Raw genomic sequence first — 57,671 nt, 5'->3', positions numbered from 1 at the left:
ACTATAAGCTGTTTCAGCAGATAGAGTTGTTGGCATCAACACAAATAGTAATAGAAAGGATAAAACGATAGAAAATGATTTTTTCATAGTAAAATTCCCCCAGTGAGTGTGATTCTGTAATACTAGCACATATTGAAATATAGGTATATAGAATCATAAGAGATAGGTTTTCATAAGTCATAATCGTGAAATAAACAACTTATTGAAAAGAGGGGGTCTCTGAATGACAACACAATACACCCGTGAGCAGATACACGCCTTATTGGCGGTGTTGGGGTTATGACAGTGTGCAATCGGCATAAATGGGATCATGACGCTCCGTGTATCTATTGTGAGCGACAGGACGCTTATAAACAAACTGATGAGTATAAACGGCGTGTTGAGTCGGAGTTGAAGGAGGAAGAACATGGCTACAGATAGAGAGCAGAGGATAACAGAAATACGACGTATGCACGCAATTGACGTTGTGTATGACAGAGGGAGAAGTAGTCTAAGCGTGGATCAAGTTGTTTTGTTAATGGAGGAAATAGATCTTCGACAGCAAGAGAAGGGAAAAGCGATAGAGCAACGAGACCTGACGCTTGCAGAGTGGGGTAAGACAATTACTGACGGTGTGACAATTGCAGATACAGCTGAGAGGCTTGAAGGGGAAAGAGATAGATTGATAGTGGGGTTAACATCGATTATTGAAAATAGTGATGATGACGGAGCAATTGATTGTGCAAAAGATGCTCTAGAGGAAATTTGAGTGCTGCCTAGTGACTGACCAAGAACTCATTGCCCAAATCAACGAATGTCTCGATAAAGACGTAGCGGTAAGCATCTCAAAGATGAAGGATGCACTGCGAGCTTATCGTCGAGAGAATAAACGACTAAAGGGAGTGGCTCAATACAATTACAACGCTACTGACACTTACATGAAGATAGCGGCAGAGTCAGAAGGACGGAATTATCTTCTGAACCAGCAAATTATACAGTTAAGAACTGAGCATGCCGCAGAGAATGATCGTTTAAAAGCTCAGAAAAAGTCACTAGCGAATGGGCTTAAGCAAATCAAGGGTACGCAAGCTAAGGTTTTCGACTACCTCGTTCAATTCATCGGGGAGCACGGGTATTCACCCTCTCAAAGAGAGATTGCCGATGCACTAGGACTACAATCATCTTCGACTGTTAACGGTCATCTAGAGCGCTTGGAGAAGAAGGGCTACATCGATCGTAATGGCGGTAGACCAAGAGCGATAAAGATTTTAGGAATGAGGGAGGAAGGGTAATGAGGTTTGTTGGCATTGATCCGGCTACGAAGACCGGCTTTGTGGCACTGAATGAACTCGGCGAAGTACTTCTCGAAGTTGAGTTGCAAGGCAAAGGGAAGAAAGAACCAGGCGGCATAAGCATCGGGCAATTGGTCGACTTAGAAAATCAGCTTTACAAGCTGTTAAGTCCCAAAAACGAAATATTGATTGAACAAGCAGCAGCAGGAACACAGAAAGGTATTACAACTGGAATGATTCATGGTGGTTTGCGAGGGATGATCCATCGTAAGGAATTGAGATATCACGAAATCAATCCAGCACACACGAAGAAGTATGTCGGAGTTACGGGTTGGAAGGGGGCGACAGGCAGTAAAGTACGATTAAAGGATAAAGAGAAGAAACAGGCAGTCGCAGATTCGGTTAAGGAGCTCTTTAGCTACACGCACAAGTCGGATAACGTGGTCGATGCTTATATTATTGCTAGAGCAGCTCTTAACTTCTACTTGCTGCGTGAGTACAAACCACTGATAGATACCTTACCTCAGCAGTTGGAGGTCATCCAAGCGATTCTTGATAAGGCTAACTAGTATAGAAAGGGGATGTGCGATCCATGAGCAAAACACAACAATATGTCGTCATGATCGGTTTATTTGCAGAAATGGTATTAGATAAAGCGCTAGTGGATTATCGCATTAGGCAGCTAAATCAGGAGATTGATAAGTCATTGGTGGAAGGTGACAGAAAGACATTCTATCTGTTGATAGAGGAACTGAAATTGATTCAAGCCTAAATGCTACAAATAACTAAATTAATGGACTTTTGCTGCCTTTAAACCTAACATATGTTTTTATTTTGGAGGTGTTTGGAATCGATTGGGAAAAAGCAACAGACATCCAGTTAGCAATATGGCATTTTGACAACAAGTCTATATGGACGTAAATCGATATGGCGCAAGGCGAAGGAGAGTCAAAAGGATGCTTCTGTGAATGATCCTTATTTTAACGACATCCCATGGGAAATCATTTGTGACGATCAAGGTCGGGTTGTTGGTGAGGTGTTTTTGAATCTCCATGGACAACCACTTAAGAGTCGTGAGAATAGGTGGGTTCATGAAAACACCACGTACATTACATTATCTTGGCAGTAATTGGAGCATGCTAGATCTTCGTTTATGGTGAATCGGAATAAATGAATAGGCGGTGTTCATGTGGCTAAACAGGAGACATGGCGTGATTTACTTCTTATGGCGGGTTATGAAGCCCCCAAAAATTGGTCATGGCATAAATGCAGGAAGGTTATGAGGTTGGTTGGAACCGATGAAATTCAAGAATACTTGCCCGAACTCAATGTGAAGGAATGGGCCATTAGGTAATTAAATGAATATCAAACGTATCAAGGAGGTTTGAATGTGGGTGAACATATCCAAGTAAACGTCATTCGATTTGATGAACAGTTAGAAGAATGTATTGCCACTTTACACGGATTAGAGATTCGAATAGATCCATTTGTAACAGAAGTTTGGCTTTGGGATGATTGCGAAGAGATGATAGGAAAATGGTGGTTTAGTGGTCATTGGGATCAAGATTGTTTTCTGCCCTACAATTCCCAACGAATCGATACAATATTGAATACAGAAATTGCGTAGTAGACACATATTGCGAAGGAGTGAGAGGGATTTGAAAAGATACGAATGTGTCAAAGGTTTCAGCATTGACAGATGCGATGGCGATGGGTTTACCGTTGAAGAAGGCGGCGTGTTAATCGAGCTGGGCGGCATTTGGGTAGATCAGGAAGAAGACTACAGGCTTGTTGGTGGGGAAGTGCGTTTAGAAATCGAGGACGAAAGCCTCTGGATTGAAATCCCAAGTGACATGATACTAGTATTTTTCAAGGAAGTTACTATTTGACCCAAAAAGCGCAGTAATAAAAAAGGCTTAGCAACTTTTGCTAAGCTTGAACGGACTAAATCATATTGAAATGCTTAAAAGTTTCTATAAAGTCTTTCTGTTTGGTAGGCGGACATGCTTTAACCCTAGAAAGATTTTTAGGAATTAATCCGCAAATCTCTTTCATATGTGCAATCCAACAAGTTTGAGCTGTATAGCCATATTCCTTTTTTATATATTCAGTAATTTGTTTATACGTAACCAAAATTCACACCTCCTTAAGAACAGAATACATGAAAAAAATAAGAAGAGGTAAATCACATTTTGACTATGTCGCAGTCCGACGAAACTATGAAACATATTGAATATTGAGGAACATGAGGATGGATTATCGGTTGGGGAAAGCAAACGGATTACCAGTCCGCGAACCTCGCCGTGAGTTGATTTGTGCAATGGATGTACTGACACCGGCGAGAACAATGGGAACGGTCATTACGACATAATGGTTGCAAGGGGCGAATGATTAAATACTCAGTAACAACACATGTGGTTGTAATGAGCAAACTCGTGCTCGTTGCCATTTGAATCAATTCTAAAGAATAGCAATGTCTCTTCGGACTTCCTACTCAAAACTGCCGATCTCAATGTTTCCTTAGTCTTAATTAGAATATTGTTTATATGTCCTGATTCACAGGTAAGCTTAAATCTCTTATTATGAACTTCTAGTTTGTTCTTAATATCAAATAGCCTTTTCTCACATTCTTGGCATAATACAATGAAATTGCGATTTTCATCAGACAGCATGCATGCGCTCATCTTAGCACTCCTTATCTCAATTGTGTTCAATTCATATTGTACCATTTGCTTTGCAATAGAAGGAAGATTTGTAAATCAAACATAACTTAAACGAAAAGTTTAAAGAGTAAGCTTGAAGATTCAAGAACATGGGAGGATGAACGTTTAATGGATAACGATGTTCAAGCAATTGTTAAATTCAATCAGGGAATAGCTTTTGTCCTAAAGAAACCCATTGAATTCACTTATTATAGAGAAGGCAACCTAATCATCGGTTTGGATAGTACATGTACTTTTGTACATTGTTATTACTACGACAATCCTAGTCCGGGGTTCTATGCTTTTGGTGGTAGAAAATTTGATATACAGCTTGATAACGGTGATGTTATTAATTGTTACGGACAATGGTGGGCTGGTGGCTATCAGCAAGCAGCTAAGCTACTAGGCGAAGAATTGGTACCTGTCACATACAAAGACGTTGAATCGCTGAAAGACTGTTACGTATTCTATGGGGCTTACGCCATTAAAAGTAGAGTAGCTGAAACAGAGAATAATTATGAGGGTGTAATTTACGGATATTGGGATTATGAGGCACTTATAAATGGTTGGGAGAAACCTAGACGCTAAGTTTATAGCACTGTATAGACAATGAAAACAGACGTTTCCGACGAACTGACAGTCAACTCACGCCTGAAAATAGAACATATGGTCGGTTATGAAAAGTGAAATGAGTATCAGTGGGGAGATCTCATATATCAAGATCTCCCGTGACTAAGAGAGATTATAAGAACATCATTCCTGAAATAGCACTAATTATAACAACTAGTACTCTAGCAGGGATATTGATCAAAATCTCAACTTTTTTAGTTTTGAATTTAAATTCCATACTGGATACCTCCTTTGCTTTTCATATCCAGTAGAAATCCGTATCAAGAAATTTCACTCCATGTGCAAAACTTCATCTCAGATGCCCCCAAAAAATAAACCAATGCCCCGAGAGGTACTTAATCAAGAAAAATGCTGTAAAAAAGCAGAATTAAATTAGTAAAGTGATCCCCTCATGGCTGGAAATCGATCAATTGAATAAAGAAGATTAAAGGAGCGGTTAATATGTAAATCAAAATCAAAGCAAAGTTCAAAAAACAAACAAAGGATTCGAAAAAGGAGCTTGTCCAGTTTTATGTTCACGGATCGGACGAGCAGTTGCCCGAGCTAAACATGATGTGCCGTGAAGTAGTTGAGCTCCAAATAAGCGATCTTGAACCACTGACTGCCGAGTTTGTGAAGAAGAGTCAAGATTCGAAGAAAACGGTATTAGATTTCATCGTTAACGGTGGTGCATCGAATAGGCACTCCTATGAATTTTATAAACTTGCTGGAGCTGATGTTGAGTTGACGATTACTGAATCTCAGATGGATATAGATGAGTTTAGGGAGCAACAGGAGACTTACAGAGATGGATTGAAAGGTACGATCAATAATGATGGAACGGTTAATCTAGATGTGAATCAAGCTTCGATGGATGACTACGAGGGTGAGGACGAAGAAGATCCAATGCACAGTGTTGATGAAGAAGAGCTCCCGTTTACTTCTGCAGAAAGCGACGATCTAGAGTGAGGCGCTGGCTTAAAAGATTAGAACCTTTTGATTTATGGCTTCTCGGATTATTGATCTCAGTAGCCATAATCGCTGGTTACATCTGGTTGGCAATCATACTAAGTTAGACATTGTGCCCTGGTTTCGGCTGGGGCTCATGATTAGGGGTGATAGGGTGCAGATGCAAATGGGGTTTGAACTTCCCGAGTTGGATCGCAAGAAGACGCAAGAGGCGGTTGAATCTGCCCTTGAAAAGTATCGGATATTTAAGATGGTTGCTTTTGAGGAAAGAGAAGGAAGCTTGACAGCTGGCTATACAGAACGGGCACATGGTCCAACTAACGTAACCAGCGACCAAACAGCGCAGATTGCTATTCATAATGTAGACGTTCCAGCGGCAAGGAGAGCTTTCTGCATCAAACTTGAAAGAGTTGTTGCTAAGCTGCATCCAAAAGAACGCCTCTTAATAGAAGAAAGATACATGAAGGACGACTATGTTTATGACTGGACTGTATATCAGCAAATATTTAATCCACCTATAAGTGGGGGAACGTACCAAAAGATAAGATGGAAGGCTTTTTATAAATTGGCGCTTGCGCTTGATATAGCCGTTGAAAAAGGTGAAGCAGAGTAATTCGGACAAAACACTCGTGAATATAATAAATCGAGGTGAGTGAAGATGAGCGAGATAAAGGGTTATGAGAGTGATACTTACGAAGTATCAGACATACAAAGAAAATTAGGCATCGGCATTAACCAAGCATATAAGCTGGCCCACTCTGGAGAATTCCATATTGTTAGAATAGGAAAGAAAATCAAAATACCTAGAGAGTCGTTTGACAATTGGTTTAATGGACCGAGACAAGGGCAATAATGCTCTTGTCTTTTTTGATGCAAATGAAGTGATGCAATTAATGAAGATGATGCAAATTTGATGCAAACAGAGGAAGTTATGATAGGTGATCAACAATGAAGAGGAGCTGTATGGGACTATCACTAAACCCAACAAAGACAAGGGTATAACGCTATAATAGAAGAAACGCAGTTAATACGAGTTAAAACGGGTGAAAGTATTGCTTTACTCTTGAAGGGAAGCGACCATAAGAGCAAGTTTTTACTGACGCATCGTGAACGAGAGGTATTCGAGCTGTTGGTGCAAGACAAGACGACTAGAGATATTGCGCAGCAATTATTCATCAGCGAGAAAACCGTTCGCAATCATATTTCGAATGTGATGCAAAAATTGAATGTAAAAGGTCGTTCGCAAGCGGTTGTCGAGCTAATTAAGCTTGGGGAGTTACAAATTTAACATACGATATCCTCTCCATTCTCGTTTGTCTGGGCGATTGCCCTTTCTACATGCTAATTATAAGTTTTCGCATTGGGACAGCATATTTTTATATGCTGTCTTTTTCTTTGTCTAAAATGATAAAAATTAATGTTATTTGCATTTAATTATGAAAAAAATTCTTCAATTTTCGAGGAAAGTCAACAGATTCCAGAGAAGATCATTGCTTTCGGTACTACGTTTCTATCTTTAGACTCAATGGAAAACAATTAATAATTTAGCGGATTCAACCAATTTCTGTATGCGAAAGATAGGTTTATATATTTTGTCTATGCTGCATTTTGTCGATGAGTATAAAAATCGTTAATAAGTATCATTTTGCTAGAAATATTTCCACGTTGAACTATAAGAAATCGAGTATCTGTTATCTCGTTTCAATAGAAGTGCAGAGGTAGAATGATTATAGTCAATTAGTGCTGCACAGAACTGCTCGTCTGAATAGAGGCAGTTGGTCTGAAAAGCTCAACATTCATTACTATAGGAGGAGACTCATGTCGGAGACAACGACGAAACAGCAGTTCGCATCAACACCGCCGGATACAGTCAATATTAACCACAAAACTAAATTCCAACGATTGATGAAACAATGGGATATACAGTTGATGGTTTGGCCAGGAATTTTACTTGTATTTGTTTTTGCTTATATTCCGATGTACGGAATATTGACGGCATTTCAAGATTACGACATTTTTACAGCGCACGACATATTTGACAAAAGGAACGAATGGGTTGGACTCAAACATTTTAAAGCATTCTTTAATGCTCCAAACTTTGATACGATCATGCGGAACACAATCGTTATTAGTTTACTAAAGTTTGGTATAGGATTCCCTGCTCCGATCATATTGGCGCTAATGTTGAACGAAATTCGTCATATGGTATTTAAAAGGATTGTTCAAACGATTACTTATTTACCTTACTTTATGTCATGGGTTATCGTGGGCGGCCTTGTAATGTCATTGCTCTCCACAGATAACGGTAGTATTAACATACTATTAACCAAACTTTCAATTATTGAAGAACCATTACATTTCCTTGGTATGAAAGAATACTTCTGGACTATTCTTGTGTCTACGAATGTATGGAAGGACATTGGATTTGCTTCAATCGTATACTTAGCAGCAATTGCTGGTGTTGATCCCCATTTATACGAAGCAGCTGATATTGATGGTGCAACTAAATTCAAACAAATCTATTTGATAACGCTGCCAACCATTATGCCTGTTGTCATTATATTTATGATATTGGCGATGGGAAATCTGTTGAATGCAGGATTTGAAGATATTCTAATCCTAGCTGAAAATGCGATTCTGCGACCTGTATCAGATGTAATTGATGTTTATGTTTATCGAGTCGGCTTGCAAAATGCGAAATATTCGTTTGCTGTTGCAATAGGATTGTTTAAAGCAATTATAAGCATTGGATTGCTGACAATGGCGAACTATATAGCTCGCAGATCGGGTAACAGCTTATGGTAAAACTTGAAATTATACTGGGGGTCGACCTACATTGAGATTTAAACGATTAGCCTTTAGTGACCAACTAATGGTGCTCTCGATATATGCCTTCTTGGTAGTATTGTCCTTTAGCGCCCTGTATCCATTTTGGAACGGGTTGGTAGTATCCTTCAATGAAGGACTTGATACATCAAAGGGTGGAGTAACATTCTGGCCGAGAATTTTCACATTACAAAATTACGAGATTGTTTTTGAAGATAAATCGTTAATTCAATCATTTATGATATCAGTCTACCGAACTGTAATAGGTACGATAGCAGCAATTTTTGTAACTTCGATCATTGCGTATGGAATGACAAGAAGTAACCTTATGGGTCGCAATTATTATATGTTGTTCTTCGTATTCACAATGTACTTCGGCGGCGGATTAATTCCAACTTATCTTCTCATTCAATCAATCGGATTGTATGACAAATTTTTGGTATTCATTATCCCTGGACTTGTAAGTGTGTGGAATATGATCATATTCCGTACGTTTTTCAAATCATTGCCAAATGGGCTAGAGGAGTCAGCACAAATAGATGGCTGCAGCAACTGGGGTATCTTTTTCAGAATCATATTGCCTCTATCGGGTCCAGTTATAGCAACTTTGGCATTGTTCACTGCAGTTGCGCATTGGAATGATTGGTTTGTACCTAGTATCTACATCAAAAATCCTGATCTGTTACCAATACAGACTGTATTAAGACGTTTGTTAAATGCGAACATCGTTGAATTGTCTGGTTTGGATTCAGGATCGGTTGCAAGGATTCAAGCGATGCAAACGGTTACGTCAAGATCACTTACGAATGCAACGATGATGGTAGTTACAATACCGATTATGTTAATCTATCCATTCGTGCAAAAGTACTTTGTTAAAGGTGTACTTGTTGGTTCTTTAAAAGAATAGTAACAAATTCCTTTGGTTTGGGGCGGTCTTTCGCTTTAGACATAAATATTATGATTTGAGAGGGGCTTATTCAATGAAGAAGAGAAAGTCGCTACTGCTTATCGTCTCAGCTGTACTTCTGTTGACAACCATACTAGCTGGTTGCAGCAAATCCGAGCCTAAAGCTTCACCATCAGCATCTGAAGGTGCTGCAGGTGAAAGTCCTGCACCAAGCGAAGCAACTGCAACCAAGGGTTGGGAATTTGGTTCTGAACCGTTGGAGTTCTCATTGTTCTTCCACTATGCTTGGATTGATTACCTTGGTATGGATGCATATCCAGCAACAAAATGGTTGAAAGAGAACAAACAATTGAACATTGTTCCTATTCAAGCAAAAGGTGCTAATACAGAAGCGATGACAACTATGATCGCTGGTAAAGATCTTCCAGATGTAATCTGGGGTGATCGTATGGAGCCTGACTTTGACCGCCTTTATGAGGCTGGACAGCTGGTTGCATTTGACGAGTACTTAGAAAAGTATCCTAATCTATTGAAATGGGCTGGCAAAGAGAAACTTGATTTGCTACGTGCTCCAGATGGCAAACTTTATAAGTTCCCTAACTGGTATACAGACGGATCAACTAACACAGCTGGTTATGCAATCAACAAAAAAATCCACAAAGAACTTGGCGAGCCGAAACTAGAAACAATTGAAGAGCTTTATGATTATTTGGTTAAAGTTAGAGAAAAATATGGCAATGAAGTTATTCCTTACGAGCCAGGCCGCGCAGTAGATGGTCAAGGTGTAGCGTTACTTTACACAGCTTTTAAAGAAGGCGCAATTTATGACTCCATCGGAACACAGTTGCTTGGTGTACCAGTTGGCGATAAATTGACTTCCGTATTCACAGATCCAACTTTCCGTGAATCACAAAAATTTGTTTCCAAACTTTACACTGAAAGACTTATGGCACAAGATGCTTTCTCACAAACACAGGACAACGTAAGAGAAAAATTGCTTACAAACCGTGTTGCAGTTTATGCAAGCTCCAACGTTACGGATCTTGCTAACCAAGCAAACATTGCACTTTCAGAGAAAAATCCTGATGAAGGATATTTCGTTACATGGCCTTTCCACAAAGCTGGTCTAGATAAAAATAAAATCTCCCCTGGTGGAAATGACAAACTAGGTTGGAACGTAGCAGTTATTACTAAAGCTGCTAAAGATCCAGAAAAAGTATTTGCTTTCTTGGATTGGTACACAGGTCCAGAAGGTATGAATCTTCAGTTCTTTGGACCAGAGGGCGGAAACTGGGATGGAGTCGACGCTGATGGTAATCCTATCTTCACAGCAGCATACGATGCAGAAGCAGTTGCGAAAATTCAAGCAGATAATGGTAACATTCAAATCGTAGGTAACGCTGCATATATCGATCCAATAAAAGTTAAATATGAAGAAACATTGCCTCCAGAAAAACAAAACTGGCAAGCTAAATACCAAAGAGAAATTACTTGGCCTACAGGTACTGACCTTACAGAGTACAAAAACTTGACACCTTCAGCTGATGATGAGCTAGGTGATATTTCACAACAAGTTGGAGACATGTTAGAAGAGGTTCTTGCAGCAACTTCCCAAGCTAAAACTCCTGAAGATGTAGATAAAATTTTGGATAAAGCTGAAGCAGATGCTCAAGCATTAGGCTACAACAAGTTGCTAGAATGGCGTACTGTTGAATGGCAAAAGAAGAAAGCACTACTTGGTAAATAATATCACTTATTAATTGTTGATATCCCAGAGGGTTCTTTCGAATCCTCTGGGATTTCTCTATTCAATTCAGAGATCAATGCATACGTTAAGATTGTAGCTTTTAAATGGGTTACTAATTTGCTGTTATCCTTTAAAGCTATATAATGTTATTTCGTTTTTTGGTATCATTAGGTCGATAAGGATTTAATATACCAAATCTATCGGGGGAGGCGTAAGTCAGTGAACAATAGGAGAAAAATGTTCCTGCAGCTATTTTCATGGAGTTTAATCGTATGTATGCTAGTTTCTTGCAGTTATTCAGGTAAGCCTAAAATATTAGACCCGTCTCCAACGTTGAAACCTGAAGATGTAAAAGTAGAAAAACTGCCAAGTAATGTGTTGTATGAATTAGGTAAAGAACCACTTCATGTGACTTTCTATGGACTTTATAATAACTATAAAATGCCTGCTTGGGGAGCTGATCCGTCATCAGAGTGGATTAAAGACAATTTTGACATACATATTAAATCCATAAGTTCTGATGGAAACGCAATGCACAAGCTTCAAACAATGGTCGCGATCAATCAGCTGCCAGATATTATTTGGGGTGAAAAAGATGCGGATTTGGAGCGTCTGAGAGAGGCAGGATTGCTGGTACCTTTAGATGATTATATTGAGAAATATCCAAATCTAAAGAAGTGGGCTGGAGAAAAAATATTGAATCTACTCCGTGCTCCTGATGGGAAAATTTATTACTTTCCAAATTATTATTCGGAAAATCCATATGGGAATGCGGGTTATGTTGTAAATAAAAAAATTTATAGGGAACTCGGTAAACCTAAGCTAGAAACAATTAATGATCTTTACACATATTTGAAGCTTGTGAAGGAGAAATATCCGAATGTAATTCCCTTCGAAACAGGTCAAGCAACGGAAGGGCACGGAATTGACCAGTTATTTTCTTCTTTTAAAGAAGAAAACTATAGCTTCACAAGATACTTTGCAGTAACAAAAGATGATGAGATGGTTTCTATCTATCAGGATCAGGGTTTTAGGGAATCTGCCTTATTTGTAGCGCAGTTAATGCGTGAAGGCTTAATGCCGCAAAATGCGTTGACACAAACGGAATATCAGGTTAGCGAGAAGCTGATGAATGGAACTGTAGCTGTACATGCTAGTGCAGATCCAATGCGGTTGGTAATGCCCGCAGATGCTGCGTTATCCATAAGCAATCCAGATGATGGTTATTTCTTCATTGATCCAATTTATAAGGAAGGCTTGGATCCCAAAAAAATTTATCCGGGCACATATAATATATTGGGATGGAATGTCTCTACAATTTCTACTAGTGCAAAAAATCCAGAGGCGATTTTTGCAATGCTTGATTGGATGACAGGTCATGAAGGTTCCGCTGTACAAATGTGGGGACCACCAGGCCCGGAAGGATTTTGGAACGGATTTAAAGAGGATGGTATTACTCCTGAATTCACTAGCAGATACGGGTCTGATCCGAATGGATTAGCTGAGATTCAGGCTATAGCAGGGGATATGATGTGGGTGGGAAATACAGAATATTTAGACAGTACAAAAACAAAATACGAAGCAACATTACCTGAAAAACAAAAAAATTGGGCAACAAAATGGCAGCAATTAGTGACTTGGAAATCGCAAGGAGACCATACACAGTTTATCAATTTAATGCCGGCACCTAACTCTGAGGAAGGTTTGATTTATCGTAATCTTAAGGAGATTTGGCTCAAGGCAAGATCAGACGCTATGTTTGGTGAAACAGATGAAGAAGTACTTGCTATATTAGATAAAGCTCATGAAGAATCAATGGCAGCTGGTTTTCAAATGTACTTAACATTCCTTACAAAGAAATGGGAACAAAATCTTAATGCAATAAAAGAGAAATGATTGGCATGAATAATTCAAGGGGGATGTTTTCATGTACAACGTATTGCTGGTAGATGACGAGGAGTTAGATTTAGAGGGCATGAAGCAATTCATTCCTTGGTCTGAGCTTGGAATGGTGGTCAAAGGAAGTGTTAATAATGCACTTTCTGCATGTGAAGTGCTTGATCAGCAACCCATTGATATATTAGTAAGCGATGTGAATATGCCATATATGTCTGGTCTAGAATTAGCTCGAATAGCACTGCAACGGAAGCCCAATATGCGTATTATTTTTGTAAGCGGTTTTCAAGAGTTCAGTTATGTTCAACAAGCTCTTTCTCTTAAAGCATACAGCTATGTACTAAAGCCTATGGATGATAGTGAACTGGTTGCTTCACTAATGAAAGTAAAACGAGATCTTGATGAAGAGTGCAAGCAACGTGAGGTTGAGCAAGCGTATCAGCAGATGATACCAATTGCAAAAAGCGAACTCCTTGTACGTTTATTTGAAGGGGAAGAAACGACAAATAAAGAATTTATGTCTAAACTAATCGTTTCACATCAAATGGACAAATTGAAGTGGCCTTTATGCGTTGTCATTATGGAATTGGATCAATTCTCTAGAGTAGAGCGAAATACAGCTATGCAGCAAGAAAACTCTCGAATTTTTTTGCAACAGTTGAATGAAGCAGTTAGACTTCATGACAACATTCCGTTTTGTAAATTGCATTCCCATCGTGTGGCATTATTACTGGAAGCAGATCGGATAGATGAAACAGTTAAAACTTTAGTTGAGTCAGCTAAGTGTAGATTAACAGTAACGGTTACAACCGGATTAGGTGCTCCTGTACAGACGATTGAGCAGTTGCCTACTTCTTTTCAACAAGCGATAGAAGCTGTCGAAGGAAAGATGTTCCTTGGTAAAGGGGGCATTATTAAGTATGAAGTTGTTAGTACAGAACCAGCTATGCTAGATGCCCGAGTACTAGATGTACGAATGAACGCATTGCTGAAAGCAATGAAAGAATATGAGCTTGTTCAAATATATGATGAACTCGAGAACCTATTTCAATCCGCAACAGGTCTGCGTTCGAAGTTTACCGTACATAATTTATCTAACTATATTATATGGAAGCTGGATCAACATTTAAGTGCTATGAATGAGGATTTATTCGAACTGCTAGGAATTGAGATACGTAATTTGGATATCCTTATGCAATTTGAAACAATTAATGATATACGATCATGGCTTGTTCATCGTGTATTCGAAATTTCAGAGCGCTTGCATCAAAAAAACAATACAAAAGATAGTAAATTCATTCGTAACGTTATGAAAACGATTCGAGAACGTATGAGTGAAAACATAACTTTAAAGGATATCGCGCAACACTTCTCATTTTCTCCTAGTTATTGTGGTTTTCTTATAAAAGAGAAATCTGGGCATACATTTAATGAGCTTTTGGTACAATTAAGAATGGAAAAGGCTTGTGAACTGCTAAAACAGCCTGGTTTCAAAATATATGAAATCGCAGATCAAGTTGGCTATCGTTATCTGCCCTACTTTAGCAGACAATTTAAAGAGAAATTTGGTATGACACCATTGGAGTATAGAAAGAAAGAGCAGTAGTGAGGTGAATAAATGAAAGCAATCCGTGAGTTTAGAAAAAAATCCAGATACTTACCAATCGGATATAAGCTCATGTTGTCTTATCTGGTATTTACTGTTATTCTGGTCTCGGTCAACGGCTATGTGTCACACTCCATGTATGAAGCTTCCATGCGCAAGCAGACTCGCTCCAATATACAAGAGACACTCAAGCAGATTAATGACAATGTAGCCTATAAGACGGACGATATGGTACGTATATCTTCGATCATATATAAAGATTATGCTTTTGTGGAGGATTTGAGGGCACAGCTTAATTCTCCGAAACTAATAAATGATCGTATGACGAAGCAAATTATGCCAAAGCTTGACAATGCATCAAAATCTATTGGATTGAACCTTAGACTATCTGTTTATTTTGAAAATGAAACAATTGATGAAAAATATTATAACCATTTAGAAGAAACGAACGCACAGTCTGTTTATATGTATCATTTGAAAAGAATTAAAAGCGAAGCATGGTATCAAACACTGCCAATAGAGAAATATAATGAGACCATGGTTTGGAAACAAGTTGAGGAAGATCGAAGTCAAAACAGAATATCAATGATTCGCAGAATCGTCGACCTAGATATGACTCATTCAGGTATAACTGACCCAGAACCGCAGGAACTAGGTGTCATGAGGTTTAGCGTCCAAAAGGATGAGCTATTTGAGAGCGTTGATTTTACTAAGCTCGGTCCAGGCAGCAAAATAGTTATAAGGGATAGGAATGGCAACTTGATCTTTACATCAAGTCTGCCAGAGAAAAAAGTACATATATCGGAAGTATCTAAAGGAAACAATAATACGGTCGACCCATTTTCTAGTGGTGAATATTTAACAATTGAAGAAGAGATGCTGCAGCAAGACTGGACAATTGTTGCGCATATTCCATTGAATGTCATCGAGCAAGAAGCATCTAAGGTACGAAACTTAATTATTTTTATATGCGTCATTGGGTTTGTACTATTTACGTTTGCAGGTGTATTTATTTCTCGTTATTTTTCCAAAAGAATTACAAAGTTTGTATCTGTGTTGAATGCATTCCGGGAAGGTGATTTACATAAGCGTATTTCATATCGCGGCAAGGATGAATTTTCACAAATTGCTACTGCTCTCAACGGAATGGGGGAAGATTTTGAAGCTTTAATTAATAAAGTTTATTTAACACAATTACAGAAGAAAGAAGCAGAGCTCGAAATGCTTCAAACACAAATTAACCCTCATTTTCTTTATAATACATTATCGTCGATAAATCGATTGGCGAAATTCGGGGAAAACGAGAAGCTGCAGAAGATGGTAGTTGAGCTCGCTAAGTTTTACCGATTAACTTTAAATTCAGGCAGGACTCTAATACCGGTATATTCTGAAATTGAGCAGTCCAATGCGTATTTGGAAATTCAGAAAGTTAAATATGGGCATCGACTTGAAGTTACCTTTGATGTTGATGCAGAAATTTGGAAATATGAAACGGTAAAACTTATTATTCAACCATTTATCGAAAATGCGCTTAAACATGCTTGGAGCGGAGATCGAATTCATATAAAGATAGTGGCACATAAAGAAGGCGATACTATTTTGTATCGAATCATTGATGATGGACTCGGTGTACGTCAAGAGCGGATAGAAGAAATTATGATTGCTACGAATGAGAGTGAAACCGGCTTCGGTATTCGTAACATTCATCAGAGGGTTCAGTTACAGTATGGATCCGAATACGGTGTTTCGATATATAGTCGAATGGGTATTGGTACGTCAGTAAATATTCGAATTCCAGCTAGAAAAAGAAAGTTATTTATGCATGATCAAACATTAGTCGAGTAATTTGAGTTGAAGGTCTATTCTGCATAATCATCTCATGAGATGAAGCGATGGAATAGACCCTATTCCTTTTGATCAATTAAGGACTCTATCAGCCTATCCGTCGAACGTCCCAGTTCCTCGGATATTTCCATACCTTTTTTATGCGACAATAATAGGGTAAATTTGTATCATTTTAATAAAGTTGAAAATCAATATGATATGATTGAAATAGTGTTTATTTATAAAATAGGTAAATCGGAGGACTAGATGTTCAAATTTACGTTCCTATTTCTATGGCTAAGCTGGCTATTAGGCAATCCATTTGTTGCGATTATAGTGTTGCTCATTATTTTATACATTATTGATCGCAGATTTTTAGGATTAACCCCAAGTATATTCAAGCCCATTAAGCGCCGATCAAATATACGCAAGTTAAAGCAGCATATAGTTATGTCACCAAATGATGTGTCAGCAAAACACGATTTAGCTCGTCTACTCATTGTCGGAAAAAAATACAAAGAAGCTTTGCAAACCTTAGAGCCTTTAAAAAGAGTGCTAGTAGAGTCAGCGGAGTATTGGGATGATTTAGGTACTTGTTATTTGCAGACGGATCGTTTAGATGAAGGGGAAGCTAGCATACTACAAGCTCTTAAAATAAATGAAAGAGTTAAATTTGGTGCGCCTTACTTACGACTTGCAACTATTCATATGAAGGACAACACAGTAAAAGCATTGCAATATTTAAATGATTTTCAAGAGATACATTCGTCTTCCTGTGAAGGATATGATCGGCTTGCTTCTATTTACAAAGGTCTCGGCCAAGATGAGGAAGCAAAGCTAGCTGCTAAAGAGGGTTTACGTGTTTATAGATCATTGCCTAAATACAGAAAGCGGCTAGAGCGGAAGTGGGCGGTTCGTTTATTGTTCAAAAAATGATAAGGAAAGGAGCAAAATACAACAGATGCAGCGCAAAATATGGCTTATGTCAATCAGCGTAGTAATTGTGCTGATTCTTATAAATAATACAGCGTATTATTTTTTAACGAAAAACACGTTAGAAGAAGATCATAAACTTGAGATGCTCACATTAGGTAAGCAAATTGAATTAGCAATTGAGCAGTCGCGACTAGGATCAGAGCAATTTGAGAAACAAATTAGTAGAGAACTTCGTGCTGCTGCTATTGCTGCTCAATATGCACTTGACCCCGATGTAGAAAAGGTCACGAACGAGCAGCTTGAGGAGCTTAGTATGAAGTTAGATATTGAACACATTAGTTTGTTAAAAAGAACAGAAGAAGATATCATTTTGTATCGCTCCTCCGATCCAACCCAATTGAACAAAGGTACGAAAACATGGATACCTTGGTATAGTAAGTTTAGCGACTTATTTGACCAAAAAGTGAATAGCGAAAAATGGCTAGGTCAGGAAATGACTAACTTTTGGGGTGGACCGTTTGAAATATCTGCAACTGATCCAAGTAAAATATATAAATGGGGCTATTACTATGATGGAACAACCAATTACATCATTGACCCCTATGTTCTTTTTAAAACGCAGGAAGAATACAATCGAATTACTGGTGTCGATCGATTAATTCAAGATTTGACGAAGCACGGTGAATCTTTGATAGAAATAACATTAATGAATCCGACTACATTTCCTCACGGAATTAAGAAAGAGTTAGAGGATGGCAAGCTGAAGGAACATCTTGTACAGCGCCCACAGTTATACGGTTCATATACGATAAAATCAGAACGAGATGCTGAGTTTGTGAATAAAGCTTATCGTACAAAAGAAGTACTTACGATGAAGGAATGGATTGACGGTCGTGATATTTACAAAATGTTTATTCCTGTTTCTGTTCAAGGCAAAGGATTTAGTATCGCAGATGAAAAGGGTCAACAATTAGAGAGTTATGTATTGTCCATCGTATCCGATCATGGCATCATAACGAGTAAGTTGGACAAGCAATTTCTTAATTTAGGATTTGTTATTTTGTTAATTACAGCTATTAGCTTATTAATAGCAATCGTAGCGATGCGCTATTATAAACATTCAAGGGAAAAAGCGGTTAGCGTCACACAGGAAACATATACAGAAGAAATAAACAGTATGTTTGACTCGATACGTGCTCAAAGGCATGATTTTCTAAATCATGTACAAACCATTCATTCACTTGCTGAACTAAATAAGCACAATGAGTTAATTGCTTATACGAAAGAGCTCACTGGTGAAATTCGTCAAATGAACGACATTATTAGTATAGGGAATCCAGCTATTGCAGCCCTTATTCGATCGAAAATATCACAAGCAGAAAGTTATAAAATTGCTTTCCAATGTTGTTTTAACGGATTGCATATTGAGGGTATGGGTGGGAAAACTTTAGATATTAACAGAATATTGGGAAATGTAATTGATAATGCTTTTGATGAAGTGATGAAGTATGAAGAAAGTAAGCGAGAGGTAATGTTAGTTGGAACACAGTCCGAGCATACTCTGGAACTGAAAATTACTAATACTTGTGAGGATGCAGCAGAAAAAGCTGCAAAACCGCTATTTGTCGCAGGGTTTTCTACTAAGAAGCAACTGCATCAAGGACTCGGACTTTCCATCGTTAAGACAATTGCAGATCGTTATAAGGGTGAGGCATATGTAGTTGTCGATGCCCCAGATAAAATTTCTTTTGTTGTGAAGCTGCCACTATAACTGTTTATGTTCTTGTGTAATCAAATATGAAGCGTCATCAGAGCCGAAAGCATTCGTCGTGATGGCGTTTTTTTGATATAATAATAAGAATGCAAATGAACGGGAAGAAAGGTGTTGGTCCTCTCCCATGCGACTACTTGAGAAGCTGCATTCTGTGCTGGAACAGCAACTTAGTGATTATATATCAAGCCCCATTATTAAGCGGGGATGGAGTTATTATAAAAATGGTCAGGTGCAAAATGTACAGGCGACGGTTCATAGTACATTAACTGGCGTTGTAAAAGGTTCAGAATTGTATGCGGTAGTCATTGATGCTGAGCATCTCCGATACAGCAATTGTACTTGTTTGTACGATGGACTTTGCAAGCATATCGTTGCCCTGTATCTTCAATATTGCAGCGAGCACAAAGGCGGGCCAGAAGGGGCCGAGCAATGTTATTTTAGATTGTTAGGCTTATCACCAGCGAGAAATTTAGTTAAGGCAGAGGATGGTACTGAACGGACGGAATCATTAATGCCTCCAAATGAAAGTGATACATTAGAGGATTGGCTTACATGGATGGAGGCGGAGCATGGCGAGACATGGAAAAAGTGTCGACATTCGCTTCATCCGCTCCAGCCGTTATTATCTAGTTTAAAAGGGTTGGCTAAAGATTGGCAGAAACCGCTCCAGCGATTGCATTGGGCAACCGTAATTATTTTTGTAATGGAGCAGGCAGAACGAGCGATATTAACGGTAGACAGCTTCAGTCGTTATTATCATGAGATGTCATTTATAAGAATGGCTGAACCTTGGGTTGAGCACTGTAATACTCTTGTCTCAGATCTTGAACCAACAGAAATGAGTCAGCAGGAACTTGATTGGAGTGACGGTCTGGTCGTTCATATTAAAGGCAGAGCGTTGCTCACTGAAAAACAATTGTTTGATTGGAGTATTCTTTATTTAAGTTTCTGTGAGAAATTATCGGTAAACCGTGAATGGTATGAGCGAGAGCTATCAAGATTGCTGCTGGAATTACAATTGCCAAAGGATGAGTCAAGAAACGTATCCTTTATTCATATCGCTGCGGGTAAGATGTATTTTTTTGATCATAAGGATGATCAATCTATTGAGCATTTTGTTTTAGGTTCGTTTGAACGCTCACAAAAAATCATTTATCCTTGTGTTGCAAAGAGGATAGAGGAGGGCAAATGGGATATCGCCCTCAAATGGATGAGTTTCCTAAATGAGCGTATTTCTAATAACCGCAATGCTCGTAATATAGGGCCATTTATGTCGCTCTGTCGAAAAGCGGATGAAGCTAGGCCAGATTTGCCTATATGGACGGCGTATATGACGGATATGCTTCCATATTCTTATATCGAGCTGTCAGAGCATTGGTTAAATGCAAAGAGGTATGAGGAATGGGCTGATTTACAGTTATTTATTGGTGTTAAACCTGAGGAAATTAATGCACCTGAGCTTAGGGAGGTAGCTAAAGTTGCCCCACATACATTAGTGCCTATTTATCATCAATCGATTGAGTCGGCGATAGGGACGAGAAATAGGCAAGGCTATCGGATGGCTGCGAAACAATTGAAAAAGCTTGAAAAGCTATATAAGGCATCGAAGGAAACAGAGAAGTGGGAGGGCTATCTAATCGAGCTTGTTGCGAAGTATCAAAGACTTAGAGCGCTACAGGAAGAGTTGTGGAAAGGGAAAGTTGTAACATGAGGACATTCACTAACACAAGGCAAATTACAATTGACGGTGCATGGAGTGTAGAAGAAGGCAAATCGGCTTTACTTATCAATACGTTGGATCGGAAGGAGCAGCCAGAAGGCAAACTGCGCTCTTTATTATTTGCTTGGCATAAAGCTTCTTGGTATGGAGCGGATGTAGAGGAACTACGAATGGGTAGTCATTCCATATTGAAGCTTTCTCCTTTACTAGCAATTGACTATTTGTCATCGCCTGCACCTGTTAGGCTTCTGCATATAATCTGGACGGATAGGCTCTCCGTTATGATTCAACTTGCAAGTCATATACGTCACATCTTGATAAACGGCTGGTTCGTACCAGATTGGGTCAATTGGACAGAATCAAATCGGAGTTGGATGGCGTATTTCCCCGATGAGGAATCGGAACGAAAAGAGAATTGGGAAGCTTTACTACAAGATGCTTTCAATAATGGAGACACTGGCATTAGCAGCTGGCTGGGTGAAGCTGTAGAAGATATGCTATTGGCTGATGAGGAATTGAAAGCGATATGGACTTCTATCGGAGCAGAGTCTGGCGAAGGTGTATTGAGACGTAAAGGAACCGATGAACAGGAATGGCTCATCGCTATTGGCATAGAAAGGGATATGCTTCCATTTCGAACAGCGTTGCAGCTAGTTGAACCTAGCGGTGGGAACGTATGGAGGCTGCGGCCTGTATTGCAAAGCCGTGAAGGTGGCGCATGGTTCCCTATTGGGCGGGATGCAAAGAGTACGGGTTGGGTAGCTGAGGAGACGGATGAACAAATTTCGATACCTGAGGAGTGGCATCCACTTTTAAGCTCGAAGATGGACAAAGAAGTGGTTAGGTGGATTAATGTCCTCCCACAGCTGGAAGACGAGTTACGGATGGGTGACCTTAAGGAAGTGCTCAGCGAGCAGGAAGCTTGGACCTTTTTGGAGCATGGCAGTATAGCTCTGCTTGAAGCTGGAAGTCCAGTGCTGTTGCCAGCATGGTGGGAAGCTGTTCGTTCCAGGAAGCTCAGATTAAAGGCTAAGATGAAATCTTCGGTGGGGTCTTCTGCGCAATCCATGTTTGGACTCGACCAAATCGTGCAGTTCGATTGGAAGCTTGCGTTAGGAGATGTCAACTTATCCGAAGGCGAGTTCCTTAAGATGGCGGAAGAAAATCGTCGTTTATTCCAAGTTGGAGATGAATGGGTACATCTTGATCCACAAGATGTTGAACAAATAAAGCAGTGGCTGAAGCGAGTAGGGAAGAGAAAGGGTCTTTCATTCCGTGACGTTCTTGAGATGCACCTTCGTGGTGGTTCTGATTTAGACATTGGAGGAGATCTTGAAGCTGAGCTACGGGCAGAGGTTGAACTGAATGAACATTTAACGGCTTGGCTTGAACAATTACAACATATCTCTCAAATACCATTAGTTGATCCACCGGATACTTTCTTGGGCGAGCTGAGACCTTATCAACAACAAGGCGTTTCATGGCTTCTGTTCCTTAGAAAATTTGGTCTTGGTGGTGTGCTTGCGGATGATATGGGCCTAGGGAAAACGATACAGTTTATGGCGTATCTCATTTCTATTAAGGAAATGGAGAATGAAGTTAGTGGGCCATCACTCCTTATTTGTCCAACATCAGTTATTGGAAACTGGGAGAAGGAACTGAAACGATTTGCCCCAAGCCTGCGAGTTATGCTCCATTATGGCAGCAAGCGATTAAAGGGAGCGGAATTAGAGGAAGCTGCTGGAGAGGCAGATCTATTCATTACCTCATATTCCTTAGCCCAATTAGATGAAGAAGAACTTAGCCTTGTAGCTTGGAATGCTTTATGTCTTGACGAAGCACAAAATATTAAAAATGTTTACACAAAACAATCGAGTGCGATCAGAAGACTGTCCGCACATCATCGAATTGCTTTAACAGGTACACCTATGGAAAATCGATTGACAGAGCTATGGTCAATTTATGACTTCATTAACCCAGGATACTTAGGTACGATAACGGAATTCCGTAAAGCGATCGTTGTTCCAATTGAACGCACACGAGATAAGGAACTAATTGAAGGATTGCAGCGCTGGGTGAAGCCTTTTATGCTTCGCCGGGTGAAAAAGGATCCGCTTATACAATTGTCACTTCCAGATAAGATAGAATCTAAAAGCTATATGACGTTGACTGCTGAGCAAGGAGCACTGTACGAAAACATTGTTTCCGATCTAATGGATAAGCTTGATAAGCTCGATGCTATGCAGCGCAGAGGTTTAATATTGGCGACGTTAACAAAGCTAAAGCAGTTATGTAACCACCCTGCATTAATGCTCAAAGAAACTGGGAGCGAAGCTTGGGGAACAGATCGTTCTAACAAGATGGCTCGACTTTTGGAGATGTGTGAAGAGATAGCGGCAGAAGGAGAACGTTGCTTAATTTTCACTCAATATGTAGAGATGGGTGCGCAGCTTCAAAGTATGCTTGAAGAACAGCTTGGTATGCCTGTGCCTTATTTACATGGCGGCGTTCCAAAGGCTAAACGCGATGATATGATCACAAAGTTCCAATCGGAGGAGCAGCAATGCTGCGCATTTGTACTATCTCTCAAAGCAGGAGGAACAGGACTGAACCTTACTGCCGCAAATCATGTGTTCCACTATGATAGATGGTGGAATCCAGCTGTAGAAAATCAAGCTACTGATCGGGCTTTCCGAATCGGTCAGACGAAGCAAGTTCAAGTGCATAAATTTATATCGCTTGGAACGCTTGAAGAGAAGATCGATGAAATGATCGAAAGTAAGCAGTCGCTTAATGAGCAAGTTGTCGGCCAATCAGAAAATTGGATTACTGAATTGAGTACAGATGAGCTCAAAGATTTGTTTGCGCTGCGTGAAGGCTGGTTGAAAGGATGATGAGACGGAATGGTTGAGGAAAACTTGCGTGAAAGAGCTAACCGGCTTAAGCTAACAAGCTATCATCCAAGTCAATCTAATGAGTCGTCAGGTGACCGAAATAATGAAAGCAGGTCCTTTGATGGGTCATTGGGACCACCACATGCTAACGAGCAGTGGAAGAAATTTTACGAAAAGGTTAAACATATTACAGAGAAGCTTCGTCAATAAAATAGAAATGTATCCCCCTATCAGCCGTTTTTATTCTCGTCTCATCCATATGGAAGAGGCTATAATAGTAATGACGAAGTAGGGGGGCAATGTATCGTGCGAGGAGGTTTCCTGCGTGAAGAAACGCTTTGTCCTAATCGCTGTAATTATTGTTTTAATGACGAATGTGTCCGCTTGCGGTAAAAATAAAACTCCACCACCTAGCGAGCTTGAAACTAATAAATACAGGGAAGTTACACTTTCACTACGACATACTCAGATAAAAGAATCAAGTGAGCCTCGTTTGCGTTTACTTGAGGATGTAGTAGCGAAGACAATGGCTGAGAACGCTGAGATAACGATTAAGTTAGAAGGTATTGACGAAATTGTTAATCGCGATACAAAGCTTAAGCAAGAGATGGTAGCAGGTAACCCGCCTGACATATTTGAGGTGTTCGGAGGCGCAGATATTAAGCTGTATGTGAAAGCTAATCGAATGTTGAACCTCACACCGATTTTGCAAGAGCTGAATCTCATAGATAAGTTTCAAAGTCTCGCTGAGTTCACAATCGATGGACAAATATATGGCATTCCCTATGGCGGTTATAGTGAAGGTGTATTTTATAATAAAGTAATCTTTAATGAGCTTGGGATCGAAATCCCCAAAACATGGGATGAGCTGATAGAGGCATCAGAAACAATTAAAAAATCGGGTTATACACCATTTGGTCTAGCTGCAAAAAATGCTTGGGTCGCAGGCATGTTATGGAATACGATTATGGAAAGACATGTAGGTATCGATGCTTTTTATGATCTGTTAACTGGCGAGGCAAAGTGGACAGACCCTAACTTTATTAAAGGTTTTGAAGCGTATTCAGAACTGGTAGATAGAGAATATTTCCCAAAAAGTGTGTTAGCGTTGCCTTATTCATCTCAAGCAGGTCATATGTTGCGAGGTAAAGCAGCGATGGTATTTACCGGTACGTGGGATGCAAACCCTTTCACAAGCATGGATGCAGGAATATTGAGAGGTCAGATCGGATTTTTCTCTTTCCCTGCAATACCGAATGGAATGGGGGATCAAGGGTCTCTTAATTCTTCTTATTCCAATGGATTCGGTTTCTCTTCCAATCTAACAGAGGATCAAATCGCAGCGGTAAAATTATTTATTGCAAATTACTTTAATGAAGATGTACAAAAGAGAGCGTTCATGGAAGATAAATTGCTTCCATCTATGAAGATGACGGATTCTTCTGATATGGATCCGCTAATGAACGAAATTGTAACAGTTATGTCTCAAGCGACTAGCAAATGGCCTGCCTTTGATGCTATTGTACAACCTTCAGTAACAGCGGAGATTGGATCAGGGTTGCAAGAATTACTTGGTAAATTGCAAACGCCGCAGCAGGTTGCAGAGAAAATTCAAGCTGTTCAAAATAAGGCTAATTCAGCACAGGTGAAATCCTCCGGATTCAGTACTAATCCACCTGAGTTTCAAAGTAATAAGTAATTAGGAGGCATAGCGGAATGAATTTGAGACCTAAGCTTATGCTTGCCTTTATATCACTTATCATTATTCCTATGATTGGTCTTGGTATCTTTTCTTTTATGAACTCCGAATCATTGCTGGAGGAAAAATACAGTGAACAATCAGAAATAACACTGAAAGCAATTGGAGGGAATATTTCTTACTTTTTCAGAGAGATGGATCAACTCTCGAATGGAAATGTAATCAGTTCGGAAGTTCAAAGCACACTAAAGCACAATGATTTGTCTTCTGCTGCACCGAGTTCCCTTATACAAATTAATAGAGCAGAGAAAGAAATGAGTAGAATATTGTTTCAACATCCTGCTGTAAGTTTTGTTGTGTTATATTCGAGTGATGGGACAAGGTTTACATCCTATCGTAATGATCCAACTACGTTTGAGCCAATTTCTTTTGGGGATTTACAGCAAAATCCACTTTACTACGATGTCATTAAGTTAGGTGGCAAGCCGTTATGGATTGGGCCGTATGAGCAACGTGAGCTTACTGGGGTGACCCCCCCGTTATTTACGATGATGCGTGTAGTTAAGGACATGGAATCGTTTAATGACCTTGGTATTTTGGTCACCCAATATAAGACGGAAGAAATTAACAGCATGTTAAAGGCATTTCAAAATCCGGATGCGGAATCTTTAGGGGCACGATATTTCATTCTAAATAATAAGGGTCTAATCATGCTCGATAGTAATAAGCAATATGACGGGAAGAGCATTGATCTTTATACTGAGTCAAGACCACAGTTGACGCAGAACTATAAAAGCTCCAGAATGAAATTTGACGAGGTTGACAGCTTAGTTTCATCCTATCAATTAGATAGAAACGGTTGGATACTTGTGTCGGTTCAGCCTTGGAATTCATTAACGAATGAAAATATTAGATTCGTACAGTGGATCAGTATGATTACTATTATAGGACTACTCTCAGCAGTATTGTTTAACGTTTTTTTCGTCAATCGTGTAGCTAAATCAATTATTAAAGTTGTTCGTAAGATGAGATTAGTTGAGCAAGGATTGTTAGATATACGGATAACAGCACAAGGAAAAGACGAAACGGTGTTGCTCGCTAATAGCTTCAACAGTATGGTAGAGCGAATTGGTGATCTGCTCATTGAAGTAAGGGACGAACAGGAACGAAAACAGCATGCTGAGATGATGCTTATGCAAGCTCAGATTAAGCCGCATTTTCTGTTTAATACGCTGGAGTCAATCAATGCACTTGCTGCACAGAATGAGGGCGGCAAAATCATGTTAATGGTTCGTCGTTTAAGCAATTTGTTGCGCACGAGTATGCATCATTCTGAGGAAATAAGTATTAAGCAGGAAGTTGAACATGTGCGAAGTTATCTGGAGATTCAAAAATATCGATTCGAGGATTTATTTACTTATGAGCTTGATGTTCCAGAAGAGGTATTTGATTACACGATACTTAAGCTTACATTGCAGCCATTAGTTGAAAACAGCATTCAACATGGATTCGATGGTTATTTGGATGGACAAGGTGTAATTTCAATTAAAGTTACAGTTGAACCACATCAGCTTGTTATAATAGTTAGTGACAATGGAATTGGAATAAATCATAGTGTCCTTTATAAATTTGCAGAAGGCTACAGCCCTTCAAGTAAAAAACATGATGAAGCTGAGATGGGCGAGAGAAGGGGATTAGGTATTCGAAATGTTGCAGATCGATTGCGCATCCATTACGGTGCAGGTTATGGTATGATGATTTGCAGCTCTGAGGGCTGCGGCACAACGATACGTTGCGTAATACCTAAGAGCAGAGGTGAGGGGCTATGATAGGCAAGGTGCTCCTCGTTGATGACGAGGCACACATTACTAGAAATTTGGAAAAGGTTATTCCCTGGGAAATGCTCGGATTAACCGTTGCAGGAGTCGCTAAAAACGGCGTGGAGGCTCTTCAAATTATGGAGCGGGAATCAATAAACTTGCTCCTTTGTGATATTAGGATGCCGGTGATGGATGGACTTGAGCTCGTTAAGCAAATAAGAGAAAAAGAAATGCCATGCGATATTATTATGTTATCTGGATATCAAGATTTCACATATACACGTGCTGCCATTCAATATGGGGTCAATGATTACGTTTTAAAGCCGATTCCGTATGATGAATTAACAGGTGTTATTGCACGTATTATGTCCAGCCAACGGAATAAACAGAAACAACTCTTGGAGGAACAGCAGAAGCTTGGTCGTATGATCGATCTAGCCAATGAAAAAATCCTTTACGATATTATTATGGACTACACAGACTTCTCAGGCAGTCACTGGCTCTTCACTGGGGATGAGCAGCAGCTCAGACTACAGCAATATGTCATGATTGTCCTTGATCTTGATGTTAGTTCAGAGAAAACAAAGGATTGGCGTGATTGGCCTGACAAAGAACGAAAGCTATGGAATTTCGCTGTGTGTAATGTACTAAGGGAGAAGCTTCAAACGAATGGGTTACATCATGCTGTCATTCAAACGAGGGATGGCGAATGGTGTGTCTTGATAGAGACGGATAAATCCGTTATATTCAATAATGAATTGATACAAGGTTGGGCTTCAATGCTGCTTACTGCAGTTAAGAACCATGTAAAGCTGTCGCTGAATGCAGGTATTTACCGGCAGTTTACTGGGGTGGATGATCTATCAGGGGCATTTAAACTTGTGCAACGTGGAATGCAGTTAACTCCTGCACATGATACCATTTCGTTCTACCCGTCGGATCATCAAAGGTCTACAAGTGCAGATCAAGCTTTCTGGGTTACTGCTGAGAAGATGATCAGTGCAGTTAAACGGGGGGATAGCAATGCGATTGACTCTGGAGTTGAAAGCATCTCACAACAATTACAGCATTTGAATGAGCATAACAGTGCTAGGGTCAAACCGCTGCTTCACTTCTTCGTTCTTCATTTGATGAGGGAAATGAAAGAAATGTCTGTTTTCTCACGGGAGCAAGAGGAAATATTGTGGCGAAGATTAGATCGTCGCTTTGGTATTAAAGACTTGCTTGTTTTTATTCAGCAAGTTACTAATGCAGTTTCCGAGCGATCAATAGACAAGAAGAAACAGTCTGAAAATTCTATGGCTGAAGCAAAGTTGTTTCTTGATCGCAACCTTTACCGTGATTTAAGCGTTGAGGAAGCAGCGACTTATGTAGGACTAAGCACTTCCTATTTTAGCTTATTGTTCAAGCAGACTTATGGGGAAACGTTCATTGAATATGTTACTCGTCAACGAATGGAGAAAGCGAAAATTATGCTTGCCGAATCCCAGAGAAGCGTTGCTCAAATAGCTAAAGAGGTTGGTTATGCGGAGCGCCGTTATTTTACAAAGGTATTTATGAAATATACCGGCGACAATCCAACTGATTACCGCAGTAAATTTCAATGTCGGGAGCTTAGCGCTAACGAGGCTAGTGAAGAAAGTTTATAATTCGACTATTTGTGAGAGGGTGTAATGAAATGGTTCGCAATGGTGAGTGGAGAAACTGGAGTTTAAAAGAGAAGATAGGTCAATTATTCGTATTCGGGTTCCATGGTTATGAGCCAACAGAGCAAATCAAAGAACTTATTGACTCCTATGGAATCGGAGGAACAATCTACTTTACACGTAACGTTAAGGATGCTGAGCAAGTACATAGCCTGTCCGTTGAATTACAGCAATTGACAAAAAAGGCTGGTAGACCGCCGATGTTTATCGCAATTGACCAAGAAGGCGGAATGGTAGCAAGACTAGTAGACGGTGTAACTCTTATGCCAGGAAATATGGCACTTGGGGCTACAGCACAAGCTGAATCGGCGCAAGAAACGGCACGTATTTGCGGTGAAGAGCTTCGTTTGCTAGGAATTACAATGAATTATGCACCTTGTATTGACGTCAATAATAACCCTGACAATCCTGTCATTAATGTAAGATCATATAGTGATCGTTCTGAAGTTGTATCTGAACTGGGAGCAGCAGCGGTAGTAGGTTACCAATCAGCACGTGTGGCCGCTACTATAAAACATTTCCCTGGTCATGGCGATACTTCTGTTGATTCCCACCATGCACTTCCAGTATTGCAGCATAGCCGTGAGCGGTTAGATGCAATTGAGCTTTTGCCATTCCGAGCTGCTATCGAAGTGGGAACGGACTGCATAATGACAGCGCATGTATGCTTGCCAGCACTTGATGCAACAGGCGTCCCTTCGACATTGTCCGAACCAGTTCTAACGGGATTGCTTCGTCAAGAACTTGGATACGATGGAGTTGTCGTAACCGATTGTTTAGAGATGAGTGCGATTGATGAGTTTTATGGACCTGAACAAGGTTCCATTAAAGCGATTAAAGCTGGAGCCGATATGGTATTAGTGAGCCATACATTCTCGAAGCAGCTAGCAGCGCTTGAAGCAGTTACTGCGGCAGTAGAGAGCGGAGAATTATCTGAGGCGCGTATCGATGAAGCGGTAGAGCGTGTAATGCGCTTGAAAGAAAAATTGCAGTTGGAAGAAGAGATTACACCTTGGGAGCAAGTAAAGGGCGAAATCGGAACAGATAGAAACAAGGCAGTTGCTAGAAAGTGGAGTGAAGCTTCTGTAACGCTTGTTAAAAACGAAGGTGCTTCATTGCCGCTTAAACGTGAAGTAAGAACTTTGGTACTATGGCCAGATATCGTACCAGTATCTGTTGCAGATGAGATGCTCTCTGGTGACGGTACACTTGGGGATTTCCTATCACACTACGGTGCAACTATTGTTGAACGGAAGATGAATAGCGAAGATCCGCTGGATGGTATTGAAAGTTTCGAACAAATCGTCGTAGTAACCTATGACGCTTCCAAGCATCCGCAGGAAAGAGATATTGCTCTTGAAGCAATTAAGCTAGCAGGGGATCGTGTAGTCGCTGTTTCAGTTCGTAATCCATTAGATTTGCTGCTGTACCCTGAAGTGAAATCGTATGTAGCTGTATATGAGTGCAGACCATTAGCTTTGTCTTCAGCAGCTAAAGTCTTGTTAGGTGATTTGAAGCCTGTAGGAACGCTTCCTCTTGAAATTTCACCAGCTTATCCATTTGGCTGGAGTGCTCCTTTGAACTAATTCTTTTTATAGATTCTTTGATTAATAATATATGTGAAACGACAAAGTGGCGATCAGGGGGTAACCTCTGCATCGCCACTTTTGTATTTTAATTGGTTGCTTTTATTTCATTAGCGCCAAAATGTTGAGCAGTCTGCCTTATCGCTAATATTAAACTGGATCATTTTCTCGAGTAATGAAAAATCAACCGGACTACTCCATCGTATACGCATCAAATTTTTTGTGTGATCATAGCCGGCCCGAATAATTTCATCAGAAAAGTGATTAATTCCTGCTTCTTCAGGTGAAATAGCTAAATGTTGTTTGGCTGTGCTAAAGCCAATAATAAAGGTGTCGTGATCGGTAAACATAGGCTGATTCCACGCAATCTTTGGCTGTAAAGTTGGAAATGTTTTGGCTACCCAAGCAAAAACTTCTTCTGTTCGCTCCCGATGTTGCGGATTATCAATTTTCTCCAAAAACTCTGAAAAAACTTCCACGTAGTTCCCACCTACCTATACTTAATATTTGTGAATAAATAACATCTTAAAGGCATCATAACCAAAGTGATTATTTTTGTTAAACCGTATTATCATTTAATCATTTTATCAAATCTCATTGTCATTTATCAATTTTGCTTCAAAATAAAGAACAAGACCTTCACCTTCGAAAGGAATCCATGCCTATTCCTCCTGCGATGTATTAACCTGCTTTTTGTCGTAAAAGGTCATCTGACAAAATGATCATAAGTAAGATCATGAAGAATGTAAGCAAGAAAGAAAATTACACATGGGTTTTCATAATGATGCTGAATATGCACGAGTTGCTTATAGTATTTATCCCCATAATGAGGATTGTTTCGCATTTCCAGATTGCTTTTAATTAAAGCATCAATTTTATCAGCAATATCAACTAGTTGTCCTTCATATGAACTATCTTTGGAGTGAACGAGGAAATCCATCATTTCTTCATGGAAGAAGAGAGGCAGTTTGAGCACCATTTCTTTCGCTACCTGTTGCTCATATTGCTCGAACGCTTCTCGGATGACGGGTGAAGATTTTTTGATGGGAGATGCTACATCTCCACTAACACCTTCTACAATGTCGTGCATAATCGACTTGCCAAGCAGCCGATAAAGATCGATGTTCTGCCCCCCGAATCGTTCCGTTTCTAGCAGTCCATTAAACAATGACATAGCTGCCACACGAAAAGAGTGGGTGGCATCATTGTCCGGAATGAGGTTAAAGCTCCCGCCCCAGCGTTCAATGAGATCCAAATTGAGTATGTGATTAAGAAATTGCTGCACGCCGTCTTCGTTCCTGAGCGCTTCCAGCAACCATGTGATGGATTGGCATGTGGATTGGGTAAGTTCGCCCTGCAATTGCTCAAATTTGAGCTTGAAGTAAGGATTTGAGTCCAGCTCGTACTCCCGTTTGCAAAATAACATTGCGTCAAATGAGTCGATCCCACGGACAAGCCTTCCGATATAGGAATCGTCTTCTGCATCTACAATGTAGTCGTAGAAATGCGGCTGCAGCGATTTGGATAAATACGAAACGATTTCTTTGCTAACCTCGTTTTCTAGCTTTTGTATATGTTCTGCAACATGGGCATCTTTTTTTGTAACATATTTAATAGAGCCTGTAACTGTTTCGTTCAAATCGTGAAGCAGCGCTCTAGCGACGATCGTTAACTTATCAAGGGATTGACCGTATATCTTCTCCTCGATAATGCCAATGAGAATCGCAATGGATGCACAGCGAAAACTATGACTAGCAGCATTGTCCTTATACCGCGGTGAATATTCCTTCCACCGTGAAACATATTGCATACCGATGATCGCGTTAGTGAAACGACTGTTTTTCAAATTGCACCACCTATTCTCTTTTGTAGGAAGTGTTCTACCAAGACTATGTCTATGCTATTATAAGGCTTATTAAAGAACGAGACTAGATAATATGGATGAGGGATTGTTGTGGAGAGGTTTGGTCTAGCATTTAACCATTATTTCGAAAAGTGGATGTTTTTAATTATTCCAAGCTCACTCGTATTAGGATTCCTATTTGCTTCAACATTGCAGCCCATGGTTCATGCTGTTCCTTATTTATTTGCTTTCGTCACATTAACGATGGCAATGGGTTGCGGACTTAGTCAGCTGAAGGAAGTGATGCGGAAGCCGGCTGTTATGGGACTTACATTCTTTTTGGCACATGTTATTTCACCGATAGTTGCATATGGCATTGGAGTAGCCGTATTTGGCATAGATTCGCCATATGTAATTGGATTAGTGTTATTTACGGTAATTCCTCTAGGTATATCGACGGTGCTATGGGTAAGTATGTCCGGTGGGAATATACCCTTAGTACTTGCCATGGTCGTATTAGATTCCCTTCTTAGTCCACTTGTGGTGCCAGCAACGATTCACCTATTTTTTGACTCAGCTATCGAAGTAAAGGTTCTGCCGCTCATGCTCGATTTGACAATACTTATCGTATTGCCCACGATAATTGGCGTTGGTTTGCACGAATGGTCGAAGGGGAGGATTCAGGAGCGGGCAAAACCATTTACAGCTCCAATATCAAAACTGTGTTTTGTCGGTGTGGTGGCACTTAACGCTTCTGCCATTGCACCATTCGTAGGACAGCTTAAACAGGACATGTTAATGTTAGTGCCAATTGTCGTAGTCCTTGTTAGTTTGTGTTATGCACTTGGGTTTGTCGGTACAGCGGGTTTCAGAGACAGCAAGATGCAAATTACAGTTTCTTATGCAACGGGAATGAGAAATATTTCACTCGGAATAGTACTTGCTTTAGCATATTTTAGCCCATTAGCAGCCGTTCCAGTAGTGTTATCTATATTGATTCAACAACCACTGGCAACTGTTCACCATTACATTTTACAAAAAATTAATAAACAGAAGAGTAGCAAAGCAAGCAAAAGGCATGTAACATAATCGTTGTGAATCTACAAAAAGCAGTTGAGTAATGGACGCTATTGTCCAAACGAGAATGCCCCTTGTTAAGGAGTGAAACGGATTGAACAGTTTTCGAACGAGACTTACATTTATAATGATATCAATAATTGCCTTGTCTGTATCAGCAGCAGGGATATTGATGATGACGACCTTTAAAAATAATCATATTAATGCGCTAGAGGATAACATGGTCCGCCAAATGCAGCTTATTGCTGCTAAGATGGAGTGGCGATCTGGGGATATTGAAGGGTTGATTAATTATTACACAAGTGAAGCAAAAGAGCTTAAGAAGCTTACTGATGCTCGTTTAACCTTTATCCGAAGTGATGGCGTTGTTATTGGGGATTCCGATTATGATGCGCATGAGATGGATAATCATCTTGAACGCGAAGAAGTTCAAGTTGCTCTCGCCAATGGCATTGGCAGAACCGTTAGACCAAGTGAAACGATGGATCAGAGGATGGTGTATGTCGCTATTCCGGTCGCGAATGCCTCGATTACGGAACCACATGTCATCCGTATGGCAATGAGTTTGGTTGAAGTTGATCAAAGCATCGGCAGATTGACGATGGTACTAATAGGTGGTTTGATCCTACTATTTCTATTTGCGGCGCTTATAAGTTACCGTATTGCACTTGGATTGACTAGACCGCTTGATCAAATTACTAAAGTAGCCAAAAAAATTAAAAATATGGACTACAGAGCACGTGTTAAAGTGACAAAGCAAAATGAGATCGGTGAGTTAGGCGTTGCAATAAATGCGATGGCTGATAGCCTTGAGATTCAAATGGAACGTATAAAACAAAATGAAAGTCAGCTAGAAAGCGTCTTAGCGAATATGATCAATGGTATCGTTATGATTGATGCTAAGGGTCAAATATTGCTAATGAACCGGCGAGCGGAAGAAGTACTCGGATTCTCGGCTCGTGAGTTAGTGGGCAGGCACTTTGTTGAGGCTAAGCAGCAATATGAGCTAGCGCAAATTATTCAGGAGTCACTTGATACAAGAAGACATATACGGGAAGAAATTATGTTTTATTTCCCCGAGGAGAGATTGCTAGAGCTTAATCTGGTGCCAATCAGTCAGAGCGGACCAGGTGAATTAGGCGGTGTGCTGCTTGTGCTACAGGATGTATCAGCTATACGCAGGCTGGAACGAATGAGAAGTGAGTTTGTCGCTAACGTCTCACATGAGCTTAAGACGCCAATTACAGCAGTGAAAGGTTTTGCTGAGACTCTTCTAGGTGGGGCGGTAAAAGATGAAGAAACGACAAGAACATTTCTTCAAATTATTTATGATGAAAGCGAACGGTTAAATCGTTTGATCGGAGATATATTGGAGCTGTCGAAGATTGAATCAAGACGTGTTCCGCTCATTTTCTCGCCTGTTGAGCTAGATAGTTTTATTTCGAAAACATTTAGGGTATTGGAATCAGAAGCAAATCAAAAAGGAATTCAATTGCATTGCAAAATGGAACCTGGTTTGTTTGTTGAAGCTGATGAGGATCGATTGCGTCAAATTATGATGAATCTGCTTTCCAACGGTATTAATTATACCCCTGAGGGAGGTAGTGTTTCGGTTATAATTGATGAGCCGGACAACGATCACATTAGAATAGTAATCAAAGATACGGGCATTGGCATTCCTAAAAAAGATCTTCCGCGTATATTCGAACGATTCTATCGTGTAGACAAGGCTCGCTCGCGCAGTTCAGGTGGTACAGGGCTTGGATTATCTATTGTTAAACATTTGGTGGAATTGCATAAAGGCACCATATCTGTTGAAAGCAACGCTGAAGTTGGCAGTACGTTCATTATAGAACTGCCAATTATCCAATAAAAAGGTTTACCATTAAATTATAAAACCATGTTAAACTGAATGGGTGAATGATGTGAAATTAGAGATGGAGTCGAAATTGAACGCCACTCTGTATAGTTTTGGAGGTCAAAATGTCGCATAAAGTGCTAGTTATAGAAGACGAACCGACGTTAGCAAGATTGTTGTCTTACAATTTGACTCAAGAAGGATATGAGACGACGGTTATCGATCATGGCGGTGAAGGATTGCAGACGGCGCTTCAAGGAACATTTGATCTGATTATATTGGATATTATGTTGCCGGGCCTAAATGGCTTTGAAGTGTTAAATCGTCTTCGCCAAAATAGAGTGCGTACACCTGTCATTATACTTACCGCTCGTAATGCAGAGGAAGAAGTAGTACAAGGTCTTAAACACGGAGCCGACGATTATATTACGAAGCCATTCGGCGTTGCAGAATTGTTAGCCCGTGTATCTGCCGTACTTAGACGTACGCAGCAGGATGATCTTCCACCTGTATTGTCTAATGAAAAAGTGATTACTGTTGGAGAACTCAGCATTTATCCAGAAAAATATGAAGTCGTCGTTAATGGAGATCCTATCCAGCTAAGACCAAAAGAATTTGAAGTGCTTCTTTATCTCGTTCAGCGACCTGGCATGGTTATTACACGTGATGATCTGATGAACGTCGTATGGGGATTTGACTATATTGGGGGACAAAGAACGGTTGACGTTCATGTCAGCTCATTGCGCAAGAAGCTGGAACTCGGTCAGCAATCTGTCCAGATAGAATCTATTCGAGGTGTAGGTTACAAGGTCGTAATGCCAAAAAAACTCGCAAGCCCTAAATTATAGGGATGCGAGTTTTTTTGATTAACGTTTTGTAGAGCGCTAATTCTTTTGCCACATAAGCATTTTTCGTTGAAATTGTTTGGGCGAGCAATCGTTGTACTTTTTGAACATTTTGTAGAAATGAGCCATATTCGGCATTCCGATACGTTCACCCACTTCCGAAATGCTTAAATCTTTAGTTAGCAATAATCGTTCTGCCCATTTCACTTTGCGGTAATTGACATATTCAGTGAAGGAAAGACCAATCGTCTTTTTAAAATATTTGACGAAGTAATAGTAGCTCATGTTAGCGATCTTACAAACCTCTTCGACTGCTATTCGTTCAGCTAGATGGTTTTCAATGTAATCGAGCACAGGCTTTAGACGAGCTTTGTCGAAATTGTCCTGTTCAACAAGCACCTTGCGTGTGTCGCCGCGAAGCAAGTGCAGCAAAATTTGTTTGATGAGTATGCTAACTGCGAGCTCATACCCTGTATCTTTACGATTTGTTTCCTTTAATATTTCTTGGATGCACTTAGCTGTTTGCGCCTTGATGGAATTGTTTTCTTGGAAAATATAATTTGCTTTGCTAAGCGGAACATGCGACTCTGTGAAATAGCGGATATATGGGATCGAGCTATGATCAAAAAACTGTTCCAAATCGAACTGTAGGACGATGTAATCTAGTCGAGAGGTACTGCGGTCTCGATGAAGCTCAGATGCACCTAGAATAATGAGGTCGCCTGCTTTCATCTGATACGTTTCTTCTTCGAGATATACGTCCAATTCACCCTCTAATATAAGAAGCAATTCCAACTGCTTATGGTAATGCCAATTGGAAAATCCTAGACCATCCCTAACAGTTCGAAAAATATGAAGCGACAGCAGCGGATTTTCATATGCTACTTTCTCATTGAATGCCTCCACTATACCATCCTCCTTCAGCGTCCAGATCTACGAATAATCTGATTAATTACTTCTGAGAAAACAAGACCAATCGCGATTGCACCCGATATCATAAAAGCTTTCACCGCTAGTTGCACAGCAGTATCATATTGATTCTCCACAACATGTTTCATCGCGTCAAAGGCTATGCCGCCAGGAACTAAAGGGATAATGCCAGACACACTAAACACTATAATTGGAGTTTTAAAAAGTTTGGAGAACAATTGACTAATAATCGTTACAAGAAAAGATGCAATAAGTGTAGCTGGAATAGTATCAAGACCAAGCATCGTTCCGACAATATAAACGCCCCAGCCGAGCATACCAACAGTACCGCAATATGGAAGCAATTTCTTGGGCACATTAAATATGAATGAAAATGCGGCAGACGATATAAAACTAGTAATTAATTGAGCAAATAAGTACATGAGCAGTTATGCTCCTTCCGCGGTTTCTAATAAAAGGACAGAACTGTTGCGATGCCGGCCCCAATTGCAAATGCAGTTAAGAAGGCTTCAGCACCTTTAGACAGCCCCGAGACGAGATGTCCTGCCATTAGATCGCGAACGGCGTTCGTAATATGCAAGCCAGGAACAAGCGGCATAACGGATCCAATAATAATTTTATCAAGATCTTGCCCAAACCCCAGATGAACAGCTAGTACAGCAAGAAGACCGACCATAATGGAAGTCATAAACTCTGCAAAAAATTTGATTGGAACAAAATGATGTGCGATAAGGAAAAATAAATAAGCAAATCCACCTATAAATGCCGCAGGCAAAAAATCAGCCCAGGTTCCTTGAAACATAATGACAAAGCATCCACAGGCTATCGTGGATGCGAGCACCTTAAGCCTATTAGAATAGTCGTAAGAAGTGACATCTAATTGCTGAAGAAGGCGATGAGCCTCCTCCGTTTCAAGATCTCCACTGCATATTCGTCTTGAAATATCATTAACAAGCGATACTTTGAGCAGATTGGTAGAACGATCTGAAATACGAATGAGTCTTGTAATCTGCGTGTAGCCGTCAATGGCGAATATAAGCCCTGTTGGAGTTACGAAACTCTGGGAACTGTTAATGCCGTACGCTGACGCAATTCGTGCCATTGTATCTTCGACACGGTAAGTTTCTCCGCCGTTTTGCAAAATGATTTTTCCTGCAAGCAGGCAGACTTGCGTAATAAGATGGGTTTGCTCCTGGCTATGAATGTTCATCACGTTCCTCTTAAGAATGAATACTTGTTGCGTTTACTTGCTCATTGAATTCTTTGCGAATTCGGGCAAGAAGTTCGGAATCCGTGAAGACATCATAGGCAGTTCCTGCCAGCATCTTGGCGCCAAAAATCATTCGATCAAGAGCCTTTTCAGTCATGGCCGCATCGCGGAAAGCATCAGTATGAAGCATGAATCGTTCTTCTACAATCTTTACGTAAGGATGGATCGCAGGACAACGAACAGATACATTACCTAGATCTAGAGAACCGTTATCTTTGCCTGACTCAATTTCTTCAGGTGCAATTCCTGCCTGGATTAGATTGAGATTAAATTGGTTGGAAAGTGCTTCATTAGTTATTAACTCATCATATGAAAACTCATAGTTGTTTGTTTGTAACGTACAGCCGGTTGAAAGTGCGGCAGCTTCCGCACATTTCATTACTTTGGCAGTAAGTTCATTTGTATAGGAACGAGAAGCAGAACGTACATAAAATTTAGCCGAAGCGTAATCAGGAATAATGTTCGGCGCACTTCCGCCATCGTCGATAATGCCGTGAATACGCGTATCACTTTTTGTTTGTTGGCGAAGTGAATTTACGCTGTTGAATAATGAAATAACGGCATCAAGAGCGTTGACACCTTCATGCGGACTAGCAGCAGCATGAGCAGCGACACCAGTAAACTCGAATTGAATGGCATCAAGTGCAAGTGATTTACCAGATCTTTCATAGGAATGATAAGGATGCGCCATAAGGACAAAGTCACAATCGTCAAATAGACCAGCCTCGGACATCGGAACTTTTGCCCCTTTTGTCTCTTCTGCAGGTGTTCCATATACACGAATGATACCGCCTAGTTCGTGAGCAACTGCTTTTAGTCCAACAGCAGCCATTGCACTCATGGAACAAATAAGATGATGTCCACATGCATGACCTAGATCGGGTAATGCATCGTACTCGCATAAGAAGCCGACTGTAGGTCCCGGCTTGCCTGTATCGTGAACCGCTATAAAAGCGGTTGCAAGTCCCAATACTCCGCGCTCAACGACAAATCCTTGTCTCTCAAGCTCCTCACTTAACAATCCAGAGGCGAATACCTCTTCATGACCTAGCTCAGGTCTGTTCCCAATTGCTAATGAAATGTTGCGAAATGTTTCTGCATGTTGATCTATCGATTCCGATATGGTTTGTTTGTTTACCATTATGACATCCTCCAATGTATCTTTCCTTGTTCTGTAAATGTATTTGCATAGGTTATCGCGGCTCATATTATGTTGCCTGTCGAGAGTTCTATTATAGCATATTCGGCCTATTAAACATTTAACATTGCGATAACAAAACGGGAATACTCGATTAACAAACCACCAGTAATATAGAACTTGTAAACGACAAAGAGAACACCAAACATTGGGGAGTGATAGAGTTGGTTAAAACGGGAAAAGTTAAAGGAATTATTACATTAGTGATGGCAGCAATGTTAGTGTTCACAGGAGCGTGCGGAAATAGTGGAACTAATTCAAAAAACGGAGCAACTTCGGGCAACTCGGCGACAACTACCCCAACAGAAAATTCGGTCAAATTAACAGGAGAAATTAAAGTAGACGGTTCAAGTACCGTTTTCCCTTTGACGGAAGCAGCAGCGGAGGAGTTCAGAGCAGAGCAGCCTGATGTACGTGTACCAGTAGGTGTTTCTGGAACAGGTGGCGGATTTAAACAGTTCTGTGCTGGTGAAATTGCAATTGCGGATGCATCACGTCCGATTAAAGAAGAAGAAGCTGCAGCATGCACAACTAACGGCGTTTCATTTAAAGAACTTTCAGTAGCTTATGACGGACTATCTGTTGTAGTCAGCAAAGAAAATGACTTTATCGATCACCTTACAGTTGATGAGCTAAACAAGATTTTCAAAACAGGAAGCACAGTGAAGACTTGGAATGAAGTGCGTGATACTTGGCCAGCAGAACCAATCGTTATGTTCTCACCAGGAGCGGATTCTGGAACTTATGACTATTTCAATGAAGCAATCTTGCACAAAGAGGGCATTCGCAACGATACAGATACAATCACATTCAGTGAGGATGATAATTCACTAGTAGTCGGAATATCAGGCAGTAAATACGGAATTGGCTACTTTGGCTTCGCTTATTACGAAGAGAACCAAGACAAGCTAAAACTAGTTCCAATCGATGGCGGCAAAGGCCCAGTTTCACCTACGTATGACACGATTAAAGACGGTACGTATGCTCCATTGTCTCGTCCGCTATACATCTATGTGAGTGATAAAGAGCTAGAGCGCAAAGAAGTGAAAGAATTCGTAAACTTCTATATCAATAACATTGGTAAGATGGCTGGCGAAGTTGGATATGTATCACTGCCAGACGAGAAGTATAAGGAAGAAGCAGCTAAAATTCAATAATTAGAATAGCAGCTAATCGGTGATGAGGATTCTGTGGTGTCTTGAGGGACATCACATTTTTCTCGCCATATATGTAAATGAATTGTAAACGTTTAGGAGGATCGCCATATGCCGCGCAATGTTCTGTCGACAAAAGAAGAAGCGCAATCTATGACTAGAGCGGTCAACCCGTTCAAAAATAGTAGAGTCAGCGTAATGAATAAAATTATGCCCGTATTATTATTCTTCTGCGCGATTGTGTCTGTTCTAACGACGTTAGGAATCGTCATCACACTTGCGACTGAAACGTACCAATTTTTCAAAACAATACCGATCTCAGATTTCTTATTCGGAACGAAGTGGTCACCACTTATTCCACCGACAAGTTATGGCATATTGCCACTTCTATCTGGAACGTTGCTAATTACAGTCATTGCCTGTTTGGTTGCTGTTCCGATTGGACTTGCGAGTGCGATCTACTTGTCTGAATATGCGCCAAAGAAGGTACGTAAAATCGTAAAGCCCATTTTAGAAGTTCTTGCAGGTGTACCAACAATTGTTTACGGGTACTTTGCACTTAGTATCGTAACACCGATTATTCAATCGATCTTTAACAGCGCAGGCATATTTAACGCACTAAGTGCAGGCATCGTGGTAGGTATTATGATTATTCCGATGGTTTGCTCACTTAGCGAAGATGCGATGTCTGCTGTACCAAGATCACTGCGGGACGGTGCGTATGCACTAGGCGCAACTCGCTTCGAAGTTGCATTGAAGATTGTAGTTCCAGCTGCTTTCTCTGGAATCGTAGCATCCGCAGTGCTTGCATTCTCAAGAGCGATTGGTGAGACTATGATCGTAACGCTGGCCGCGGGTTCAACGCCAAATTTGACGGCTAATCCGCTGGAAAGTATACAAACGATGACTGCTTATATCGTTCAAGTTAGTCTTGGAGACACACCGCACGGCTCGATCGAGTATGGCTCCATCTTTGCAGTAGGAATGACCTTGTTCGTCATCACCTTCTTGCTTAATATTCTTGCCCAATATATTGCAAGACGATTCAGGGAGGAATACTAGAATGAATATATTCCATGATGCGAATAGAAGTCAGATTGCAGGACGCAGAAGAACAGACTTTATACTACATCTCTTATTTGTACTAGCGACATCAGTTGGTGTAATCGCATTGAGTGCACTTTTGATAGATATTGTAATAGACGGTATTGCTAGACTTCAGCCAAGCTTGTTTACGGAGTTCCCTTCACGAAAAGCAGAGGGAGCAGGGATGAAATCGGCAATCGTAGGTACGATCTATATGCTTCTTATTATGGCTCCTATCTCTTTTATATTCGGAGTTGGGGCAGCGATCTACTTAGAGGAGTATGCAACAAAAGGCCGCTTTACTCGTCTTATTCAGCTAAATATTAGTACACTTGCAGGTGTGCCATCTATCGTATATGGCATTTTGGGATTAACCTTGTTTGTCAGATTGTTGTCTCTTGAAAAAAGCTTGATCGCTGGTGCGTTAACAATGACGCTACTTGTATTGCCGATCATTATCGTGTCTGCTCAGGAAGCGATTCGAGCAGTTCCGAAGTCGAGAAGAGATGCATCGTTTGCACTTGGTGCAACGAAGTGGCAGACTGTGTCAAGATCAGTTCTACCTTCAGCTATTTCCGGTATTTTGACCGGTGTCATTCTCGCAATGTCTCGTGCTATTGGAGAAACTGCGCCATTAGTTATGATAGGTGCACTGACGTATGTAGCATTTTTGCCAGATGGACTTACAGATTCATTTACGGTCATGCCAATTCAAATTTACAACTGGTTGTCTAAACCTCAGTTAGAATTTAAAGAGCTTGCTGCAAGTGGCATAATCGTTCTTCTTGTATTGTTGCTGTTGATGAATTTCTCAGCCATTCTGCTTCGTAACAAATATCAAAAAAATGTGTAGTCCAGATAATGGAGGGAACGACATGGAAGCATTTATTAACATTAACAAGTTGAACTTATTTTACGGAACGTTCCATGCATTGAAGGATGTCACGTTAACGATACCGGAAAAGGCTATTACAGCTTTTATCGGGCCATCAGGATGCGGCAAGTCCACTCTGCTTCGTACATTAAATCGAATGAATGATATGATTCCGGGCACTCGCATTGAAGGCGGCTTATCAATAAGTGGAACTGACATTTATTCCAACGAAGTTGATGTGGAGACACTACGCAAAAAAGTGGGCATGGTGTTCCAACAGCCGAACCCTTTCCCGAAATCGATCTACGACAATGTTGCTTACGGTCCTCGACTGCATGGAATTACAAATAAAAAGCAACTAGATGAAATTGTTGAAACTAGCTTAAAATCGGCTGCTCTATGGAACGAAGTTAAAGATCATTTGAAACGTTCAGCACTAAGCATATCAGGCGGTCAGCAACAGCGACTTTGCATTGCTCGCGCACTTGCTGTTAATCCAGACATATTGCTTATGGATGAAGCGACTTCAGCACTTGACCCAATCTCTACTTTGAAGATCGAAGAGCTGGCTCAGGAGCTTAAAGATCGCTACACAATCGTAATGGTTACCCACAACATGCATCAAGCGGCACGTGTTTCCAATCAAACTGTATTTTTCTTAAACGGAGAAGTCGTTGAATATTCGGAAACAGAGAAGTTGTTCTCCAACCCGTCAGATCAGCGGACAGAGGACTATATCAGCGGTCGTTTCGGTTAATTTTCCTAATAAATAGTGGCAAAGATTAACTCATAGGGGGTATTCGAATGATGACGATACGGAAAGAGTTCGATCAAGGTTTGGAGCAGCTTCATAATTTGCTTGTAGATATGGGTAATTTCGTTGAACATGCGCTTGTGGAGTCAATGGAAGCATTAAAGGATGTGGATATGAAGCGGGCTCAGGTCGTCATTAACGAAGATCCGAAGCTAAACAATATGGAAGAAAAAATTATGGAGCTAGGCTCAAAGCTGATTGCAACCCAGCAGCCAGTTGCCAAAGATTTGCGTAGAATATTGTCAGCTTTCCGCATTGCTAGCGACCTTGAGAGAATGGGCGACATTTCTGTTGATATAGCGAAGGTTGTGCTGAGACTTGAAGGTCAGACACTGATTAAGCCGCTAATTGATCTACCGCGCATGGCCGAAGTCGTTCAGACGATGACGTATGAATCAATTCAATCCTTTATCCATGAAAATGTGGATTTAGCTTACAAGATGGCTAAAGATGATGACCAAGTAGATGCGCTGTTTGGTCAGATTACACGAGAGCTTACGATGCTTATGATGGAAAATCCTCGTAACATCGCACAGGCTTCATTACTTGCATTTGTGGGGCGTTCGATGGAAAGGTTCGGCGATCATGCAACTAATATTGGTGAAAGTGTCGTATACCTCGTAACAGGCAGCAGACCAGATCTAAATGCATAAACAAAAATGGGCTTTTCCCGTATCGGACGTCAGTTGCGATGCTTGGGAAAAGCCCATTTTGTGGTATGATAGTAGTTAGGATAGTATTGAAGTGAGGTGCTAATGAAACATATGGATAAATGGATGTTAATTGATGGAAACAGTATCGCGTACAGGGCATTTTTTGCAATGCCGCCGCTGACGAACTCTGCGGGACAACATACGAATGCAATATACGGTTTTACTACGATGTTGCTTAAGCTGCTTGAAGAGCATAAGCCAACTCATGTACTCGTCGCTTTCGACGCGGGCAAAATTACGTTCCGACATGAAGGCTACAGTGAATATAAAGGCGGAAGACAGAAGACACCACCTGAGTTATCCGAACAATTCCCAGTTTTAAAGGAGCTTATTACGTCATTCGGCATTGCCCAGTTCGAACTTTCGGGTTATGAGGCGGATGATATTATTGGAACATTAACGAAGCAAGCAGATGAGCAAGGTGTGCAAACCATTGTTGTAACAGGCGACAAAGATATGCTGCAGCTTTCATCAACTGGGGTTACAGTTGCTGTTACGCGTAAAGGTGTTAGTGAAGTTGATCTGTATACGCCAGATGCTATTCAAGAAAAGTATGGGTTAGCCCCACTGCAAATCATTGATCTTAAAGGTCTAATGGGAGATACATCAGATAACATCCCAGGTGTCCCTGGGGTGGGTGAGAAGACTGCACTTAAGCTGCTTCATGAATACAATTCTGTCGAGAATGTTTTGGACAATCTGGACAAGCTGAAGGGCAAGTTGAAGGAAAATCTTGAAAATCATCGCGATGACGCTGTAATGAGCAAGAAGTTGGCAACTATTTTCCGAGAAGTACCGTTAGAGACAGGAACAGAAGAAATTCGTTATGCTGGTTATGACAATGAGCAGCTTGGTGAAGCGTTCCGCAAGCTGGAGTTCAAGTCGCTCATGGAGAGACTCGGACTAAGCGTGAAGGATGGCGGAGCAACGGAGACAGAAGCTAAAGCAGCTGCGGCAGAATTAGAAGTTACGATTATTGATGTTGACGATGAATTAGTAAAGTTTGACGAGCTGTTAACAAAACTTTCGACGTCGGACAAGCATGGACTATACATAGAAGCAATTGGAGAAAACCCTCATCATGCAGAGATAATTGGCTTATCATTCTCATTGGAGGATCATGTATATGTATTGCCTTTTGCGGCATTGCAGCTGCCACAGGCTGAAGGGCTGAGAAAATGGCTGGCGGATGAAAGTATTCCAAAGTATGGCTTTGATATGCACAAATCGGAGTTGGCGCTCAAATGGGCGGGATATTCACTTGGCGGAACAGCTTTCGATGTTCAGTTGGGTGCTTATCTACTTGATCCTACAGAAAGTGCGTTGTCACTTGGAGCGATTTATGATCGTAAAGGATTGTATGGTTTACCCTCGGATGAGTCTGTTTATGGCAAAGGTGCTAAGTTTAAAGTGCCGGACAACGACATCTTGTTCCGTCACCTCGCTTTGAAGGGCGATGCCGTCAGACAATTGCTGCCGATTATTACGGAAGAACTGTCGCGTACGGACATGGCTAAGCTTTATTTTGAGCTGGAGCAGCCGCTTTCTCGTGTACTTGCAGGAATGGAGCATCAGGGCATTCGTGTAAAGAATGAGGAGCTTGAGACATTAGGAAAAGGGCTCGAAACACAGCTGAAAGTTTTAATTAGTGAAATCCATACACATGCAGGGCAAGAATTCAATATTGGTTCTCCGAAGCAGCTTGGCGAAATATTATTTGATAAGTTGGGACTTCCAGCTAAGAAAAAGACGAAAACAGGATATTCGACGGATGCTGAGGTACTGGAGGAGCTTGCTCCTTATCATGATATCATCCCGTTAATTTTACATTACCGCCAGCTATCGAAGTTGCAATCCACTTATGTAGAGGGATTGCTTAAAGAGATACGTAAGGAAACAGGTAAAGTGCATACGTATTATCGTCAGACGATAGCGGCAACAGGTCGATTAAGCAGCCAATTTCCGAATTTGCAAAACATTCCAATCCGACTGGAAGAGGGAAGACAAATCCGTAAAGCATTTGTTCCATCTGAGCCGGGTTGGTCCATATTGGCAGCCGACTATTCCCAAATCGAGCTTCGAGTGCTTGCTCACATTTCAGGTGACGAGAACTTAAAAGAAGCGTTTATTAATGATATGGACATTCATACAAAAACTGCGATGGATGTATTCGGTGTAACGGCTGATGAAGTGGATAGCAATATGAGACGATCTGCGAAAGCGGTCAACTTCGGTATCGTTTATGGGATAAGTGATTTCGGATTATCGCAAAATCTTGGGATTACGCGTAAAGATGCAGCTCACTTTATTGAACAATATTTCAACGTATTCAAAGGTGTTCGCCGCTATATGGATGATATAGTCGCTCAGGCGAAGAGTGATGGCTACGTGACAACGCTGCTCGATCGCCGCCGTTATTTGCCAGAGATTAAAGCGTCGAACTTTAATCTGCGTTCCTTCGCGGAACGTACTGCGATGAATACACCAATCCAAGGAACTGCAGCAGACATCATTAAGCTTGCTATGGTTCAAATGGATGAAGCGCTGCGCTCGCGTGGACTAAAAAGTCGTATGCTATTGCAAGTACATGATGAGCTAGTCTTTGAAGTTCCAGCGGATGAGCTGGAATTAATGAAGACGCTTGTACCAGAAGTGATGTCAGGTGCGCTTAAGCTGGATGTTCCGCTTAAGGCAGATGTTAGCTTCGGTGATAATTGGTATGAAGCAAAGTAAGCTTAAGGGGGGCGGATTCGCCCCTTTTGAAGTATAATGGGAGTTGAGGTGAGAAGAGATGCCTGAATTACCAGAGGTAGAAACAGTAAAAAGAACATTAATCGAGCTTGTTGCCGGCAAGCGGATCACTTCCGTTACGGTGAAGCTTCCTAGAATTATACAGAGACCTGCTGAGCCGGAGCAGTTTGCTGATGCTCTTGTAGGTCACACGATTCAAACTATAGAGAGACGCGGAAAGTTTCTGCGTATTATATTGGACGGGCTTGTGCTTGTGTCGCACTTAAGGATGGAAGGTCGTTATGGCGTATTTGCATCCGATGATCCAGTCGAGAAACATAACCATGTATTGTTTCATTTCCACGATGGTACGGATCTCCGCTATAAGGATGTACGTCAATTCGGTACGATGCATTTATTCAAAACAGGGGACGATTTGCTGCTTCCACCACTTAATAAACTTGGAATTGAACCGCTTGAAGAAGATTTCACGGCAAAGATTCTTCGTGAGAAGTTGGAGAAGCGGACAACAAGTATTAAGCCGCTGTTGTTAAATCAGGAGCTTATCGTTGGGCTCGGCAATATTTATGTTGATGAGGCTTTGTTCATGGCGCACATACATCCTGAACGTACACCTAACAGCTTGAATTCTGCAGAGTGGAATAAGCTGTACGATGCTATTCGCTCTACGCTGGGACGAGCAGTAGAAGCGGGAGGTTCATCCATCAAGTCCTATGTAAATGGACAAGGAGAGATGGGGATGTTCCAGCATCAGTTTAATGTCTATGGTAGGAAAAATGAGCCTTGTCCAAGCTGTGGTATGCCGATTGAGAAGTTTGTTGTCGGTGGCAGAGGAACTCATATTTGCAAGAAATGTCAACCAACTAAGTCAGCAAAGTAGTTCTATTCAGTGTGCAGCATCAGTAAAATTCTGCACCTCAGTTCCTCCCCCGCATATGATGATGTTACGAACGATAGGCGGATGTCCTCACATTGGCACCTTGCATGAGTTGGCATCCGTTATGCGGGGAGGAGCTTGGGGTTGATTGCACATATGGTATCGCTGGTCGTGCTTGCTTTTGCCGTTAGCCTGGATGGATTCGGAGTTGGCGTGACTTACGGTTTAAGGAAAATTCGTATACCTTTCCTATCGGTGTTTATTATTGCTTGTTGCTCGGGCTTCATTATATGGTTGTCTATGCAAGCAGGCGGATGGCTAAGTGGATATATTTCAGAATCTGCTGCCAAATTGATCGGAGCTATTATACTGATCGTCATAGGTTGTTGGGCGCTGTTTCAGCTATTGAGAAGTAAGCATACGAACGATTCGGATGTAACGCTGGATGAAGAAAAAGCAGGCATTAGCGCTAATGAAGCAAGTGGTTTGGAAAGTAGTCCCTCTGAAGCGCGAGTAGAAGCAACACCCGTTATTTTGCTCGAACTGAAACGTCTTGGATTAGTTATTCAAATATTGCGTACACCACAAGCGGCAGACGTTGACCGTTCGGGCGTCATTTCCGCCTCAGAGGCGATAATGCTTGGGGTCGCCTTATCACTTGACGCATTAGGTGCTGGCTTAGGAGCAGCTTTGCTTGGTCTTCCAGCTCTCATTACAGCTGTAGTGATCGCAATATCAAGCGCTTTATTTCTAGTGAGCGGTACATCGATAGGCTTTCGTTTTGCAGCGAAGCGAGGAATGCAGGCATTGTCGTTCCTGCCAGGTATATTATTAATTATGATGGGCATTATGAAGTTGTTATAATTGGGGGTGAAACCTATGATCATTGGCTTGACTGGTGGTATCGCCAGCGGCAAGAGCACCATTGGTGAAATGCTTGTCGATCTAGGCGCTAAGCTGGTAGATGCTGATGTCATTGCAAGAGAGATCGTCCTTCCCGGTGAACCGGCATTAGAGGCGATCGCCTCCTTGTTCGGACAAGCAGTATTGCTGCCAGACGGAAAACTGAATCGACCAGCGCTTGGTGCTATCGTATTCAATGATGCTAAAGCGCTAAGCAAGCTTGAAGCAATAACGCATCCTGCAATTAGAATGCGTATGCAAGAGCGAATACATAGTTATGTCGAGCAGAATCCACTGCAGCTAGTCATAGGTGATGTGCCTTTACTGTATGAGACTAAGCAAGAACATTTATACGAAGGTATAATGGTTGTGTACGTACCAGCGAAGCTACAGATAGAACGATTAATGAAGCGCAATGGGATGACGCGTGAGAATGCCGAGCTGCGGGTATCTCTTCAGCTTGATATCGAAGAAAAACGCAAACGTGGGGACTGGGTTATTGATAATAGCGGTTCACTCGAAGAAACAAAGCAGCAAGTGCTTCAATTTTGGGAAAGTCAGGTCAAGGAAATAGTATGAAGAACATTTTATTAAAAAAAAGATTTTTGTTAATTGTGCTGCTGGGACTTATTGCAATCTTATTTTTTAAATCGGATTGGCTTGCTTCGTTCATGTATCCAATCCATTATAAAGATGATATACGAGCAAGCGCTTTAACTTATGGGCTCGAGCCGCATTTGGTAGCTGCGATTATTCGGGCGGAATCCAATTTTAAAACAGGCAGGGAGTCAAAAAAAGGTGCGCTTGGTTTAATGCAGCTAATGCCGAGCACAGCAGAGTGGGTTGTACAGAAAGCAGGATTTGAGGCAGTTGATGATTATAAGTTGCGACATCGTGCCGATGTTAGTATCGAAGTGGGAACTTGGTATTTAAGCTCATTGCATAAGCAATTTGACCAAAATGTAGTTGTTGCAGTTGCGGCATATAACGCAGGTCCTGGCAATGTCCGAAAGTGGCTCGATTCAGGTAGTTGGAATGGGGAGATGGACACTGTCAAGGATATTCCATTTGGAGAAACTCGTCACTATGTACAAAGGGTTATTTATTATTATAATAAGTATAGAAACTTATATCCAAGCTTTTGAAACTTAACTTAGAACATACAACGAAGCCTTGGAGGGTCGTCACTTCTGGACGAGCCACTCCAAAGCGTTCTGTTATTCATACAAATGAATCATTATTGACGACCTGCTAGAGATTGCTCTGCGATTTGTACTAGACGACGAGTGATGCTACCTCCGATGGAGCCTGCTTCTCTCGTTGTAAGGTTACCGTAGTATCCGTCTTGAGAAAGATTGATACCAAGCTCTTGTGCAACTTCATATTTCAGTTGGTCTAGAGCTGCGGAAGCCTGTGGCACTACCAATTGGTTGCTGCTGCGGTTGCTCATTGATGTTCACCTCCTCGTGGTTGGTAAATGTATTATGTGCGAAATTCCAAAGTTCATTACAGGAAACGTATGGTATTTTTTAGAATTGTTTAAATAACTAATGTAGAGGAAGGGAGGATGTCCTTATGAAGTGCCCATATTGCGATTATGCAGGAACTAAAGTGCTGGATTCCAGACCAGCTAACGAAAATAAATCCATTCGCCGTCGCCGTGAGTGTGAGAAGTGCAGCAGGAGATTTACAACCTTTGAAATGATTGAGGAGACACCTCTAATTGTCATTAAGAAGGACGGTAGCAGAGAAGAGTTCAGCCGTGACAAAATATTGCGTGGTCTGATTCGGGCCTGTGAGAAACGTCCTGTTCCCGTTGAAAGGCTTGAAGTGATCGTCTCCGAGGTTGAAAAGGAGCTTCGTACAACAGCAGTAGCTGAAGTCGATAGCAGTGAAATTGGCGGCATCGTTATGAGTCAGCTCTATCCAGTTGACGAAGTAGCTTACGTACGCTTCGCGTCGGTATATCGCCAGTTCAAGGATATCGACATGTTTATGAAAGAACTAAACAACTTATTGTCCAAGCATCCGCTCAATGGTGGGGGAGAATAGTGTCAATCGTCTGAGAAAATGTTATGTTTGCGTTTATGCCAAGCCACCGTTTCAGGTGGCTTGGTGGCGATGAAACTGTACGTTGTTTCAGAACGTGGAATTCCAGACATTCTTCACTGTATTTCATAAAATATGATTAGACTTCTTTCCATGACTGCTGTGTTTAAGTGGAGTTGATCATGTGCCATAGTGACATGATCTCAGAATAATGTCATAGTGAAAGTGACTAATTGACACTATTTACCTCACGTGATATGATCAATCTTGTTGTAATTGGAGACTCAGCTGAGCTGGTAGCAGACACCTAGTTGATTACACAAACACCAACATTAAATATGGGGCTATAGTTTAGGGGGAAAACAGGTCGCTGGCAGCGATCAGTCCGCGGTTCGATTCCGCGTAGCTCCACCATATTAATTACAATGGGATCTTCAATATTGAAGATCCCTTTTTTTATTTGTCAGGCGATTCGGGGGAAATTGTTTTAGGCAACGTTATGAAATGTTTTAGAAACAAATCCAACAAAATCAAAGTTAATCATTTTTGAAGAAACAAAATAGAAGTAGCATATAACGGGTGTTTCGATTAGTTATAATAAAACTAGTCGAAGTGCCCATTTATTCATTTTAATCAAAAACACCTTGTTGACAGGTCTATACGTTAGTTTTTTGGTTTCAATTGTAATTTTATTCATTAAAACGCAACATTATTGCAATAGTATTCGTTTACAATATGTTACATATTGGATTAGTTAATTATACAACGAAAGAGGGAGCTCTAATGAAAAAGTTGTTGAAAAAAGCTATGCCAGTCATATTGCTAGCGTCCATGCTTGCTGGTTGCAGCTTCGGCGGGGACAAAGATGCGAAAAAAAATGAGGTCTCTACTTTAAAAGTTATGTATTATGATGAAGGTCAGTTTTTCCAACATTACGGCATGTTGTTTTCTGCAATTTATCCTAATGTAGATATTCAAGTTGTTTCTACACAGGAGCTTTATAATAATCAAGGTGGGGCCGAAGGAGAAGAGTTCGATCCCGAGAAAAAGAAAAAAGAATTAATTGAAAGAGAAAAACCTGATCTTATTATGATGGATATTAAAGATTATGGAAAAGCAGCAGAAGAAGGAACTCTACTAGATTTAAGCTCTTATATGACTAAAGATAAATTCCAAACTGAAGGATTAATTCCTGGTATGCTTGACCATATGAAGGAGCTCGGCGGCGGTCAATTATATGGTTTGCCATCTTCAGTTAGCAGCCAAGTATTGTTTTACAACAAAGACTTGTTCGACAAACACAATATAGAATATCCAACTGATCAAATGACCTGGTCAGAGGTTTTACATCTGGCTAAACAATTCCCGACTGACGGGAAGCCAGAGGAACGCATATATGGATTGAAAGTTGGCTATAGCGGTGATTTACATCAGTTAAGTTCAGCTTTGGCGAGTTCTGAGGGATTAAAGTTTGTTGATGCCGCAACGAAAAAGATGAGCATCAATACTACAGGCTGGGAAAAAGCTGTTCAAACTGCTGTAGATGCCATTAAATCAAAGTCAATGTATGTAGATAACCAAGAAAATAATATGATGGGTAGTAACTTCTCCTATGAAGATCACTTGTTAAGAGACCCATTCATCAGTGGTCGATTGGCTATGTCCATTGACGGCAACTATATCCTTTCCCAGATCAATGAAGCAACAAACTATATTAAAGAAGAAGGCCGTGTCGTTAAAAATTGGGACGTTGTTACAGTACCTGTAAGTGAGCAATTCCCTGACGAAAGCAGCAATACATGGTACGACCCCATTTTTGGTATTGCCAAAGACTCACCTAATGCTGATGCAGCATGGCAATTTATTTCTTATGTTTCCAGTGAAGAATACGCTCGTGTAAAAGCAAAAACGCCGAATTATAATGGTTTTCCAATCCATACAAAATATATTAAAGACGAAGAAGGTCGCAACTTTGCAGCGTTTTATAAGCTGAAGCCTTCGAAAAACAGTTCTTCTCTAGAATATGATAGGCTGCCTAAAGCATTCAACGAGGGTTTCTATGACATGATGAGACAAGAGCTAAAAGAAGTCGAAGATGGCAAAAAGGAAATAAAAGAAGCTCTTGAAATCATTCAAATAAAAGGTGAAGAGTTGTTATCTGTACCGGATAAGGATGAAAAGAAAGCAGCAGAAGGTACGGCAGGAGCGGCAACTACGGAAGAGGTTGCACCTTCTCCAGAGGCAACAACAACTACTGAATAAGAAAACATAAAAGAAAAAGGGGTGCTAATTTCTAGTGATAGGAATTAACACCCCTTTATGTACTTACTGTTGAAGATAATATATAAAGAGCTGCAATTGTGTCGTAATGAAGCCAGGCATAAGCCTATATTGAGGTAATAATTGTAACTGAGCTTTTTACAGCTATATTAGGTAGTGATAAATACTTGGGCAAGGTCAATAACTTATTAGACAGGAAGTGTACGTATGACTGTAGCTCCAGATAAAAATAAGCTTTATCCAAATGGAAATGTTAGAACAGTTTGTTACATAAAAAATTTACCAAGTAGATCAAATGTTGAAATTGGCGATTATACATATTACAGCGACAATACAAACTCACCAGAAAATTTCTATAACAATATTCAGCATCATTATGATTTTTTGGGTGATAAGCTGATTATAGGTAAGTTCTGTGCTATAGCTGAAGGGGTTACTTTTATTATGAATGGTGCTAATCATCGGATGGATGGTTTTACAACATATCCTTTCAATATTTTTGAAGGTGGCTGGGAAAAGGTCACTCCAACGCTAGAGCAACTGCCTTTCAAAGGTGATACTTTAATTGGCAATGATGTATGGTTGGGACAACATGTCACGATTATGCCTGGAGTAATGATAGGTGACGGAGCAATTGTTGCTTCAAACTCAACGGTTGTAAAAAACGTTGAACCCTATTCAATTGTTGGGGGCAATCCTGCAATTCCTATTAAGAAACGTTTTAGTGATGATACAATTCAGTTGTTGTTGGAGCTTCAATGGTGGAATTGGGACGAGAAAAAGATATTTGAAAACCTTGAGCAATTAGTATCGGTTAACGATATTGCCACACTCAGGATGTTATTGAGTAAGGGATAATATAATTAATGGAAGTTCAAACTTCTAAACATGTATGATGGACTGATTCCCTAAATACGAGTTGTTGCCCACTAGGCTCCACCAAATATTATTCACCAACGCAACCTGATGAGGGTTGCGTTTTTTATTCGGGATGAACCTTACAGTTTGTCTTGATCAACTGTTCATAAGAAGTATTGAATCTCCGATTCACTTCATGTTATAATGAATAAAAATTCATTCAAAAAAAGGACTACTTATGCCTCGGACGAAAGCTCAATTTGAAGAAATGCGCAAGGCTACAAAAGAGAAGATCCAATCGTCAGCCATGCAGTTGTTCGTTTTAAAAGGATTCGGCTCAACGAATGTACAGGAAATTGCCGATAAGGCAGAAATTAGCGTCGGTCTTATGTATAGGCACTACAAAACAAAAGATGAACTGTTTGATGAATTGGTAGAGTTTGCACTTGGTGGATTAAGAAAAACGATTGATCTTTTCGAGTCGGACGAATCACCAAATAAGTTAATAAATCAGTTTGTCCATGACGTATACAACGATATGATATCAGGAAATGAGCTAGCAAATTTGACGATTCTGATGACACAATCGTTTTTTGTAAAGGGAGAAGCAAATCAAGATGAGAACGAGGTTGCCCAGGTTAATGCCATGTTGTTGCAAGCAACGTCCAATCTAATTAAGCGAGGACAAGAAATGGGTGAATTTGGTACTGGGGAATCGTATGAGATGGCCTTATATTTCTTTTCGGCCATTCAAGGATTGGCTGAGATGAAGGTTCTACTGAGAAGTAACTTTAGTATGCCTTCACCAACTATCCTTACGGCATTCCTGTATACGAAAGGAGAATAGCTAATGTTCATGGTGATCAGAGCAGACAAAGCGGATATGGATTGTAGGACGCAAATGTCAGAAATTTTTGCCGATGGGTTTACGCAGTGGCTTGGATTTTTCTCCAAAGATAGAAACAAAATTGCAAAAGCATTTGCCCATATGTTTGTGTTAGATCAATTTTATATTACTCTAGCTGGCCATACAGTTGCTGCCATGGCGGCATGCACGGATGGTACCGCACTCGCGGTGATACTCGACAAAAAAGAATTACGAAGGCATCTTGGTTTTTTTAAAGGGAGTCTTGCCGGATATTTTCTGAAAAAGGAATTTGAAGTTCTTCTGGAAAATCGTTCGCCAGATAAATGCTCGATTGAGTTTGTTGGAACAGCTCTCCAATACAGGGGCCAAGGGGCGGCGTCACTCGTCATCCAGCATATTGTCGATAATACTCCGTATAAAGAATATTTAATTGAAGATGTAGCCGATACGAATGTTGCCGCAATGAAACTGTATAAAAAGCTAGGGTTTATGGAATATAAACGGAAGTCCATTCCTATAAAGAAGGCCGAAAAAAACGGGATAAATCATATCGTATCGCTAAAATATGTGAAATAAATTAAAGGATATAAAAGTTTTTCTCCACCTGATACATCGATCTTATTAGGCAATAATTCATTTGAAATTTAATCGACTACAAGCTGCCACTGGAACCGCCAGAGGCAGTTTTTTGTCATTTATTCAACTTCCAAGTATTTACTTGAATTCACTAGCTATAATTTATTCGAAATTGTATTAAGAACTAAATACAATATAGGGGTCTACGAGAAGTCCCCTTCGACGATAACGAATCGTTCCATGGCCTACTTATCTGAACTTGAAACCTCTTATGCTTGTTGTTGGTCGGTCCTATCGATGCGTCGCTTACTTCGTTGGAAAAACTATTTTCATTTGTATGAATTGATATTTTTTGGTATATATAGATTATTGGAATTTTGTTTATAAAGTATAATTTTTATTGACTGCTCTGATCAAAAATTACAAATTTATTATTTAATAAAGGAGTGAGCGAATTGAGTATTAAAAAATATACCCAAGCCAATCGCGAAGCTTGGAACGAAGTCAATGGTATTCATCAGAAGCACAATCCCATCCGATTAAGTGAAGTTTTTCAAGAAAAAGGCTTCTCCACGCTTGATGAACACATCACTCGTACATTTATACGACTAGGTTTGCAAGGAAGTAACGTGGCACAGCTATGCTGTAACAATGGCAGGGAAGTGTTGTCTCTGGTTAACCTAGGCGCACAAAGTGGCACGGGGTTTGATATTTCAGATCACGCAATTGAGGAAGCGAAGAAGCTTGCAACAATTTCAAAATTGCCCTGTACTTTCGTCTGTTCGGATGTTTATGACATTGAAGGTGTTTATAGCAATCAATATGACTTTTTGTACATCTCTATTGGAGCATTAACATGGCTTCCAGATTTAAATAAATTTTTTAATATCGCTTCTACTTTACTTAAAAATGACGGAAAACTCGTTATTTATGAAATGCATCCAATGTTAAATATGCTGGCTATGGAAGGTGATCCTGAATTTGAAGATCCTATGAAAATAGCTTTTTCATATTTCAAAAATGATCCATGGATCAACAATACTGGTATTGATTATGTCGGGAATACGACCTATGAATCTAAAACCAATTACAGCTTCAGTCATACGTTAGCCTCCATCTTCAATGCAATCATCCAAAGTGGTATCCAAATTAGTGAATTTGAGGAACACAACTATGATATTTCCTGTATCTTTACCCATTTGGAAAAAGAAGCGAAAATACCTATGTGCTTTACTCTGATAGGGAAAAAAGTATAATCTCCTGATATCACACAGGGTGCTATGAAAAAGAGGCAAATATATGGTTGTTCGGAAGAAGGGCTATTTTACTTACATTCTAAGATGATAAAGTGAGAATATTACTCGGGATCTTCACCGTGCAAACAAACCGTCTAATGTGACTTATAGCCCTCAGGTTTAATCATAAAGAACCTCCGTTCTTCGAAAGATCCAATGCTTTATATAGACGATTAGATCATTGCTTGGAGGTTCTTTAGCAAACCTCAAATGACGGCTAATTACAGTGCGACTTAGATATTTTATAAGTCGTTTACCTCTCCTATCTAGCTAGTTTCTCAAATTGTTCGAATAATTCAGTATTAGCTTAATAAAGTCACTGTTACATAATCCGCGCTTAACTGGCTGCGAAACAGTATCGTGTGTGAATCGCTTGTTCAATGTTTCCTACTTATTGCGTCACTGAGACAAAGTTTGGGTAATAATTATAAACGAAGGAGATGGCTTGGCAAGGTTTCGTAGCTCGCTATGTGCTAATGGTGCAGATCAAGTCAGAGTAACAACCCTAACTCAATGGATAAGGAGAGATTAGACATGACAAAAAAAGAATCACACAAAATTGTACTGGAAGAAGCTGCTATGAAGTTTGTGGAGGAAACGAAAAATCCGCCATATCTATTTGATCTTGGCCCTGTAAAAGGTCGAAAAGCTGTTGATGATGTTCAAAGTGGTGAGGTTGTAAAGCCAAGCGTGGACATGCAGGACAAGCTAATTGAAGGCGGCCCAAGTGGGAAGGTTTCTATTCGTATTGTTCGTCCGCAAAACGGACCGAGCAAATTGCCCGTCATTCTATATATCCATGGAGCTGGCTGGGTATTCGGCAATGCACATACGCATGATCGTCTAATTCGGGAGCTTGCCGTTGGAGCTGAGGCTTGTGTAGTGTTCCCGAATTATAGTCTATCTCCCGAGGCTAAATATCCGACGGCTATTGAAGAGATCTATGCAGTTCTGCAATGGATCGCAAAAAACGGTGAAGATGAAGGTATGGATACTGAGCGTCTTATTGTAGCCGGGGATAGTGTCGGTGGGAATATGGCCGCCGTTATGACGATTCTCG

Annotated in this window: 57 protein-coding genes and 1 tRNA gene (2 of these 58 running past the window's edge); 49 read left to right on the top strand and 9 right to left on the bottom strand. The window is 40.5% G+C overall.

Annotated features, from left to right (window positions below; translation table 11 throughout):
- A protein-coding gene (locus MFF31_RS22890; RefSeq protein ID WP_238191343.1) for a stalk domain-containing protein crosses the window boundary here: on the bottom strand, window positions 1-87 show its 5' end (the start). It extends 783 nt beyond the left edge of the window; only the first 87 of its 870 coding nucleotides appear in the window; its start codon is at window positions 85-87; its stop codon lies off the left edge, out of view.
- 319 nt (window positions 88-406) lie between these two features.
- Here MFF31_RS22890 and MFF31_RS22885 point away from each other — a divergent pair, with 319 nt between their 5' ends.
- The 8 genes from MFF31_RS22885 to MFF31_RS22850 all read left to right on the top strand — a co-directional run bounded on the left by MFF31_RS22885 (window position 407) and on the right by MFF31_RS22850 (window position 3,160).
- On the top strand, window positions 407-748 hold the full coding sequence (locus MFF31_RS22885) for a hypothetical protein (protein ID WP_238191341.1): 342 nt from the start codon (window positions 407-409) through the stop codon (window positions 746-748).
- Between the two features lie 10 nt (window positions 749-758).
- Entirely contained in the window at window positions 759-1,271 is a 513-nt protein-coding gene (locus MFF31_RS22880) for a LexA family protein (protein ID WP_238191338.1), read from the top strand.
- Window positions 1,271-1,840 carry a hypothetical protein gene (locus MFF31_RS22875; protein WP_238191336.1) on the top strand — a complete coding sequence of 190 codons (570 nt, stop codon included), beginning with the start codon at window positions 1,271-1,273 and terminating at the stop codon, window positions 1,838-1,840. Before MFF31_RS22880 ends, MFF31_RS22875 begins: the two co-directional genes overlap by 1 nt.
- A gap of 23 nt (window positions 1,841-1,863) precedes the next feature.
- Window positions 1,864-2,043 (top strand): IDEAL domain-containing protein, encoded by a 180-nt coding sequence (locus tag MFF31_RS22870; protein WP_238191334.1) that lies wholly within the window; start codon window positions 1,864-1,866, stop codon window positions 2,041-2,043.
- Window positions 2,044-2,166: 123 nt separating this feature from the next.
- Window positions 2,167-2,400: a hypothetical protein gene (locus tag MFF31_RS22865; RefSeq protein ID WP_238191332.1), complete on the top strand. Its 234-nt coding sequence runs from the start codon at window positions 2,167-2,169 to the stop codon at window positions 2,398-2,400.
- A 60-nt stretch (window positions 2,401-2,460) separates the two neighbouring features.
- A complete protein-coding gene (locus MFF31_RS22860; RefSeq protein ID WP_238191331.1) occupies window positions 2,461-2,625 on the top strand; it encodes a hypothetical protein in 165 nt (54 codons plus the stop codon).
- 36 nt (window positions 2,626-2,661) lie between these two features.
- Complete coding sequence (locus MFF31_RS22855; RefSeq protein WP_238191329.1) at window positions 2,662-2,898, top strand: hypothetical protein; 237 nt, start codon at window positions 2,662-2,664, stop codon at window positions 2,896-2,898.
- A gap of 31 nt (window positions 2,899-2,929) precedes the next feature.
- Window positions 2,930-3,160, top strand: coding sequence for a hypothetical protein (locus MFF31_RS22850; protein ID WP_238191327.1), 231 nt, complete (start codon window positions 2,930-2,932; stop codon window positions 3,158-3,160).
- A 55-nt stretch (window positions 3,161-3,215) separates the two neighbouring features.
- Here MFF31_RS22850 and MFF31_RS22845 read toward each other — a convergent pair whose 3' ends face one another.
- Window positions 3,216-3,404, bottom strand: a complete 189-nt coding sequence (locus tag MFF31_RS22845; protein ID WP_238191325.1) for a hypothetical protein — start codon at window positions 3,402-3,404, stop codon at window positions 3,216-3,218.
- Between the two features lie 698 nt (window positions 3,405-4,102).
- Between MFF31_RS22845 and MFF31_RS22840 the strand changes: the two genes are divergently transcribed.
- The 20 genes from MFF31_RS22840 (at window position 4,103) to MFF31_RS22745 (ending at window position 30,492) form a co-directional block, all read left to right on the top strand.
- Entirely contained in the window at window positions 4,103-4,561 is a 459-nt protein-coding gene (locus tag MFF31_RS22840) for a hypothetical protein (protein ID WP_238191323.1), read from the top strand.
- Window positions 4,562-5,152: 591 nt separating this feature from the next.
- Entirely contained in the window at window positions 5,153-5,551 is a 399-nt protein-coding gene (locus tag MFF31_RS22835; RefSeq protein WP_248565554.1) for a hypothetical protein, read from the top strand.
- 160 nt (window positions 5,552-5,711) lie between these two features.
- A complete protein-coding gene (locus MFF31_RS22830) occupies window positions 5,712-6,164 on the top strand; it encodes an ArpU family phage packaging/lysis transcriptional regulator (protein ID WP_309296703.1) in 453 nt (150 codons plus the stop codon).
- A 45-nt stretch (window positions 6,165-6,209) separates the two neighbouring features.
- Window positions 6,210-6,404 carry a helix-turn-helix domain-containing protein gene (locus MFF31_RS22825; RefSeq protein ID WP_238191319.1) on the top strand — a complete coding sequence of 65 codons (195 nt, stop codon included), beginning with the start codon at window positions 6,210-6,212 and terminating at the stop codon, window positions 6,402-6,404.
- Between the two features lie 210 nt (window positions 6,405-6,614).
- Window positions 6,615-6,839: a helix-turn-helix domain-containing protein gene (locus MFF31_RS22820; RefSeq protein WP_006040330.1), complete on the top strand. Its 225-nt coding sequence runs from the start codon at window positions 6,615-6,617 to the stop codon at window positions 6,837-6,839.
- 530 nt (window positions 6,840-7,369) lie between these two features.
- The gene (locus MFF31_RS22815) at window positions 7,370-8,356 is read left to right on the top strand and encodes an ABC transporter permease (protein ID WP_238191318.1); all 987 of its coding nucleotides are present in this window, start codon (window positions 7,370-7,372) and stop codon (window positions 8,354-8,356) included.
- Between the two features lie 67 nt (window positions 8,357-8,423).
- Window positions 8,424-9,284, top strand: coding sequence for a carbohydrate ABC transporter permease (locus MFF31_RS22810; protein ID WP_238192217.1), 861 nt, complete (start codon window positions 8,424-8,426; stop codon window positions 9,282-9,284).
- A gap of 73 nt (window positions 9,285-9,357) precedes the next feature.
- On the top strand, window positions 9,358-11,031 hold the full coding sequence (locus tag MFF31_RS22805; protein ID WP_238191316.1) for a type 2 periplasmic-binding domain-containing protein: 1,674 nt from the start codon (window positions 9,358-9,360) through the stop codon (window positions 11,029-11,031).
- Between the two features lie 219 nt (window positions 11,032-11,250).
- On the top strand, window positions 11,251-12,927 hold the full coding sequence (locus MFF31_RS22800) for an extracellular solute-binding protein (RefSeq protein ID WP_238191314.1): 1,677 nt from the start codon (window positions 11,251-11,253) through the stop codon (window positions 12,925-12,927).
- 31 nt (window positions 12,928-12,958) lie between these two features.
- A complete protein-coding gene (locus MFF31_RS22795) occupies window positions 12,959-14,533 on the top strand; it encodes a response regulator (protein ID WP_238191312.1) in 1,575 nt (524 codons plus the stop codon).
- A gap of 12 nt (window positions 14,534-14,545) precedes the next feature.
- Window positions 14,546-16,378 (top strand): cache domain-containing sensor histidine kinase, encoded by a 1,833-nt coding sequence (locus MFF31_RS22790; RefSeq protein WP_238191310.1) that lies wholly within the window; start codon window positions 14,546-14,548, stop codon window positions 16,376-16,378.
- Window positions 16,379-16,624: 246 nt separating this feature from the next.
- A complete protein-coding gene (locus MFF31_RS22785; protein WP_238191308.1) occupies window positions 16,625-17,293 on the top strand; it encodes a tetratricopeptide repeat protein in 669 nt (222 codons plus the stop codon).
- A 25-nt stretch (window positions 17,294-17,318) separates the two neighbouring features.
- The gene (locus MFF31_RS22780) at window positions 17,319-19,064 is read left to right on the top strand and encodes a sensor histidine kinase (protein ID WP_238191307.1); all 1,746 of its coding nucleotides are present in this window, start codon (window positions 17,319-17,321) and stop codon (window positions 19,062-19,064) included.
- Window positions 19,065-19,191: 127 nt separating this feature from the next.
- Complete coding sequence (locus MFF31_RS22775; protein ID WP_238191305.1) at window positions 19,192-20,778, top strand: SWIM zinc finger family protein; 1,587 nt, start codon at window positions 19,192-19,194, stop codon at window positions 20,776-20,778.
- Window positions 20,775-23,681, top strand: coding sequence for a DEAD/DEAH box helicase (locus tag MFF31_RS22770; protein ID WP_238191303.1), 2,907 nt, complete (start codon window positions 20,775-20,777; stop codon window positions 23,679-23,681). The genes MFF31_RS22775 and MFF31_RS22770 overlap by 4 nt, the downstream gene beginning before the upstream one ends.
- Before the next feature lie 9 nt (window positions 23,682-23,690).
- Window positions 23,691-23,891, top strand: coding sequence for a hypothetical protein (locus MFF31_RS22765; RefSeq protein WP_238191301.1), 201 nt, complete (start codon window positions 23,691-23,693; stop codon window positions 23,889-23,891).
- 115 nt (window positions 23,892-24,006) lie between these two features.
- A complete protein-coding gene (locus MFF31_RS22760; protein ID WP_238191299.1) occupies window positions 24,007-25,380 on the top strand; it encodes an ABC transporter substrate-binding protein in 1,374 nt (457 codons plus the stop codon).
- Between the two features lie 17 nt (window positions 25,381-25,397).
- Window positions 25,398-27,209 carry a cache domain-containing sensor histidine kinase gene (locus MFF31_RS22755; RefSeq protein ID WP_238191297.1) on the top strand — a complete coding sequence of 604 codons (1,812 nt, stop codon included), beginning with the start codon at window positions 25,398-25,400 and terminating at the stop codon, window positions 27,207-27,209.
- The gene (locus tag MFF31_RS22750) at window positions 27,206-28,849 is read left to right on the top strand and encodes a response regulator transcription factor (RefSeq protein ID WP_238191295.1); all 1,644 of its coding nucleotides are present in this window, start codon (window positions 27,206-27,208) and stop codon (window positions 28,847-28,849) included. Before MFF31_RS22755 ends, MFF31_RS22750 begins: the two co-directional genes overlap by 4 nt.
- Window positions 28,850-28,878: 29 nt before the next feature.
- The gene (locus MFF31_RS22745) at window positions 28,879-30,492 is read left to right on the top strand and encodes a glycoside hydrolase family 3 protein (protein ID WP_238191293.1); all 1,614 of its coding nucleotides are present in this window, start codon (window positions 28,879-28,881) and stop codon (window positions 30,490-30,492) included.
- Between the two features lie 110 nt (window positions 30,493-30,602).
- Here the strand turns inward: MFF31_RS22745 and MFF31_RS22740 are convergent, their stop codons facing one another.
- Window positions 30,603-30,971 (bottom strand): iron chaperone, encoded by a 369-nt coding sequence (locus MFF31_RS22740; protein WP_238191291.1) that lies wholly within the window; start codon window positions 30,969-30,971, stop codon window positions 30,603-30,605.
- Between the two features lie 227 nt (window positions 30,972-31,198).
- Window positions 31,199-32,338: a YfbR-like 5'-deoxynucleotidase gene (locus MFF31_RS22735; RefSeq protein WP_238191289.1), complete on the bottom strand. Its 1,140-nt coding sequence runs from the start codon at window positions 32,336-32,338 to the stop codon at window positions 31,199-31,201.
- A gap of 108 nt (window positions 32,339-32,446) precedes the next feature.
- On the opposite strand from MFF31_RS22735, the gene MFF31_RS22730 reads away from it, so the two are divergent.
- From MFF31_RS22730 to MFF31_RS22720, 3 genes are all read left to right on the top strand, one after another.
- Window positions 32,447-33,424 carry a bile acid:sodium symporter family protein gene (locus MFF31_RS22730; RefSeq protein WP_238191287.1) on the top strand — a complete coding sequence of 326 codons (978 nt, stop codon included), beginning with the start codon at window positions 32,447-32,449 and terminating at the stop codon, window positions 33,422-33,424.
- Window positions 33,425-33,506: 82 nt separating this feature from the next.
- Entirely contained in the window at window positions 33,507-35,285 is a 1,779-nt protein-coding gene (pnpS, locus tag MFF31_RS22725; RefSeq protein ID WP_238191285.1) for a two-component system histidine kinase PnpS, read from the top strand.
- Window positions 35,286-35,395: 110 nt separating this feature from the next.
- A complete protein-coding gene (locus MFF31_RS22720) occupies window positions 35,396-36,118 on the top strand; it encodes a response regulator transcription factor (RefSeq protein WP_238191283.1) in 723 nt (240 codons plus the stop codon).
- Between the two features lie 36 nt (window positions 36,119-36,154).
- On the opposite strand, the gene MFF31_RS22715 is transcribed toward MFF31_RS22720, so the two are convergent.
- The 4 genes from MFF31_RS22715 to MFF31_RS22700 are packed head-to-tail and all read right to left on the bottom strand — an operon-like array spanning window position 36,155 to window position 39,456.
- Window positions 36,155-37,021: an AraC family transcriptional regulator gene (locus MFF31_RS22715; RefSeq protein ID WP_238191282.1), complete on the bottom strand. Its 867-nt coding sequence runs from the start codon at window positions 37,019-37,021 to the stop codon at window positions 36,155-36,157.
- A gap of 14 nt (window positions 37,022-37,035) precedes the next feature.
- A complete protein-coding gene (locus MFF31_RS22710) occupies window positions 37,036-37,467 on the bottom strand; it encodes a threonine/serine exporter family protein (protein ID WP_238191280.1) in 432 nt (143 codons plus the stop codon).
- Window positions 37,468-37,493: 26 nt separating this feature from the next.
- The gene (locus tag MFF31_RS22705; RefSeq protein ID WP_238191278.1) at window positions 37,494-38,255 is read right to left on the bottom strand and encodes a threonine/serine exporter family protein; all 762 of its coding nucleotides are present in this window, start codon (window positions 38,253-38,255) and stop codon (window positions 37,494-37,496) included.
- A 10-nt stretch (window positions 38,256-38,265) separates the two neighbouring features.
- Window positions 38,266-39,456: a M20 family metallopeptidase gene (locus MFF31_RS22700; protein ID WP_238191276.1), complete on the bottom strand. Its 1,191-nt coding sequence runs from the start codon at window positions 39,454-39,456 to the stop codon at window positions 38,266-38,268.
- Between the two features lie 221 nt (window positions 39,457-39,677).
- On the opposite strand from MFF31_RS22700, the gene MFF31_RS22695 reads away from it, so the two are divergent.
- The 10 genes from MFF31_RS22695 (at window position 39,678) to MFF31_RS22650 (ending at window position 49,830) form a co-directional block, all read left to right on the top strand.
- Complete coding sequence (locus MFF31_RS22695; RefSeq protein WP_375541350.1) at window positions 39,678-40,670, top strand: PstS family phosphate ABC transporter substrate-binding protein; 993 nt, start codon at window positions 39,678-39,680, stop codon at window positions 40,668-40,670.
- A 150-nt stretch (window positions 40,671-40,820) separates the two neighbouring features.
- Entirely contained in the window at window positions 40,821-41,729 is a 909-nt protein-coding gene (gene pstC, locus MFF31_RS22690) for a phosphate ABC transporter permease subunit PstC (RefSeq protein ID WP_238192214.1), read from the top strand.
- A gap of 1 nt (window position 41,730) precedes the next feature.
- Window positions 41,731-42,606 carry a phosphate ABC transporter permease PstA gene (gene pstA / locus MFF31_RS22685; RefSeq protein ID WP_238191274.1) on the top strand — a complete coding sequence of 292 codons (876 nt, stop codon included), beginning with the start codon at window positions 41,731-41,733 and terminating at the stop codon, window positions 42,604-42,606.
- Between the two features lie 22 nt (window positions 42,607-42,628).
- Window positions 42,629-43,384, top strand: coding sequence for a phosphate ABC transporter ATP-binding protein PstB (pstB, locus tag MFF31_RS22680; protein ID WP_238191272.1), 756 nt, complete (start codon window positions 42,629-42,631; stop codon window positions 43,382-43,384).
- A 50-nt stretch (window positions 43,385-43,434) separates the two neighbouring features.
- On the top strand, window positions 43,435-44,094 hold the full coding sequence (gene phoU, locus MFF31_RS22675) for a phosphate signaling complex protein PhoU (protein WP_238192211.1): 660 nt from the start codon (window positions 43,435-43,437) through the stop codon (window positions 44,092-44,094).
- 111 nt (window positions 44,095-44,205) lie between these two features.
- The gene (polA, locus tag MFF31_RS22670; protein ID WP_238191270.1) at window positions 44,206-46,887 is read left to right on the top strand and encodes a DNA polymerase I; all 2,682 of its coding nucleotides are present in this window, start codon (window positions 44,206-44,208) and stop codon (window positions 46,885-46,887) included.
- Between the two features lie 58 nt (window positions 46,888-46,945).
- Window positions 46,946-47,785 carry a DNA-formamidopyrimidine glycosylase gene (mutM, locus tag MFF31_RS22665; RefSeq protein WP_238191268.1) on the top strand — a complete coding sequence of 280 codons (840 nt, stop codon included), beginning with the start codon at window positions 46,946-46,948 and terminating at the stop codon, window positions 47,783-47,785.
- Window positions 47,786-47,926: 141 nt separating this feature from the next.
- Window positions 47,927-48,646 (top strand): MntP/YtaF family protein, encoded by a 720-nt coding sequence (locus tag MFF31_RS22660; RefSeq protein WP_238191267.1) that lies wholly within the window; start codon window positions 47,927-47,929, stop codon window positions 48,644-48,646.
- 15 nt (window positions 48,647-48,661) lie between these two features.
- On the top strand, window positions 48,662-49,264 hold the full coding sequence (coaE, locus tag MFF31_RS22655; RefSeq protein WP_238191265.1) for a dephospho-CoA kinase: 603 nt from the start codon (window positions 48,662-48,664) through the stop codon (window positions 49,262-49,264).
- The gene (locus tag MFF31_RS22650) at window positions 49,261-49,830 is read left to right on the top strand and encodes a lytic transglycosylase domain-containing protein (RefSeq protein ID WP_238191264.1); all 570 of its coding nucleotides are present in this window, start codon (window positions 49,261-49,263) and stop codon (window positions 49,828-49,830) included. The genes coaE and MFF31_RS22650 overlap by 4 nt, the downstream gene beginning before the upstream one ends.
- A gap of 92 nt (window positions 49,831-49,922) precedes the next feature.
- Here MFF31_RS22650 and MFF31_RS22645 read toward each other — a convergent pair whose 3' ends face one another.
- Window positions 49,923-50,135, bottom strand: coding sequence for an alpha/beta-type small acid-soluble spore protein (locus tag MFF31_RS22645; protein ID WP_238191263.1), 213 nt, complete (start codon window positions 50,133-50,135; stop codon window positions 49,923-49,925).
- A 125-nt stretch (window positions 50,136-50,260) separates the two neighbouring features.
- Between MFF31_RS22645 and nrdR the strand changes: the two genes are divergently transcribed.
- The 8 genes from nrdR to MFF31_RS22605 all read left to right on the top strand — a co-directional run.
- Window positions 50,261-50,737 carry a transcriptional regulator NrdR gene (gene nrdR, locus MFF31_RS22640; RefSeq protein WP_238191262.1) on the top strand — a complete coding sequence of 159 codons (477 nt, stop codon included), beginning with the start codon at window positions 50,261-50,263 and terminating at the stop codon, window positions 50,735-50,737.
- Window positions 50,738-51,074: 337 nt separating this feature from the next.
- Window positions 51,075-51,148, top strand: a tRNA-Ala gene (locus MFF31_RS22635).
- Window positions 51,149-51,517: 369 nt separating this feature from the next.
- Window positions 51,518-52,996 (top strand): ABC transporter substrate-binding protein, encoded by a 1,479-nt coding sequence (locus MFF31_RS22630; protein ID WP_238191261.1) that lies wholly within the window; start codon window positions 51,518-51,520, stop codon window positions 52,994-52,996.
- Between the two features lie 225 nt (window positions 52,997-53,221).
- Entirely contained in the window at window positions 53,222-53,872 is a 651-nt protein-coding gene (locus tag MFF31_RS22625; protein ID WP_238191260.1) for a Vat family streptogramin A O-acetyltransferase, read from the top strand.
- Window positions 53,873-54,110: 238 nt separating this feature from the next.
- Entirely contained in the window at window positions 54,111-54,719 is a 609-nt protein-coding gene (locus tag MFF31_RS22620) for a TetR/AcrR family transcriptional regulator (protein ID WP_238191259.1), read from the top strand.
- A 3-nt stretch (window positions 54,720-54,722) separates the two neighbouring features.
- Window positions 54,723-55,316, top strand: a complete 594-nt coding sequence (locus tag MFF31_RS22615) for a GNAT family N-acetyltransferase (RefSeq protein ID WP_238191258.1) — start codon at window positions 54,723-54,725, stop codon at window positions 55,314-55,316.
- A 455-nt stretch (window positions 55,317-55,771) separates the two neighbouring features.
- The gene (locus tag MFF31_RS22610) at window positions 55,772-56,572 is read left to right on the top strand and encodes a class I SAM-dependent methyltransferase (RefSeq protein WP_238191256.1); all 801 of its coding nucleotides are present in this window, start codon (window positions 55,772-55,774) and stop codon (window positions 56,570-56,572) included.
- Between the two features lie 573 nt (window positions 56,573-57,145).
- A protein-coding gene (locus tag MFF31_RS22605; RefSeq protein WP_238191255.1) for an alpha/beta hydrolase crosses the window boundary here: on the top strand, window positions 57,146-57,671 show its 5' portion. The gene runs 428 nt beyond the window's last position; the window shows 526 of its 954 coding nt (coding positions 1-526); it begins with the start codon at window positions 57,146-57,148; its stop codon lies off the right edge, out of view.

The organism is Paenibacillus sp. L3-i20 (assembly GCF_022180385.2).
Lineage (GTDB): Bacteria > Bacillota > Bacilli > Paenibacillales > Paenibacillaceae > Pristimantibacillus.
This window is presented reverse-complemented; position numbering and strand designations above follow the sequence as displayed.

Coding starts and splice junctions, on each gene's coding strand:
- pstB (WP_238191272.1), top strand. CDS start 42,629: ATGGAAGCATTTATTAACATTAACAAGTTGAACTTATTTTACGGAACG.
- MFF31_RS22830 (WP_309296703.1), top strand. CDS start 5,712: ATGCAAATGGGGTTTGAACTTCCCGAGTTGGATCGCAAGAAGACGCAA.
- MFF31_RS22720 (WP_238191283.1), top strand. CDS start 35,396: ATGTCGCATAAAGTGCTAGTTATAGAAGACGAACCGACGTTAGCAAGA.
- MFF31_RS22615 (WP_238191258.1), top strand. CDS start 54,723: ATGTTCATGGTGATCAGAGCAGACAAAGCGGATATGGATTGTAGGACG.
- MFF31_RS22785 (WP_238191308.1), top strand. CDS start 16,625: ATGTTCAAATTTACGTTCCTATTTCTATGGCTAAGCTGGCTATTAGGC.
- mutM (WP_238191268.1), top strand. CDS start 46,946: ATGCCTGAATTACCAGAGGTAGAAACAGTAAAAAGAACATTAATCGAG.
- MFF31_RS22755 (WP_238191297.1), top strand. CDS start 25,398: ATGAATTTGAGACCTAAGCTTATGCTTGCCTTTATATCACTTATCATT.
- MFF31_RS22630 (WP_238191261.1), top strand. CDS start 51,518: ATGAAAAAGTTGTTGAAAAAAGCTATGCCAGTCATATTGCTAGCGTCC.
- pstA (WP_238191274.1), top strand. CDS start 41,731: ATGAATATATTCCATGATGCGAATAGAAGTCAGATTGCAGGACGCAGA.
- MFF31_RS22710 (WP_238191280.1), bottom strand. CDS start 37,467: ATGTACTTATTTGCTCAATTAATTACTAGTTTTATATCGTCTGCCGCA.
- MFF31_RS22885 (WP_238191341.1), top strand. CDS start 407: ATGGCTACAGATAGAGAGCAGAGGATAACAGAAATACGACGTATGCAC.
- MFF31_RS22840 (WP_238191323.1), top strand. CDS start 4,103: ATGGATAACGATGTTCAAGCAATTGTTAAATTCAATCAGGGAATAGCT.
- MFF31_RS22825 (WP_238191319.1), top strand. CDS start 6,210: ATGAGCGAGATAAAGGGTTATGAGAGTGATACTTACGAAGTATCAGAC.
- nrdR (WP_238191262.1), top strand. CDS start 50,261: ATGAAGTGCCCATATTGCGATTATGCAGGAACTAAAGTGCTGGATTCC.
- MFF31_RS22795 (WP_238191312.1), top strand. CDS start 12,959: ATGTACAACGTATTGCTGGTAGATGACGAGGAGTTAGATTTAGAGGGC.
- MFF31_RS22875 (WP_238191336.1), top strand. CDS start 1,271: ATGAGGTTTGTTGGCATTGATCCGGCTACGAAGACCGGCTTTGTGGCA.
- MFF31_RS22705 (WP_238191278.1), bottom strand. CDS start 38,255: ATGAACATTCATAGCCAGGAGCAAACCCATCTTATTACGCAAGTCTGC.
- MFF31_RS22750 (WP_238191295.1), top strand. CDS start 27,206: ATGATAGGCAAGGTGCTCCTCGTTGATGACGAGGCACACATTACTAGA.
- coaE (WP_238191265.1), top strand. CDS start 48,662: ATGATCATTGGCTTGACTGGTGGTATCGCCAGCGGCAAGAGCACCATT.
- phoU (WP_238192211.1), top strand. CDS start 43,435: ATGACGATACGGAAAGAGTTCGATCAAGGTTTGGAGCAGCTTCATAAT.
- MFF31_RS22815 (WP_238191318.1), top strand. CDS start 7,370: ATGTCGGAGACAACGACGAAACAGCAGTTCGCATCAACACCGCCGGAT.
- MFF31_RS22645 (WP_238191263.1), bottom strand. CDS start 50,135: ATGAGCAACCGCAGCAGCAACCAATTGGTAGTGCCACAGGCTTCCGCA.
- MFF31_RS22780 (WP_238191307.1), top strand. CDS start 17,319: ATGCAGCGCAAAATATGGCTTATGTCAATCAGCGTAGTAATTGTGCTG.
- MFF31_RS22810 (WP_238192217.1), top strand. CDS start 8,424: ATGGTGCTCTCGATATATGCCTTCTTGGTAGTATTGTCCTTTAGCGCC.
- MFF31_RS22765 (WP_238191301.1), top strand. CDS start 23,691: ATGGTTGAGGAAAACTTGCGTGAAAGAGCTAACCGGCTTAAGCTAACA.
- MFF31_RS22650 (WP_238191264.1), top strand. CDS start 49,261: ATGAAGAACATTTTATTAAAAAAAAGATTTTTGTTAATTGTGCTGCTG.
- MFF31_RS22790 (WP_238191310.1), top strand. CDS start 14,546: ATGAAAGCAATCCGTGAGTTTAGAAAAAAATCCAGATACTTACCAATC.
- pstC (WP_238192214.1), top strand. CDS start 40,821: ATGACTAGAGCGGTCAACCCGTTCAAAAATAGTAGAGTCAGCGTAATG.
- MFF31_RS22625 (WP_238191260.1), top strand. CDS start 53,222: ATGACTGTAGCTCCAGATAAAAATAAGCTTTATCCAAATGGAAATGTT.
- polA (WP_238191270.1), top strand. CDS start 44,206: ATGGATAAATGGATGTTAATTGATGGAAACAGTATCGCGTACAGGGCA.
- MFF31_RS22745 (WP_238191293.1), top strand. CDS start 28,879: ATGGTTCGCAATGGTGAGTGGAGAAACTGGAGTTTAAAAGAGAAGATA.
- MFF31_RS22700 (WP_238191276.1), bottom strand. CDS start 39,456: ATGGTAAACAAACAAACCATATCGGAATCGATAGATCAACATGCAGAA.
- MFF31_RS22870 (WP_238191334.1), top strand. CDS start 1,864: ATGAGCAAAACACAACAATATGTCGTCATGATCGGTTTATTTGCAGAA.
- MFF31_RS22835 (WP_248565554.1), top strand. CDS start 5,153: ATGATGTGCCGTGAAGTAGTTGAGCTCCAAATAAGCGATCTTGAACCA.
- MFF31_RS22775 (WP_238191305.1), top strand. CDS start 19,192: ATGCGACTACTTGAGAAGCTGCATTCTGTGCTGGAACAGCAACTTAGT.
- MFF31_RS22770 (WP_238191303.1), top strand. CDS start 20,775: ATGAGGACATTCACTAACACAAGGCAAATTACAATTGACGGTGCATGG.
- MFF31_RS22620 (WP_238191259.1), top strand. CDS start 54,111: ATGCCTCGGACGAAAGCTCAATTTGAAGAAATGCGCAAGGCTACAAAA.
- MFF31_RS22805 (WP_238191316.1), top strand. CDS start 9,358: ATGAAGAAGAGAAAGTCGCTACTGCTTATCGTCTCAGCTGTACTTCTG.